General features: G+C 61.9%; 55 protein-coding genes (1 of these 55 only partly in view). 44 read left to right on the forward strand and 11 right to left on the reverse strand.

Translation table 11 applies throughout. The annotated features are described in order from the left end of the window. Positions 1-8 precede the first annotated feature (8 nt). The 4 genes from pabB to B0W55_RS08000 all read right to left on the reverse strand — a co-directional run bounded on the left by pabB (position 9) and on the right by B0W55_RS08000 (position 4,683). Positions 9-1,346 carry an aminodeoxychorismate synthase component I gene (gene pabB / locus B0W55_RS07985; RefSeq protein WP_077045470.1) on the reverse strand — a complete coding sequence of 446 codons (1,338 nt, stop codon included), beginning with the start codon at positions 1,344-1,346 and terminating at the stop codon, positions 9-11. Between the two features lie 273 nt (positions 1,347-1,619). Further along, entirely contained in the window at positions 1,620-2,606 is a 987-nt protein-coding gene (locus tag B0W55_RS07990; RefSeq protein WP_077045471.1) for an alpha-L-glutamate ligase-like protein, read from the reverse strand. Continuing rightward, positions 2,606-4,141, reverse strand: a complete 1,536-nt coding sequence (locus tag B0W55_RS07995) for an inactive transglutaminase family protein (protein WP_077045472.1) — start codon at positions 4,139-4,141, stop codon at positions 2,606-2,608. Before B0W55_RS07995 ends, B0W55_RS07990 begins: the two co-directional genes overlap by 1 nt. A gap of 5 nt (positions 4,142-4,146) precedes the next feature. Beyond that, on the reverse strand, positions 4,147-4,683 hold the full coding sequence (locus B0W55_RS08000) for an ATP-dependent zinc protease (protein ID WP_077045473.1): 537 nt from the start codon (positions 4,681-4,683) through the stop codon (positions 4,147-4,149). Between the two features lie 302 nt (positions 4,684-4,985). On the opposite strand from B0W55_RS08000, the gene B0W55_RS08005 reads away from it, so the two are divergent. From B0W55_RS08005 to prpD, 6 genes are all read left to right on the forward strand, one after another. Next, on the forward strand, positions 4,986-5,705 hold the full coding sequence (locus B0W55_RS08005; protein ID WP_175645480.1) for a GntR family transcriptional regulator: 720 nt from the start codon (positions 4,986-4,988) through the stop codon (positions 5,703-5,705). Beyond that, on the forward strand, positions 5,702-6,592 hold the full coding sequence (prpB, locus tag B0W55_RS08010) for a methylisocitrate lyase (RefSeq protein WP_077045475.1): 891 nt from the start codon (positions 5,702-5,704) through the stop codon (positions 6,590-6,592). The genes B0W55_RS08005 and prpB overlap by 4 nt, the downstream gene beginning before the upstream one ends. A 156-nt stretch (positions 6,593-6,748) precedes the next feature. Beyond that, positions 6,749-7,876 (forward strand): 2-methylcitrate synthase, encoded by a 1,128-nt coding sequence (gene prpC / locus B0W55_RS08015; RefSeq protein ID WP_077045476.1) that lies wholly within the window; start codon positions 6,749-6,751, stop codon positions 7,874-7,876. Between the two features lie 207 nt (positions 7,877-8,083). Further along, positions 8,084-10,678 carry a Fe/S-dependent 2-methylisocitrate dehydratase AcnD gene (gene acnD, locus B0W55_RS08020; RefSeq protein WP_077045477.1) on the forward strand — a complete coding sequence of 865 codons (2,595 nt, stop codon included), beginning with the start codon at positions 8,084-8,086 and terminating at the stop codon, positions 10,676-10,678. A 55-nt stretch (positions 10,679-10,733) separates the two neighbouring features. Beyond that, positions 10,734-11,924, forward strand: coding sequence for a 2-methylaconitate cis-trans isomerase PrpF (gene prpF / locus B0W55_RS08025; protein ID WP_077045478.1), 1,191 nt, complete (start codon positions 10,734-10,736; stop codon positions 11,922-11,924). Positions 11,925-12,120: 196 nt separating this feature from the next. After that, on the forward strand, positions 12,121-13,605 hold the full coding sequence (gene prpD, locus B0W55_RS08030; protein ID WP_077045479.1) for a 2-methylcitrate dehydratase: 1,485 nt from the start codon (positions 12,121-12,123) through the stop codon (positions 13,603-13,605). Between the two features lie 132 nt (positions 13,606-13,737). Here the strand turns inward: prpD and B0W55_RS08035 are convergent, their stop codons facing one another. Beyond that, positions 13,738-14,556 carry a pyruvate, water dikinase regulatory protein gene (locus B0W55_RS08035; protein WP_077045480.1) on the reverse strand — a complete coding sequence of 273 codons (819 nt, stop codon included), beginning with the start codon at positions 14,554-14,556 and terminating at the stop codon, positions 13,738-13,740. Positions 14,557-14,730: 174 nt separating this feature from the next. Between B0W55_RS08035 and ppsA the strand changes: the two genes are divergently transcribed. The 8 genes from ppsA to B0W55_RS08075 all read left to right on the forward strand — a co-directional run bounded on the left by ppsA (position 14,731) and on the right by B0W55_RS08075 (position 22,912). Then, positions 14,731-17,106: a phosphoenolpyruvate synthase gene (ppsA, locus tag B0W55_RS08040; protein ID WP_077045481.1), complete on the forward strand. Its 2,376-nt coding sequence runs from the start codon at positions 14,731-14,733 to the stop codon at positions 17,104-17,106. A 199-nt stretch (positions 17,107-17,305) separates the two neighbouring features. Further along, positions 17,306-18,295 (forward strand): alpha/beta fold hydrolase, encoded by a 990-nt coding sequence (locus B0W55_RS08045; protein WP_077045482.1) that lies wholly within the window; start codon positions 17,306-17,308, stop codon positions 18,293-18,295. Between the two features lie 137 nt (positions 18,296-18,432). After that, on the forward strand, positions 18,433-18,924 hold the full coding sequence (gene rraA, locus B0W55_RS08050) for a ribonuclease E activity regulator RraA (RefSeq protein WP_008061717.1): 492 nt from the start codon (positions 18,433-18,435) through the stop codon (positions 18,922-18,924). Positions 18,925-18,958: 34 nt separating this feature from the next. Then, on the forward strand, positions 18,959-19,954 hold the full coding sequence (locus B0W55_RS08055) for a zinc transporter ZntB (protein ID WP_077045483.1): 996 nt from the start codon (positions 18,959-18,961) through the stop codon (positions 19,952-19,954). A gap of 63 nt (positions 19,955-20,017) precedes the next feature. Further along, positions 20,018-20,266 carry a CrfX protein gene (locus B0W55_RS08060; RefSeq protein WP_077045484.1) on the forward strand — a complete coding sequence of 83 codons (249 nt, stop codon included), beginning with the start codon at positions 20,018-20,020 and terminating at the stop codon, positions 20,264-20,266. 2 nt (positions 20,267-20,268) lie between these two features. Next, positions 20,269-21,093, forward strand: a complete 825-nt coding sequence (locus B0W55_RS08065) for a mechanosensitive ion channel domain-containing protein (protein ID WP_008048604.1) — start codon at positions 20,269-20,271, stop codon at positions 21,091-21,093. Positions 21,094-21,179: 86 nt separating this feature from the next. Further along, the gene (gene sigX, locus B0W55_RS08070) at positions 21,180-21,770 is read left to right on the forward strand and encodes an RNA polymerase sigma factor SigX (protein ID WP_016773832.1); all 591 of its coding nucleotides are present in this window, start codon (positions 21,180-21,182) and stop codon (positions 21,768-21,770) included. 107 nt (positions 21,771-21,877) lie between these two features. Beyond that, positions 21,878-22,912: an OmpA family protein gene (locus tag B0W55_RS08075; protein WP_077045485.1), complete on the forward strand. Its 1,035-nt coding sequence runs from the start codon at positions 21,878-21,880 to the stop codon at positions 22,910-22,912. Between the two features lie 169 nt (positions 22,913-23,081). Here the strand turns inward: B0W55_RS08075 and cobA are convergent, their stop codons facing one another. From cobA to B0W55_RS08100, 5 genes are all read right to left on the reverse strand, one after another. Further along, complete coding sequence (gene cobA, locus B0W55_RS08080; protein WP_077045486.1) at positions 23,082-23,825, reverse strand: uroporphyrinogen-III C-methyltransferase; 744 nt, start codon at positions 23,823-23,825, stop codon at positions 23,082-23,084. Between the two features lie 86 nt (positions 23,826-23,911). Continuing rightward, the gene (locus tag B0W55_RS08085; protein WP_077045487.1) at positions 23,912-25,582 is read right to left on the reverse strand and encodes a bifunctional protein-serine/threonine kinase/phosphatase; all 1,671 of its coding nucleotides are present in this window, start codon (positions 25,580-25,582) and stop codon (positions 23,912-23,914) included. Positions 25,583-25,589: 7 nt separating this feature from the next. Continuing rightward, positions 25,590-26,801 carry a NarK/NasA family nitrate transporter gene (locus B0W55_RS08090; protein ID WP_077045488.1) on the reverse strand — a complete coding sequence of 404 codons (1,212 nt, stop codon included), beginning with the start codon at positions 26,799-26,801 and terminating at the stop codon, positions 25,590-25,592. Positions 26,802-27,035: 234 nt separating this feature from the next. Then, positions 27,036-27,611, reverse strand: a complete 576-nt coding sequence (locus B0W55_RS08095) for an ANTAR domain-containing response regulator (protein WP_077045489.1) — start codon at positions 27,609-27,611, stop codon at positions 27,036-27,038. A 15-nt stretch (positions 27,612-27,626) separates the two neighbouring features. Then, entirely contained in the window at positions 27,627-28,838 is a 1,212-nt protein-coding gene (locus tag B0W55_RS08100) for a CmpA/NrtA family ABC transporter substrate-binding protein (RefSeq protein ID WP_077045490.1), read from the reverse strand. A gap of 225 nt (positions 28,839-29,063) precedes the next feature. Here B0W55_RS08100 and B0W55_RS08105 point away from each other — a divergent pair, with 225 nt between their 5' ends. The 29 genes from B0W55_RS08105 to B0W55_RS08250 all read left to right on the forward strand — a co-directional run bounded on the left by B0W55_RS08105 (position 29,064) and on the right by B0W55_RS08250 (position 55,633). After that, positions 29,064-29,798 carry a helix-turn-helix domain-containing protein gene (locus tag B0W55_RS08105; protein ID WP_077045491.1) on the forward strand — a complete coding sequence of 245 codons (735 nt, stop codon included), beginning with the start codon at positions 29,064-29,066 and terminating at the stop codon, positions 29,796-29,798. 4 nt (positions 29,799-29,802) lie between these two features. Then, positions 29,803-31,446 (forward strand): type III secretion system outer membrane ring subunit SctC, encoded by a 1,644-nt coding sequence (gene sctC, locus B0W55_RS08110; protein WP_077045492.1) that lies wholly within the window; start codon positions 29,803-29,805, stop codon positions 31,444-31,446. Continuing rightward, entirely contained in the window at positions 31,443-32,549 is a 1,107-nt protein-coding gene (gene sctW / locus B0W55_RS08115) for a type III secretion system gatekeeper subunit SctW (RefSeq protein ID WP_077045493.1), read from the forward strand. Before sctC ends, sctW begins: the two co-directional genes overlap by 4 nt. A 23-nt stretch (positions 32,550-32,572) precedes the next feature. Beyond that, positions 32,573-34,624, forward strand: coding sequence for an EscV/YscV/HrcV family type III secretion system export apparatus protein (locus tag B0W55_RS08120; protein WP_077045533.1), 2,052 nt, complete (start codon positions 32,573-32,575; stop codon positions 34,622-34,624). Between the two features lie 12 nt (positions 34,625-34,636). Then, positions 34,637-35,044: an Invasion protein B family gene (locus B0W55_RS08125; RefSeq protein ID WP_077045494.1), complete on the forward strand. Its 408-nt coding sequence runs from the start codon at positions 34,637-34,639 to the stop codon at positions 35,042-35,044. 68 nt (positions 35,045-35,112) lie between these two features. Beyond that, positions 35,113-36,342, forward strand: coding sequence for a type III secretion system ATPase SctN (sctN, locus tag B0W55_RS08130; protein ID WP_256576242.1), 1,230 nt, complete (start codon positions 35,113-35,115; stop codon positions 36,340-36,342). Continuing rightward, positions 36,339-36,794 carry a type III secretion protein gene (locus B0W55_RS08135; RefSeq protein WP_077045495.1) on the forward strand — a complete coding sequence of 152 codons (456 nt, stop codon included), beginning with the start codon at positions 36,339-36,341 and terminating at the stop codon, positions 36,792-36,794. Before sctN ends, B0W55_RS08135 begins: the two co-directional genes overlap by 4 nt. Beyond that, the gene (locus tag B0W55_RS08140; protein ID WP_077045496.1) at positions 36,791-37,627 is read left to right on the forward strand and encodes a hypothetical protein; all 837 of its coding nucleotides are present in this window, start codon (positions 36,791-36,793) and stop codon (positions 37,625-37,627) included. Before B0W55_RS08135 ends, B0W55_RS08140 begins: the two co-directional genes overlap by 4 nt. Then, positions 37,624-38,526: a FliM/FliN family flagellar motor switch protein gene (locus tag B0W55_RS08145; protein WP_077045497.1), complete on the forward strand. Its 903-nt coding sequence runs from the start codon at positions 37,624-37,626 to the stop codon at positions 38,524-38,526. Before B0W55_RS08140 ends, B0W55_RS08145 begins: the two co-directional genes overlap by 4 nt. Continuing rightward, positions 38,519-39,163, forward strand: coding sequence for an EscR/YscR/HrcR family type III secretion system export apparatus protein (locus B0W55_RS08150; RefSeq protein WP_077045498.1), 645 nt, complete (start codon positions 38,519-38,521; stop codon positions 39,161-39,163). Before B0W55_RS08145 ends, B0W55_RS08150 begins: the two co-directional genes overlap by 8 nt. Before the next feature lie 9 nt (positions 39,164-39,172). Then, entirely contained in the window at positions 39,173-39,427 is a 255-nt protein-coding gene (locus B0W55_RS08155) for an EscS/YscS/HrcS family type III secretion system export apparatus protein (RefSeq protein ID WP_007993424.1), read from the forward strand. Between the two features lie 4 nt (positions 39,428-39,431). Beyond that, positions 39,432-40,232 carry a type III secretion system export apparatus subunit SctT gene (gene sctT / locus B0W55_RS08160; protein WP_077045499.1) on the forward strand — a complete coding sequence of 267 codons (801 nt, stop codon included), beginning with the start codon at positions 39,432-39,434 and terminating at the stop codon, positions 40,230-40,232. Continuing rightward, positions 40,207-41,241 (forward strand): EscU/YscU/HrcU family type III secretion system export apparatus switch protein, encoded by a 1,035-nt coding sequence (locus tag B0W55_RS08165; RefSeq protein ID WP_077045500.1) that lies wholly within the window; start codon positions 40,207-40,209, stop codon positions 41,239-41,241. Before sctT ends, B0W55_RS08165 begins: the two co-directional genes overlap by 26 nt. A gap of 490 nt (positions 41,242-41,731) precedes the next feature. Further along, positions 41,732-42,214: a type III secretion system translocator chaperone SicA gene (gene sicA / locus B0W55_RS08175; protein WP_077045502.1), complete on the forward strand. Its 483-nt coding sequence runs from the start codon at positions 41,732-41,734 to the stop codon at positions 42,212-42,214. Positions 42,215-42,216: 2 nt separating this feature from the next. Continuing rightward, on the forward strand, positions 42,217-43,986 hold the full coding sequence (sctE, locus tag B0W55_RS08180; RefSeq protein WP_077045503.1) for a type III secretion system translocon subunit SctE: 1,770 nt from the start codon (positions 42,217-42,219) through the stop codon (positions 43,984-43,986). Positions 43,987-44,010: 24 nt separating this feature from the next. Further along, positions 44,011-45,066 carry a cell invasion protein gene (locus tag B0W55_RS08185; RefSeq protein WP_077045504.1) on the forward strand — a complete coding sequence of 352 codons (1,056 nt, stop codon included), beginning with the start codon at positions 44,011-44,013 and terminating at the stop codon, positions 45,064-45,066. Between the two features lie 13 nt (positions 45,067-45,079). Then, the gene (locus B0W55_RS08190) at positions 45,080-46,165 is read left to right on the forward strand and encodes an IpaD/SipD/SspD family type III secretion system needle tip protein (protein ID WP_077045505.1); all 1,086 of its coding nucleotides are present in this window, start codon (positions 45,080-45,082) and stop codon (positions 46,163-46,165) included. A gap of 79 nt (positions 46,166-46,244) precedes the next feature. Continuing rightward, complete coding sequence (locus tag B0W55_RS08195; protein WP_077045506.1) at positions 46,245-46,502, forward strand: acyl carrier protein; 258 nt, start codon at positions 46,245-46,247, stop codon at positions 46,500-46,502. 191 nt (positions 46,503-46,693) lie between these two features. Beyond that, entirely contained in the window at positions 46,694-48,319 is a 1,626-nt protein-coding gene (locus tag B0W55_RS08200) for a winged helix-turn-helix domain-containing protein (protein ID WP_077045507.1), read from the forward strand. Beyond that, positions 48,316-48,759 carry a transglycosylase SLT domain-containing protein gene (locus B0W55_RS08205; protein ID WP_077045508.1) on the forward strand — a complete coding sequence of 148 codons (444 nt, stop codon included), beginning with the start codon at positions 48,316-48,318 and terminating at the stop codon, positions 48,757-48,759. Before B0W55_RS08200 ends, B0W55_RS08205 begins: the two co-directional genes overlap by 4 nt. Before the next feature lie 229 nt (positions 48,760-48,988). Further along, complete coding sequence (locus B0W55_RS08210; RefSeq protein ID WP_077045509.1) at positions 48,989-50,161, forward strand: PrgH/EprH family type III secretion apparatus protein; 1,173 nt, start codon at positions 48,989-48,991, stop codon at positions 50,159-50,161. Between the two features lie 10 nt (positions 50,162-50,171). Further along, entirely contained in the window at positions 50,172-50,432 is a 261-nt protein-coding gene (gene sctF, locus B0W55_RS08215; protein ID WP_077045510.1) for a type III secretion system needle filament subunit SctF, read from the forward strand. 26 nt (positions 50,433-50,458) lie between these two features. Continuing rightward, positions 50,459-50,761, forward strand: a complete 303-nt coding sequence (gene sctI / locus B0W55_RS08220) for a type III secretion system inner rod subunit SctI (RefSeq protein ID WP_077045511.1) — start codon at positions 50,459-50,461, stop codon at positions 50,759-50,761. Continuing rightward, entirely contained in the window at positions 50,758-51,486 is a 729-nt protein-coding gene (locus B0W55_RS08225) for an EscJ/YscJ/HrcJ family type III secretion inner membrane ring protein (protein WP_077045512.1), read from the forward strand. Before sctI ends, B0W55_RS08225 begins: the two co-directional genes overlap by 4 nt. After that, on the forward strand, positions 51,473-52,039 hold the full coding sequence (locus B0W55_RS08230; RefSeq protein WP_077045535.1) for a secretion system protein: 567 nt from the start codon (positions 51,473-51,475) through the stop codon (positions 52,037-52,039). The genes B0W55_RS08225 and B0W55_RS08230 overlap by 14 nt, the downstream gene beginning before the upstream one ends. Further along, a complete protein-coding gene (locus tag B0W55_RS08235; protein WP_077045513.1) occupies positions 52,011-52,694 on the forward strand; it encodes an oxygen-regulated invasion protein OrgB in 684 nt (227 codons plus the stop codon). The genes B0W55_RS08230 and B0W55_RS08235 overlap by 29 nt, the downstream gene beginning before the upstream one ends. 43 nt (positions 52,695-52,737) lie before the next feature. Beyond that, positions 52,738-53,118 carry a hypothetical protein gene (locus tag B0W55_RS08240; RefSeq protein WP_256576240.1) on the forward strand — a complete coding sequence of 127 codons (381 nt, stop codon included), beginning with the start codon at positions 52,738-52,740 and terminating at the stop codon, positions 53,116-53,118. A gap of 42 nt (positions 53,119-53,160) precedes the next feature. After that, the gene (locus tag B0W55_RS08245; protein ID WP_256576241.1) at positions 53,161-54,531 is read left to right on the forward strand and encodes a hypothetical protein; all 1,371 of its coding nucleotides are present in this window, start codon (positions 53,161-53,163) and stop codon (positions 54,529-54,531) included. 82 nt (positions 54,532-54,613) lie between these two features. Further along, complete coding sequence (locus B0W55_RS08250; protein ID WP_077045516.1) at positions 54,614-55,633, forward strand: quinone-dependent dihydroorotate dehydrogenase; 1,020 nt, start codon at positions 54,614-54,616, stop codon at positions 55,631-55,633. Between the two features lie 168 nt (positions 55,634-55,801). On the opposite strand, the gene rmf is transcribed toward B0W55_RS08250, so the two are convergent. Next, a complete protein-coding gene (gene rmf, locus B0W55_RS08255) occupies positions 55,802-56,017 on the reverse strand; it encodes a ribosome modulation factor (protein ID WP_003223300.1) in 216 nt (71 codons plus the stop codon). Positions 56,018-56,545: 528 nt separating this feature from the next. On the opposite strand from rmf, the gene rlmKL reads away from it, so the two are divergent. Beyond that, a protein-coding gene (rlmKL, locus tag B0W55_RS08265) for a bifunctional 23S rRNA (guanine(2069)-N(7))-methyltransferase RlmK/23S rRNA (guanine(2445)-N(2))-methyltransferase RlmL (RefSeq protein ID WP_077045517.1) crosses the window boundary here: on the forward strand, positions 56,546-56,943 show its 5' end (the start). Its footprint extends 1,873 nt past the window's final position; 398 of the gene's 2,271 nt are visible here — the first part of the coding sequence; it begins with the start codon at positions 56,546-56,548; its stop codon lies off the right edge, out of view.

The raw sequence follows: 56,943 nt of genomic DNA on the forward strand, positions 1-56,943 counted from the left end.
CAAGAAAGCTAGAGGTTCTGAAGGGTTTCGAGGAGGATTCTGACTTTGGTAATCGACTCCTGATACTCCGCCTGCCAGTCCGAATCCGCGACAATCCCGCCACCGCCCCAGCAACACACCTGCCCATCCTTGACCAGCAAGCTGCGAATGGCGATGGAGCTGTCCATCTCGCCGCGCACGTCCAGGTACAGCAACGAACCGCAGTACAAGCCACGTCGGGTGGGTTCCAGCTCGTCGATGATCTGCATGGCGCGAATCTTCGGTGCGCCGGTGATCGAGCCGCCAGGGAAGCTGCCGGCGATCAGGTCAAGGGCGTCCCGGCCATCCGCCAGTTCGCCGGTCACGCTGCTGACCAGGTGATGCACGTTGGGGTAGCTTTCCAGGCTGAACAATTCCGGCACCCGGACTGAACCCGTGCGGCAGGTGCGACCGAGGTCGTTGCGCAGCAGGTCGACGATCATCAGGTTTTCCGCGCGATCCTTGGGGCTGGCCAGCAGTTCGGCGGCGTTCGCCGCGTCTTCGGCAGGCGTCAGGCCACGGGGGCGGGTGCCCTTGATCGGGCGGGTCTCCACCTGGCGTTCGCTGACTTTGACGAAGCGTTCCGGTGACAGGCTCAACACCGCGCCGCCATCGGGCAGGCGCTGGAAACCGGAGAACGGCGTCGGGCAAGCCAGGCGCAACGCGCAATACGCCGCCCATGGATCACCCTGGCAGGGGGCACGGAAGCGCTGGGCGAAGTTGACCTGATAGCAGTCGCCGGCCTGGATGTACTGCTGAATGCGCTCGATTGCCTGGCGATACTGTTCCGCGCTCAGGTCGGCATTCATCGGCGCCTGCAGGGTGAACGGCTCGATCGCGTCAGTGATTGGCTGGCTGAACAGTTGGATCAGGCGCTGGCGCTCGCTGTCCGCCAGTGACGGGTGAAACACCAATTGGCTGCTGGCCCGATGGTGATCGCTGATCAGCGCCCAGTCGTACAGACCGAAGCGCGCATCCGGCAGTTGCAGATCGTCTTGCGCCTGGGTAGGCAGGTGTTCCAGGTGCCGGCCGAAATCGTAGCTCAGGTAGCCGATCAGTCCGCCGGCGAAGGGCAGTTCATCCGAAACGGTCGCTAGGCCAAGGCGCGCCAGATTGTCCCGCAGGCGTTGCAGGAAATCGCTGCCGCTCTCGTCAGGCAGTACCGCCAGTTGCTCGATTGGCCAGGCGCTGAGCAGGTCGAAGCGACCGCGATCGGCGGTCGGCCGGCCGCTGTCGAGCAGCACCGCACCGGGGGCATGGCGGATGGCCGCGAAGTAGTCGGCGGGGTTGGCGCGATAGGGCAGGGGGTGTACGGAACAGGTCAACATGGGCGGGTTGGATCAGCCATCGAGGCGGGGTGGCGATTGTAGTCTCCTGTGGGATTTGGTCCTAGGGGGATGTCGGAAATTGGCAGATTGGAAGCGGCTGCAACCTGTGGCGAGGGAGCTTGCTCCCGCTCGGCTGCGAAGCAGTCGCAATACCCGACGACTCGGTGGTGTTGGCGTGTCTGGGGGGGCTGCTGCGCAGCCCAGCGGGAGCAAGCTCCCTCGCCACGGAAACTGGATGAGTCCACAAGAACGGGAGGCAACTCAAGGCAGGGATCAGCCCTCAACCGGCGGAATATGCCCGAACATCTCCTGCACGAACGCCACGCGCTCTTCAACGGTCTCCGTCACACCGCGTGCCTTCAAATCCTCAAGCCGTGCCTCCACCGCATGGGTACGCAAGGTCAACCCGCAGTCGTTGGCAATCTGGATGTTCAATCCCGGCCGGGCATTGAGTTCAAGAATCAGCGGGCCTTTTTCCTGGTCCAGCACCATGTCCACACCGATGTAACCCAAGCCACACAGCTCATAACACCCGGCGGCGAGTTTCATGAAGCCGTCCCAATAGGGCAGTTGCACGCCGTCCACCGCGTTGGTGGTGTCCGGGTGTTTGGCGATGATGTTGTTCAGCCAGGTGCCGCGCAGGGTCAGGCCGGTGGCGAGGTCGACGCCCACGCCGATGGCGCCCTGGTGCAGGTTGGCCTTGCCGCCGGACTGGCGGGTCGGCAGGCGCAGCATGGCCATCACCGGGTAACCCATCAGCACGATGATGCGGATGTCGGGCACGCCTTCGTAGCTGATGCTCTTGAAGATCTGGTCCGGGGTCACGCGGTATTCGATCAGCGCCCGGTCGCGGTGCCCGCCCAGGGAATAGAGGCCAGTGAGGATGCTGGAGATGTGGTGCTCGATCTCCTCGTGACTGATGATCTTGCCCGACACCGTGCGATAGCGGCCCTCGAAGCGGTCGGCCACGACAATGATGCCGTCACCGCCGGCGCCCTGGGCCGGTTTGATCACGAAGTCGCTGCGTCCGCCGATGATCTCGTCGAGCCTGTCGATTTCCTTCTCGGTGGAAATCACCCCATACAGCTCCGGCACATGGATGCCGGCGGCGATGGCGCGTTCCTTGGTGATGATCTTGTCATCGACGATCGGGTACAGGCTGCGCTTGTTGTACTTGAGCACGTAGTCCGCGTTGCGCCGGTTGATGCCCATGATGCCCCGGGCTTCCAGGGCCTTCCAGGTCTTCCAGAAGCCGAACATCAAGCGTCAGCCTTTTTCAGGAAGGCCTTGAAGCGCACCAGTTCGGTCAGGCGGTAGCCGCGATAGCGCCCCATCGCCAGCATGAAGCCCACCATGATCAGCAGGATCGCCGGGAAGGTGAACACGAAATACACCAGCTCCGGAACGGTCATGATCAGGTGCGCCAGAGAGGCGGCGAACAAGGTACCGATCGCCACTTTCATGGCATGGCTGGCGCCGCGTTCTTCCCAGGTGATCGACAGGCGTTCGATGGTCATGGTCAGGATCACCATCGGGAACAGCGCCACCGACAGGCCGCGCTCCAGGCCCAGCTTGTGGCTGAGCAGGCTGATGGCCGCGATCAGCACCACCACGAAAGTCAGCACCACCGACAGCCTCGGCAGCATTTGCAGCTTCAGGTGCTCGAGGTAGGAGCGCAGCGACAGCCCCAGGGCGGTAATGATGGTGAACAGCACGATGCCGAAGCCCAGCTGGGTTTCGCGGAAGGCCAGGGCGATCAGCACCGGGGTAAAGGTGCCGAGGGTCTGCAGGCCGATCAGGTTGCGCAGGATCAGGATCACCAGCACGCCGATCGGGATCATCACCATGATCATGAAGGTTTGCTGGGTTTGCAGCGGCAAGCCGTACAGCGAGTACTCGAGGAAATTGGCGTCGGTGTTCTCGTCCGTCAGCTTGGCCAGGCGAATGGCGTTCATTTCGCTGTTGTTCATGGTGAAGGTGACGGTGGTCTTCTTGCCGCCATCGACGGTGATCAGGTTCTCATCGCCGGTCCACCACAGCAGGCGGTCGGTGGGCAGGCCCTGCTCACCGGTTTCCGGGTTGAAGTACAGCCAGTCGGTGCCGTTGAAGCTGCGCAGCCACAGTTCCGGGGTTTGCGGCTGATCGGCCACCAGGCGGATGGTGTGGACTTTTTCTACCGGCACGTGGGCGATGGACAGCACCAGTTCGACGATCCGGGCCTTTTGCGAGGTTGATGGATCACCGGCCAGCAGCAGCTTGACGTTGTCGTCGTTGACATTGTTGACACGCTTGATGGCTTCGCCGACGAAGGTCTCGACGTCGGCCGAGTGTTGGCGGATCGGCGCGAGCAGGGCTTCGGCGGCGATTTTTTCCGGGCCTTCGACGGCGATGCTGTCGCGGAAGGTCGGGCCCTTGATCTTGGTTTTTTCCGCGCTGTAGCGTTTGGTCAGCACCAGACGGTAATAAAGCGTCTGGTTGCCCTTGGCCCGGCGTGCCGACCAGGTGACCTTGCGGTTGCCGTCGACGCGGTTGACCGCCACCCCGTAGTTATTGGAGATGAAGCTCTCATTGAGGCTGACGTAGTCGCGGCTCAGCGGCGGCACGAACATCTGAATCTTGACCGGGTCTTTGGCACTGGCGACGAACTCGACCTTGGCGTCGATGTTCCACAAGTCGTCGGTGGCATCTTCGGTCACGGGAATGCCCAGCACGAAGATCTGATAGGCCGTGACTGAAATGCCCAGCACCACCAGGATGGCGATCAGCATTTTCAGATGAAGGGTAAGAGAGCGCATTGGAATTACTCTGCGGTATGAGCGTCGGTGGCGCAGGCGGGTTTGCCGGCAGCGTATTTAAGACTGGGGTCGACCAGCGCATCGAAACGCTTGAGCGCTTCGGAGCCGATCAAAAGCGGGTATTGGAACGCGCTGCGGTCGGTCAGGTTCACTTCTATGCTGCGTAATGCCGAGCCCATGCAGATATCCAGCTCGATCACCGGACGGGCGGTGTACTTCTTGCCTTCTTCCGGGTCGTAGTCGCCGGCACGGCGCTTGATCTTGCTGACCCGGGCCAGCGGCCGTTCGATCGGGTGCGAATGGGCGGCGTCGATCGCCAGATAGAAGCGTACCCAGGATTCGCCATTGCGCTTGAAGCGCTTGATGTCCCGGGCACTCAGGGAGGCGGTCTTGGCCCCGGTATCGAGTTTGGCCGCCACTTCCAGGTCGATGCCCCCCAGCGATGCGTATTCATTGAGGCCATACACAGTCTTTTCCCCCGCCGCTGCGAACCCGGGCAGGCATAGAAAATAAAGGAAGGTGGGGAAGGGCTTGAGTCTCATAAATCCTGGTGCGCAGCGGTCCGTTTTTCGATTCAAGACCCTGGCATTGCTGCGCAAGCTCCTCGTATGCCTATCAGATATTTATGACAGACCGTGCAGATGTGACAAACAAATGCGGGCGGCATTCTAGCACGGTGGTTTTATGGTGCCAGCGCTGCCGGCCGGCCTGATCGTTCTCTCACGGATCATGGAGTGATCAAGCGGTTATTAGACGATTGTCGACAATACCTAATTATCCTTTGACTAACATGGGTTGATTCGCTAGTTTTTGCCGCATCAGCTTTAAAGGTGTCGACAATATGCTGGATCAACTTGATCCCCCCGTCATTGCCCAGGACGATACGGAAACACTTTCCGAGAACGTCTTCCGGCGCATTCAGGCGGCCATCGTCAAGGGCGAGATCGCCCCGGGCAGCAAAATCTCCGAGCCGGAGCTGGCCCGCACCTACGGCATCAGCCGCGGGCCGCTGCGCGAGGCGATCCATCGCCTGGAAGGCCAGCGCCTGCTGGTGCGCGTGCCGCACGTTGGCGCGCGGGTGGTGTCGCTCAATCACGCCGAGCTGATCGAACTCTACGAAATCCGCGAATCCCTCGAAGGCATGGCCTGCCGCCTGGCGGCCGAGCGCATGAGCGTCGAAGAGATCGATGAACTGCGCCGCGTGCTCGAAACCCACGAACGTGATGAAGCGTTCCAGGCCGGTCGCGGCTATTACCAGCAGGAAGGCGATTTCGACTTTCATTACCGGATCATCCAGGGCAGCGGTAACCGCACCCTGACGCAAATGCTCTGCGGCGAGCTCTATCAATTGGTGCGCATGTACCGGATCCAGTTTTCCACCACGCCCAATCGCCCGCACCAGGCCTTTGCCGAACACCACCGAATTCTCGATGCCATCGCCGACCGTGACGGTGAACTGGCCGAGTTGTTGATGCGTCGACACATCGGCGCTTCCAAACGCAACATCGCCCGTCACTACCAGGACGGCGCCAACCCGACAGCCACTGAACGAGGTGAGTCATGAGTTCCAACAAAAGCACCCCAGGCCAGCGTTTCCGCGATGCGGTCGCCAGCGAGCATCCATTGCAAGTGGTCGGCGCGATCAACGCCAACCACGCGCTGCTGGCCAAGCGTGCCGGTTTCAAGGCCATTTACCTGTCCGGTGGCGGGGTGGCTGCAGGTTCCCTCGGTGTGCCGGACCTGGGCATTACCGGCCTGGATGACGTGCTGACCGACGTGCGTCGCATCACCGACGTCTGCGACCTGCCGCTGCTGGTGGACGTGGACACCGGGTTCGGTTCCTCGGCGTTCAACGTGGCGCGTACCGTCAAGTCGATGATCAAGTTCGGCGCGGCGGCGATTCACATCGAAGACCAGGTCGGCGCCAAGCGCTGCGGCCACCGTCCAAATAAGGAAATCGTTTCGCAGCAGGAAATGGTCGATCGCATCAAGGCTGCCGTCGATGCCCGTACCGATGACAGCTTCGTGATCATGGCCCGCACCGACGCCCTGGCGGTGGAAGGCCTGGAGTCTGCGCTGGATCGCGCCGCCGCCTGCATCGAGGCCGGCGCCGACATGGTGTTCCCGGAAGCCATCACCGAGCTTGAGATGTACAAACTGTTCGCCAGCCGCGTGAAAGCGCCGATCCTGGCCAACATCACCGAATTCGGCGCGACCCCGCTGTACACCACCGAGCAGCTCGCTGGAGCGGATGTGTCGCTGGTGCTGTACCCGCTGTCGGCCTTCCGCGCCATGAACAAGGCGGCGGAAAACGTCTACACCGCGATCCGCCGCGACGGCACGCAACAGAACGTCATCGACACCATGCAGACTCGCATGGAGCTTTACGATCGCATCGATTACCACACCTTCGAACAGAAGCTCGATGCGTTGTTTGCCGCGAAGAAGTAACACCCTGTACCTGTAGGCGCGAGCTCGCGATGGACGTCAACGATGACGCGGAAAGCCTGATACCCCGCGGTGTGCCGTCCACCATCGCGAGCAAGCTCGCTCCTACAGAAGAGCAATGAGTTTCCCCTAAAAATTTCAAGAAAACTGGAGACAGCAATGGCCGAAGCAAAAGTACTCAGTGGCGCCGGGCTCCGTGGCCAGGTGGCCGGGCAAACCGCATTGTCCACCGTGGGCCAGTCGGGCGCGGGCCTGACCTATCGCGGCTACGACGTTCGCGAACTGGCGGCTGACGCACAATTCGAAGAAGTCGCTTACCTGCTGCTGTACGGCGAACTGCCGACCAAGGCGCAACTGGCGGCCTACATCACCAAACTGAGCAAGCTGCGCGACCTGCCACAGGCCTTGAAAGAAGTGCTGGAGCGCATCCCCGCCGACGCCCACCCGATGGACGTGATGCGCACCGGCTGCTCGTTCCTGGGCAACCTGGAACCGGAGCTCAACTTCTCCGAGCAGCACGACAAGACCGACCGTCTGCTGGCCGCGTTCCCGGCGATCATGACCTACTGGTATCGCTTCAGCCACGAGGGCAAGCGCATCGACTGCGTGAGCGACGAGCCGTCCATCGGCGGCCACTTCCTGCACTTGCTGCACGGCAAGAAACCGAGCGAGTTGCACGTCAAGGTGATGAACGTTTCGCTGATCCTCTACGCGGAGCACGAATTCAACGCCTCGACCTTCACCGCACGGGTGTGCGCATCGACCCTGTCCGACCTGTATTCCTGCATCACCGCGGCCATCGGTTCGCTGCGCGGCCCGCTGCACGGCGGCGCCAACGAAGCAGCGATGGAAATGATCGAGCGCTTCAGCTCGCCGGAAGAGGCGATCAAGGGCACCCTGGGCATGCTCGAGCGCAAGGACAAGATCATGGGCTTCGGCCACGCGATCTATAAGGACAATGATCCGCGCAACGAGGTGATCAAGGGCTGGTCGAAAAAACTCGCTGACGAAGTGGGCGACAAGGTGCTGTTCCCGGTCTCTGAAGCCATCGACAAGACCATGTGGGAGCAGAAGAAACTGTTCCCGAACGCCGACTTCTACCATGCCTCGGCGTACCACTTCATGGGCATCCCGACCAAGCTGTTCACCCCGATCTTCGTCTGCTCGCGCCTGACCGGCTGGGCCGCCCACGTGTACGAACAACGCGCCAACAACCGCATCATCCGCCCGAGCGCCGAATACACCGGCGTCGAACAGCGCAAGTTCGTGCCAATCGAACAACGCTGAATGGTGGGGGCCTGCCACGCGGGTTGCTGATTGAACCGGAGGCCCATGTGGGAGCGGGCTTGCTCGCGAATACGGACTGACATTCAACATTCATGTCGGCTGATACACCGCTTTCGCGAGCAAGCCCGCTCCCACCTTTGACCGAGTGATTTCCGTGACCAGGTGCCAAGCCCCACCTTTTGAAACTACCGTGACCGAGTCCTGACGATGAACACAGAATTCCGTAAACCGTTGCCCGGCAGCCATCTGGATTACTTCGACGTCCGCGCGGCGGTCGAGGCCATCCAGCCCGGCGCCTACGACACCCTGCCGTACACCTCCCGCGTGCTGGCGGAAAACCTGGTGCGTCGCTGCGACCCGGCCACGCTCACCGAATCGCTCAAGCAATTCATCGAACGCAAGCGCGACCTGGATTTCCCCTGGTTCCCAGCCCGCGTGGTGTGCCACGACATCCTCGGCCAGACCGCGCTGGTGGACCTGGCCGGCCTGCGCGACGCCATCGCCCAGCAGGGCGGTGACCCGGCGCAGGTCAACCCAGTGGTGCCGACGCAACTGATCGTCGACCACTCCCTGGCCGTCGAGCGTGGCGGTTTCGATCCCGAGGCGTTCGAGAAGAACCGCGCCATCGAAGACCGTCGCAACGAAGACCGTTTCCACTTCATCAACTGGACCAAGAAGGCGTTCAAGAACGTCGACGTGATCCCGCCGGGCAACGGCATCATGCACCAGATCAACCTGGAGAAAATGTCTCCGGTGATCCAGGTGCGTGACGGCGTGGCGTTCCCCGACACCTGCGTCGGCACCGACAGCCACACCCCCCACGTCGATGCCTTGGGCGTGATCGCCATTGGCGTCGGCGGCCTGGAAGCCGAGAGCGTGATGCTTGGCCGCGCCTCTTGGATGCGTCTGCCGGAAAGCGTCGGCGTCGAACTGACCGGCAAGCTGCAGCCGGGCATCACCGCCACCGACATGGTGCTGGCGCTGACCGAGTTCCTGCGTAAACAGAAAGTGGTCGGTGCCTGGCTGGAGTTCTTCGGTGAAGGCGCGTCGGCCCTGACCCTGGGCGACCGCGCCACCATCTCCAACATGGCCCCGGAATACGGCGCCACCGCGGCGATGTTCTACATCGACCAGCAGACCATCGACTACCTCAAGCTCACCGGCCGTGAAGACGAGCAGGTGCAGTTGGTCGAGAACTACGCCAAGACCACCGGTCTGTGGGCCGACAGCCTCAAGGGCGCGCAATACGAGCGCGGCCTGACGTTTGACCTGTCTTCGGTGGTGCGCAACATGGCTGGCCCGAGCAACCCGCACGCCCGCGTCGCGGTGTCGGATCTGGCGGCCAAAGGCATCTCCGGCCAGTGGGAAGACGTACCGGGGCAAATGCCCGACGGTGCGGTGATCATCGCCGCCATCACCAGCTGCACCAACACCAGCAACCCGCGCAACGTGATCGCCGCCGGCCTGCTGGCGCGTAACGCCAACAAGCTTGGCCTGACCCGCAAGCCTTGGGTCAAATCGTCCCTGGCGCCGGGCTCGAAAACCGTGGCGCTGTACCTGGACGAAGCCGGCCTGACCAATGAGCTGGAACAGCTCGGTTTCGGCGTGGTGGCCTTCGCCTGCACCACCTGCAACGGCATGTCCGGTGCGCTGGACCCGGTGATCCAGCAAGAGATCATCGACCGTGACCTGTACGCCACGGCAGTGCTGTCCGGCAACCGTAACTTCGACGGGCGGATTCATCCGTACGCCAAACAGGCGTTCCTCGCCTCGCCGCCGCTGGTGGTCGCTTATGCCATCGCCGGCACCATCCGTTTCGATATCGAAAAAGATGTGCTGGGCGTGGTCGATGGCAAGGAAATCCGCCTGAAGGACATCTGGCCGAGCGACGAAGAAATCGACTCGGTGGTGAAGGCTTCGGTGAAGCCGGAGCAGTTCCGTCAGGTCTACATCCCGATGTTCGCCATCCACGAAGACACCGGCCCGAAAGTCGCGCCGCTGTACGACTGGCGCGAAATGAGCACCTACATCCGCCGTCCGCCGTACTGGGAAGGCGCCCTGGCCGGCGCGCGCCCACTCAAGGGCATGCGCCCATTGGCGGTGCTGCCGGACAACATCACCACCGACCACCTGTCGCCGTCCAACGCGATCATGCTCGACAGCGCCGCCGGTGAATACCTGGCGAAAATGGGCCTGCCGGAAGAGGACTTCAACTCCTACGCAACGCACCGTGGCGACCACTTGACCGCGCAGCGCGCCACGTTTGCCAACCCGAAACTGTTCAACGAAATGGTCCAGGAAAACGGCAAGGTCAAGCAGGGCTCGCTGGCTCGTGTGGAGCCGGAAGGCCAGGTCATGCGCATGTGGGAAGCCATCGAGACCTACATGGATCGCAAGCAGCCGCTGATCATCATCGCCGGCGCCGACTACGGTCAGGGCTCGTCCCGCGACTGGGCGGCTAAAGGTGTGCGTCTGGCGGGTGTGGAAGCGATCGCCGCCGAAGGTTTCGAGCGTATCCACCGCACCAACCTGGTGGGCATGGGCGTGTTGCCGCTGGAGTTCAAACCCGGCACCAACCGCCACACCCTGGCCATCGACGGCAGCGAAACCTACGACGTGATCGGCGACCGCACCCCGCGTGCCGAGCTGACGCTGGTGATCCATCGCAAGAACGGCGAACGCGTCGACGTGCCGGTGACCTGCCGCCTCGACACCGCCGAAGAAGTGTCGATCTACGAGGCCGGCGGCGTGTTGCAGCGCTTTGCCCGGGACTTCCTCGAAGAGTCGGCGGTCGCCGTTTAATAACGATGCGCGGGCAGGGGATTTCAAGTCCCTTGCCTGCTTTGAAGGAGGGCAAATGGCTCATCCAGCTCAAATCAAGATTCCCGCCACCTACATGCGCGGCGGCACCAGCAAGGGCGTGTTCTTCAGCCTCAAGGATCTGCCCGAAGCGGCGCAGGTCCCCGGCCCGGCGCGCGATGCGTTGCTGCTGCGGGTGATCGGCAGCCCTGACCCTTACGACAAGCAAATCGACGGCATGGGCGGCGCGACCTCCAGCACCAGCAAAACCGTGATCCTGTCGAAAAGCACCAGGGCCGATCACGACGTCGATTACCTGTTCGGCCAGGTCTCCATCGACAAGCCGTTCGTCGACTGGAGCGGCAACTGCGGCAACCTCTCGGCGGCGGTCGGTTCCTTTGCCGTGAGCAACGGCCTGGTGGACGCCAGCCGCATCCCGCACAACGGCGTGGCCGTGGTGCGCGTGTGGCAGGCCAACATCGGCAAGACCATCATCGCCCACGTACCGATCACCAACGGCGAAGTGCAGGAAACCGGCGATTTCGAACTCGACGGCGTGACCTTCCCGGCTGCCGAAGTGCAACTGGAATTCCTCGACCCGGCCGCGGAAGAAGAGGGTGCGGGCGGTTCGATGTTCCCCACCGGCAACCTGATCGATGAGCTGGAAGTGCCCGGAGTCGGCACCTTCAAGGCGACAATGATCAACGCCGGCATCCCGACGATTTTCGTCAACGCCCAAGACATCGGCTACACCGGCACCGAGCTGCAGGGCGCGATCAACGGCGACCCGAAAGCGCTGCTGATGTTCGAGACCATCCGCGCCTATGGCGCGCTGCGCATGGGCCTGATCGCCCATGTCGACGAAGCGGCCAAGCGCCAGCACACGCCCAAGGTGGCGTTCGTTGCCAAGCCTGCGGACTACGTGGCTTCCAGCGGCAAGGCGATTGCGGCCGGCGATGTCGACCTGCTGGTGCGGGCCTTGTCCATGGGCAAGCTGCACCACGCGATGATGGGCACGGCGGCGGTGGCGATCGGTACCGCGGCGGCGATTTCCGGGACGTTGGTCAACCTCGCGGCCGGCGGTGTCGAGCGCAACGCGGTGCGCTTCGGCCATCCGTCGGGCACCTTGCGTGTCGGCGCCGAGGCCAGCCAGGTCAACGGCGAATGGACCGTGAACAGAGCCATCATGAGTCGTAGCGCGCGGGTGCTGATGGAAGGTTATGTGCGAGTGCCGGGCGACGCCTTCTAAGCCACTGCAGAACCCTGTGGGAGCGGGCTTGCTCGCGAAAGCGGTGTGTCAATCAACACATTCGTTGGATGTGACGCCGCCTTCGCGAGCAAGCCCGCTCCCACAATTGGTCCTTCATTCCAATTAACAATAGTGACCACCGCGATTTGCCTGAACCGAGGTCCCATCAACGAACCACTTCACGAGTGAATCGAACATGAGCGCCAACGTCGACCTGAACAACCGCCCCGACTACGACCCGGTCCTGCAGGACATTGCCGATTACGTCCTCAACTTCAAGATCGAATCGCCCGAAGCCCTCGACACCGCCCGCCACTGCCTGATCGACACCCTCGGTTGCGGCCTGTTGGCGTTGCGCTTTCCTGAATGCACCAAACACCTGGGGCCTCTCGTGGAAGGCACGGTCGTGCCGTTCGGCGCCCGGGTGCCGGGCACTTCGTTTCGGCTGGATCCGGTCAAGGCCGCGTGGGACATCGGCTGCATCGTGCGCTGGCTCGACTACAACGACACCTGGCTCGCCGCGGAATGGGGCCATCCGTCGGATAACCTCGGCGGCATTCTCGCGGTGGCTGACCATTTATCCCAAAAGCGCCTGGCCAACGGCGAAGCGCCGCTGACCGTACGCGCCGTGCTCGAAGCGATGATCATGGCCCACGAAATCCAGGGCGTGATTGCCCTGGAGAACTCGTTCAACCGCGTCGGTCTCGATCACGTGATGCTGGTGAAAGTCGCCTCGACCGCCGTCACCGCCAAACTGATGGGGGCCAACCGCGAGCAGATGCTGTCGGCCTTGTCCCATGCGTTTGCCGATGGTCAGGCGTTGCGCACCTATCGCCATGCGCCGAATGCCGGCTCGCGCAAATCCTGGGCGGCGGGGGACGCGTCCAGCCGTGGCGTGCGCCTGGCGGACATCGCCCTGCGCGGTGAAATGGGCATCCCGGGTGTGCTGAGCGCCAGGCAGTGGGGCTTCTACGACGTGCTGTTCAGCCACACCAACAACGATCTGGCGCTCAAGCCCGACGATAAACGGGCCTTCAGTTTTTCCCGGCCCTACGGCACCTATGTGATGGAAAACGTGCTGTTCAAGATCAGTTTTCCCGCGGAGTTCCACGCGCAAACCGCCTGCGAAGCCGCCGTGACCCTGCACCCGCAAGTGCGCAATCGCCTGCATGACATCGACCGGATCGTCATCACCACCCACGAATCGGCGATCCGCATCATTTCCAAGGTCGGGCCGCTGGCCAATGCCGCCGACCGCGATCACTGCATCCAGTACATGACTGCCGTGCCGCTGGCGTTCGGCAATCTGGTGGCCGAGCAATATGAGGACGACTTCCACAAGGCGCACCCGATCATCGATGTGCTGCGCGAGAAAATGGTCATCGTCGAAGAGCCGCGTTTTACCCGTGAATATCTCGAGGCGGACAAGCGTTCGATCGCCAATGCGGTGCAGGTGTTTTTCAAGGATGGGTCCAGCACCCCGAACGTGGTGGTGGAGTACCCGATCGGCCATCGCCGGCGCCGTGCCGAGGGCATTCCATTGCTGGAGGACAAGTTCAGGGCGAACCTGCTGACACGATTCACCGGGCAGCGCAGCAGCGAGATTTTCGCGCTGTGCAAGGACCAGGCGCGGCTTGAGACCACACCGGTGAATCGGTTTGTGGATTTGTTTGTGATCTGAGGGGGCGCGTTATCGTTCTTCGCGAGCAAGCCCGCTCCCACAGGGGTTTGTTGTGACTGCAAAATCCATGTACACGGGCAAACCTGTGGGAGCGGGCTTGCTCGCGAAGGCGTCAGATCAGACGCCACATAACTACTTGAACCGCCGCTCCACGCCTTTCTCCACAAGGATCTTCGCCGAAATCTCTTCAACGGAAAAATGCGTGGAGTTGATGTTCGGAATGTTCTCGCGGCGGAACAGGTTTTCCACCTCGCGCACTTCGAACTCGCACTGGGCGTAGCTCGAGTAGCGGCTGTTGGGCTTGCGCTCGTTGCGGATCGCGGTGAGGCGGTCGGGGTCGATGGTCAGACCGAACAGCTTGTGCTGATGGGCGCGCAGGGCGCTGGGCAGGGTCAGGCGTTCCATGTCGTCTTCGGTCAGCGGGTAGTTGGCCGCGCGGATGCCGAATTGCATGGCCATGTACAGACAGGTCGGGGTCTTGCCGCAACGCGACACGCCCACCAGGATCAGGTCGGCCTTGTCGTAGTAGTGCGTGCGGGCGCCGTCATCGTTGTCGAGGGCGAAGTTCACCGCCTCGATGCGCTCCATGTAATTGGAGTTGGTGCCGATGGAGTGGGATTTGCCGACGGTGTAGGAAGAATGCTCGGTCAGTTCCTGTTCCAGGGGCGCCAGGAAGGTCGAGAAAATGTCGATCATGAAACCATTGGAAGTCGCGAGGATCTCACGGATGTCCTGATTGACGATGGTGTCGAAGATGATCGGCCGGAAGCCGTCGACTTCGGCGGCCTTGTTGATTTGTTGTACCATGGCCCGCGCTTTGTCCACGCTGTCGATGTAGGGCCGCGTGAATTTGCTGAAGGTAATGTTTTCGAACTGCGCCAGGAGGCTTTGACCCAGGGTTTCGGCTGTGATGCCGGTGCCATCGGAGATAAAGAAAGCAGATCGTTTCATTTGCACCTTGGGCCTTAAGCTAGTGACGATTCTTGGATATGATAGGCGCGATTTGCCGGCCGCCAACGGCCTGCATTCTCACTTATTTTCCAGGTCCAGGCCATACAGCCGGCAAATGCTCCCCCGAGCAGCCGGCTTCTGAGCTTTTCCAACACAGTTAGTGGAGAGATCACCTTGGTAGAGTACGTAGTTTCCCTCGATAAGCTCGGCAAACACGATGTTGAGCATGTGGGGGGCAAGAACGCATCCCTGGGCGAGATGATCAGCAACCTGGCAGGTGCCGGTGTATCGGTACCCGGTGGCTTCGCCACGACCGCTCAGGCTTATCGTGATTTCCTGGAACTGAGCGGCCTGAACGATCAGATCCATGCCGCCCTCGACGCCCTGGACGTCGACGATGTCAACGCCCTGGCCAAGACCGGTGCCCAGATCCGTCAATGGATCATGGAAGCCGAGTTCCCCGAGAAGCTCAACGCCGAGATCCGCACCGCGTTCGCCGCGCTGTCGGCCGGCAACCCTGACGTGGCCGTGGCCGTGCGTTCTTCCGCTACCGCCGAAGACCTGCCGGACGCTTCTTTCGCCGGTCAGCAGGAAACCTTCCTCAACATCCGTGGTGTCGAAAACGTCATTCGCGCCGCCAAGGAAGTGTTTGCCTCCCTATTCAACGATCGCGCGATCTCCTATCGCGTGCACCAGGGCTTCGACCACAAGTTGGTAGCCCTGTCGGCCGGCGTACAACGCATGGTCCGCTCCGAAACCGGCACCGCCGGCGTGATGTTCACCCTCGATACCGAATCGGGCTTCCGTGATGTTGTCTTCATCACCGGCGCCTACGGCCTGGGTGAAACCGTCGTGCAGGGCGCGGTGAACCCGGATGAATTCTATGTCCACAAAGGCACGCTGGAGGCCGGTCGTCCGGCGATCCTGCGCCGCAACCTGGGCAGCAAGGCCATCAAGATGATCTACGGCGACGAGGCCAAGGCCGGTCGTTCGGTCAAGACCGTCGATGTGGACAAGGCCGATCGCGCGCGTTTCTGCCTCACCGACGCCGAAGTCAGCGAGCTGGCCAAGCAGGCAATGATCATCGAGAAGCACTATCAGTGCCCGATGGACATCGAATGGGCCAAGGACGGTGACGACGGCAAGCTGTACATCGTGCAGGCCCGTCCGGAAACCGTGAAGAGCCGCACCCAGGCCAACGTCATGGAACGTTACCTGCTGAAGGAAACCGGCACCGTGCTGGTGGAAGGCCGCGCCATCGGCCAGCGCATCGGCGCGGGCAAGGTGCGCATCATCAAGGACGTGTCCGAGATGGACAAGGTCCAGCCAGGCGACGTACTGGTCTCCGACATGACCGACCCGGACTGGGAACCGGTCATGAAGCGCGCCAGCGCCATCGTCACCAACCGCGGTGGCCGTACCTGCCACGCGGCGATCATCGCCCGTGAGCTGGGCATCCCGGCCGTGGTCGGTTGCGGCAACGCCACCGAGCTGCTCAAGGAAGGCCAGGGCGTGACCGTGTCCTGCGCTGAGGGCGACACCGGTTACATCTTCGAAGGCGAGCTGGGCTTCGACATCAAGAAGAACTCCGTCGACGCCATGCCGGACCTGCCGTTCAAGATCATGATGAACGTCGGCAACCCGGACCGTGCCTTTGACTTCGCACAGCTGCCGAACGCCGGTGTGGGCCTGGCCCGCCTGGAATTCATCATCAACCGCATGATCGGCGTGCACCCCAAGGCACTGCTGAACTACGACGGCCTGCCGCTGGAAATCAAGGAAAGCGTCGACAAGCGCATCGCCGGTTACAACGACCCGGTCGGCTTCTACGTCGAGAAACTGGTCGAAGGCATCAGCACCCTGGCGGCAGCGTTCTGGCCGAAGAAGGTCATCGTGCGTCTGTCGGACTTCAAGTCCAACGAATACGCCAACCTGATCGGCGGCAAGCTCTACGAGCCGGAAGAAGAAAACCCGATGCTGGGCTTCCGCGGTGCTTCGCGCTACATCAGCGAATCGTTCCGTGACTGCTTCGAGCTCGAGTGCCGCGCCCTCAAGCGCGTGCGCAACGAGATGGGCCTGACCAACGTCGAAATCATGGTGCCATTCGTCCGCACCCTGGGCGAGGCAAGCCAGGTTGTAGACCTGCTGGCGGAAAACGGCCTGGCCCGCGGCCAGGACGGCCTGCGCATCATCATGATGTGCGAATTGCCGTCCAACGCGATCCTGGCAGAAGAGTTCCTCGAGTTCTTCGACGGTTTCTCCATCGGCTCCAACGACCTGACCCAGCTGACCCTGGGCCTGGACCGCGACTCGGGGATCATCGCTCACCTGTTCGACGAGCGAAATCCTGCGGTCAAGAAGCTGCTGGCCAACGCCATTGCCGCGTGCAACAAGGCGGGCAAGTACATCGGCATCTGCGGTCAGGGCCCTTCGGACCACCCGGACCTGGCCAAGTGGCTGATGGAACAAGGCATCGAAAGCGTTTCGCTGAACCCTGACTCCGTACTGGAGACCTGGTTCTTCCTGGCGGAAGGTCAAGCTTCTGCCTGATAGCGTGTGAACGGTTCGCCTCACTGTAGGAGCGAGCTCGCTCGCGATGGACGTAAACGATGACGCGTTTGTCCTGGATGAACGCGGTGTTCTGAAGTTCTTCGCGAGCGAGCTCGCTCCTACATGAGTGGGGCGACTCGTTTAGAGATTGAAGTAGGGCGGGCTCCTTCGGAAGCCGCCCTTTTTTGTGCAAGAGATTATGCAAAGCAGCAGCAACCTATTTCCTGTCGCCCTGATCAGCGCCGAGCGGCGCGGTGATCTGAGCGAAGATGTCTATCGTTTGAAACCCGCCAACAGCCCGGACATCAGCGTCGAACTGGCGGTGACACGCCTGGGCATGGCCGATGGGCCCGCGGTGCGCGGTGTGCCGGTGATTCTGTTGCACGGCAGCTTTTCCAATCGACGTTTCTGGTTCTCCCCCAAGGGCCTGGGCCTGGGTGCTTATCTGGCGCGCCTGGGATTCGATGTATGGATGGCGGAAATGCGCGGTCACGGCCTGTCCCAGCGCAACCAGAACTACCGCAAAAACCGCGTCGCCGACTACGCCCGCTACGACCTGCCGGCCATTGGTGCCTTCGTGCGCGAGCAAAGCGGCCAGGCCCCGCACTGGATCGGTCACTCGCTGGGTGGCATTACCCTGGCGGCAGCGTTGGGCGGCGAGTACATCGGCGAACCTGTGGTCGCCTCTGCGGCGTTTTTCGGCACCCAGGTCAGCCGCACCTACTGGCCGCTGAAAATTCCGCCGGTGGAGTGGAGCGGGCGCTTCATTCTCAAGCGCTTTGCCCATTTGTCCGGATCGCGGCTCAAGCGCGGGCCGGAGGACGAGCCGATCGGCCTGGCCCTGGAAAGCATGCGCTGGTACGGCCTGTTCGGGCGCTTCGGCGATGCCGACAAGGACTGGTGGGCGGGATTGGCCGAGGTCAGGCTGCCAGTGCTGGCGGTGAGTGCCGCCGGTGATCACCAGGACCCGGCCTGGGCCTGTCGCAAGCTGTTCGATCAGTTGGGCTCCGAGCACAAGCAATTCATCAACCTGGGACGCGAGCAGGGTTTCGCCGATAATTTCGGTCACGTCGAAATGCTGGTGAGCAAGGCGGCCCAGGCTGAGGTCTGGCCATTGGTGGCACGCTGGCTGGCGGATCAATACACGCCGCTGTTGGGTGAGCAAGCGAATTTGAGTGCAGCCATCTAAGCTGGACGCTCTGCCAGAGGCATTTCGCTCTGGCAGGCTTGCGGCTAAGATATGACGGATTGAGCTGTTCTGGTCATTTTCGATGATTGAATCATCAGCGATGTTCTTGCTGCCTTCCTCTTTACAGGAGTTTCTCGATGAACCATTACCTCACGCCTGACCTGTGCGACGCCTACCCGGAGCTGGTGCAGGTGCTGGAACCGATGTTCAGCAATTTCGGCGGCCGTGATTCCTTCGGCGGCGAAATCGTGACCATCAAATGTTTCGAAGACAACTCGCTGGTCAAGGAACAGGCCGAGCTCAAGGGCAACGGCAAGGTGCTGGTGGTCGATGGAGGCGGTTCCCTGCGTCGTGCGCTGCTGGGCGACATGATCGCCGAGAAAGCCGCGAAAAACGGCTGGGAAGGGCTGGTGATCTACGGTTGCATCCGTGATGTCGATGTCATCGCGCAAACCGACCTGGGGGTTCAGGCCTTGGCCAGCCACCCGATGAAAACCGACAAGCGCGGTATCGGTGACCTGAACGTTGCGGTCACCTTCGCCGGGGTGACCTTTCATCCCGGGCACTACATTTATGCGGACAACAACGGCGTGATCGTCTCGCCCAGCCCGCTGAAAATGCCTGAGTAAGCTCTGGTCGACTTTTTTGAAGAATGGAATGCGGATGTTCGAGGAAGAAAACGCGCAGTGGGGGCTGGTACATGCCCTGGTGCTGGACGGTAAAGGCGGTGCGCGTTCGATAGCCCGGACAGAACTCGATGACTTGCAGCTGCAGGCCCATGAAAGCCTGTGGCTGCATTGGGATCGCAGCCACCCGCAAACCCAGACCTGGTTGCGCCAATCCAGTGGCCTGAGCGAATTCAGCTGCGACCTGCTGCTGGAAGAAAATACCCGTCCGCGCCTTTTACAGCTTTCCGACAGCGAACTGCTGCTATTTTTGCGTGGAATTAACCTCAACCCGGGTGCCGAACCGGAAGACATGGTGTCGGTGCGGATCTTCGGGTCTGCCCAGCGGGTGATTTCCCTGCGTTTGCGTCCGTTGCGCGCCACCGATGAACTGCTGGTGCAACTGGCCGAAGGCAAGGGGCCGAGAACCGCCTCCGAACTCATCCTTTATATGGCGCAGTACCTCACCAACAAGGTGCAGGATCTGGTCAGCTGTCTCTCGGAAGTGGTCGACGCCGAAGAAGAAAAGCTGGATGCCGACGAACGGTACACGCCCGAACATGGAGAGGTTTTGCAGATCCGTCGTCGGGCTGCCGGGTTGAAGCGCTTCCTCGCGCCGCAGCGGGATATCTTCGGTCAACTGACGCGCATAAAATTGCCCTGGTTCGTCGAGGACGATGGCGATTACTGGAACGAATTGAACAACAGCCTGACCCGTTATCTCGAGGAGCTGGAATTGACCCGGGAGCGGGTGGGGCTGGTCCTGGAGGCTGAAGACCGACGCTTGAGCGTGCGCATGAACCGCACGATGTACCGCTTCGGGATCGTCACCGGGATCTTTTTGCCGATGAGTTTTCTGACCGGCCTTCTGGGGATCAACGTCGGCGGAATTCCATTATCCGGCAGTCCATATGGCTTCCTCGTGGCCTGCCTGCTGATGGTCTCTGTGGCGCTCGGGCAGTGGTGGTTATTCCGACGATTGCGCTGGGTTTGAAATTGAACAATGTGACCCGACCAAATGTGACCGCGTCTTTCACAGACATCACGAGAGGTGCGTATGCACGATCCGTTTGAACAGTCTTTGCGTGACATGCTCAAGTCCACACCGTCCACCCGGGACGACGATGCGTGCCTTGGTCGTGTACTGAAAACCGCCAACCGTCAGGTCGGCGCCGGCGATCTGTTCAGCCTGCTGGGCCGCTGGCTGCCCGCGCTGATGATTGCCCTCAATAATGGCTCGGCCCATGTGGCGCCCGTGTCCCGTCTTCGTAAACCTAACGCTCGCACTGCTGATAAGGCTGATTGAATATGGAACTTGATCTCTGGACACAGAGCCTCGTCACTGCAATGACTGCGCTATGGACCAAGGTTGCGAACTTCATTCCGAACCTGTTTGGCGCCCTGGTGGTGCTGCTGCTGGGTTTCGTCGTGGCCAAACTGCTGGACACGCTGCTGTCCAAATTGCTCGCCAAACTGGGCCTCGATCGCCTGATGGGCGGTACCGGCCTGACCAAATTGCTGTCACGCGCCGGTCTCCAGGTGCCGATCTCGACGCTGATCGGCAAGATCGTCTATTGGTTCGTTTTGCTGATTTTTCTGGTTTCTGCCGCAGAATCCCTTGGACTTGAGCGAGTTTCAGCTACGCTGGATATGCTCGCGTTGTATTTGCCGAAGGTTTTCGGTGCGGCGCTGGTGCTGCTGGTAGGGGTTCTGCTGGCGCAATTGGCCAATGGCCTGGTGCGCGGCGCCGCCGAAGGCGTAGGGCTGGACTATGCTTCCGGTCTGGGGCGAATCGCCCAGGGCCTTGTGATCATCATCAGCATTTCGGTCGCGATCAGCCAGTTGGAGGTCAAGACTGACCTGCTCAACCATGTGATCGTCATCGTGTTGATTACCGTTGGTCTGGCGGTTGCGCTGGCCATGGGGTTGGGAAGCCGGGAAATTGCCGGTCAGATTCTTGCGGGAATCTATGTGCGTGAGTTGTATCAGGTTGGGCAACAAGTGCGTGTTGGCGAGGTCGAAGGGCAGATCGAAGAGATCGGCACGGTTAAAACCACATTGCTGACCGATGAGGGTGAGCTAGTCTCTCTCTCCAATCGGATTCTCCTGGAGCAGCATGTGAGTAGCCGCTAACCCGGCAAACCCTGCTAATGTATGCCGCCGCAAAAAGCCCTGATGGGCTGCGGTGGACATTGACCTGACTGTCGGCCTGACTTGTTTTGAATAAAGCTCAACCGCTCTCCACGCGCTACGACCCCCGCGAGCTCTCTGATGAGGAGTTGGTCGCGCGCTCGCATACCGAGCTGTTTCACGTCACGCGCGCCTATGAAGAACTGATGCGGCGTTACCAGCGAACATTATTTAACGTCTGTGCACGATATCTCGGGAACGATCGCGACGCAGACGATGTCTGTCAGGAAGTGATGTTGAAGGTGTTGTATGGCTTGAAGAACTTCGAGGGAAAATCGAAGTTCAAGACCTGGCTCTACAGCATCACGTATAACGAATGCATCACCCAGTATCGGAAAGAACGGCGAAAGCGTCGCTTGATGGACGCACTGAGTCTTGACCCCCTCGAAGAAGCGTCTGAGGAAAAGGCGCCGAAACCCGAGGAGAAGGGCGGACTTGATCGCTGGTTGGTGTATGTGAACCCGATTGACCGTGAAATTCTGGTGCTACGATTTGTCGCAGAGCTGGAGTTTCAGGAGATCGCAGACATCATGCACATGGGCTTGAGTGCAACAAAAATGCGGTACAAACGCGCTCTAGACAAATTACGTGAGAAATTTGCAGGCATTGCTGAAACTTAGTTCGGCGCAAATATCTCTTACGTGTAGGCAAGTTCTGATAGAATTGCCGCCGAGTTGTCCCCCGGTTTGCGGGACTGCTTCACAATCACCAGATGGGGATTTAACGGATGAAACTGAAAAACACCTTGGGCTTGGCCATTGGTTCTCTTATTGCCGCCACTTCGTTCGGCGCTCTGGCACAGGGCCAAGGCGCAGTTGAAATCGAAGGCTTCGCTAAGAAAGAACAGTTCGACAGCGCTCGTAACTTCAAGAACAACGGCAACCTGTTCGGCGGTTCCGTTGGTTACTTCCTGACCGACGACGTTGAACTGCGTCTGGGCTACGACGAAGTGCACAACGTGCGTTCCGACGACGGTCGTAACATCAAGGGCGCTAACACCGCTCTGGACGCTCTGTACCACTTCAACAACCCGGGCGACATGCTGCGTCCATACGTTTCGGCTGGTTTCTCCGATCAGAGCATCGGTCAGAACGGCAAGGGCGGTCGTGACCGTTCCACCTTCGCCAACGTTGGCGGCGGCGCCAAGCTGTACTTCACCGAGAACTTCTACGCCCGTGCTGGCGTTGAAGCTCAGTACAACATCGACAAGGGCGACACCGAGTGGGCTCCTAGCGTCGGTATCGGTGTGAACTTCGGCGGCGGCTCCAAGCCAGCTGCAGCTCCAGTTCCAGCACCGGCTGAAGTCTGCTCCGACAGCGACAACGATGGCGTTTGCGACAACGTTGACAAGTGCCCGGACACCCCAGCCAACGTAACCGTTGACGCTGATGGCTGCCCAGCAGTTGCTGAAGTTGTACGTGTTGAGCTGGACGTGAAATTCGACTTCGACAAGTCGGTCGTCAAGCCAAACAGCTACGGCGACATCAAGAACCTGGCTGACTTCATGAAGCAGTACCCATCCACCACCACTACTGTTGAAGGTCACACTGACTCCGTCGGTCCTGACGCTTACAACCAGAAACTGTCCGAGCGTCGTGCAAACGCCGTTAAGCAAGTTCTGACCAACCAGTACGGTGTTGAATCGTCCCGCGTTCAGTCTGTTGGCTACGGCGAATCCCGCCCAGTTGCTGACAACAAAACTGAAGCTGGCCGTGCTGTTAACCGTCGCGTAGAAGCGCAGGTTGAAGCTAAAGCTAAGTAATTAGCTCGCCGCTCCGAGAAAAGCCCGGCTCAGGCCGGGCTTTTCTTTGCCTGCGATTTGTTGGTGCCGAGCCCGTGGAGGAGCGAACTCGCTCGCGATGGTCGTAAACGATGACTCGGGGTGTCAGGTGCCGCTTGAGGCCATGCGTTTCTCGCGAGCAAGCTCGCTCCTACAGCGCCATGCATTCCAATTGCGTCCGTTGTGTCCTTCCTGCGGCAACTTTGCCGATCACCAGAATCGCCGGGCTTTTCAGGCCAAAGCTGTAGGCATCGTCCTCCATCGCCCTCAGATCACTGCGACACTCCCGCTGATGGGGCAACGAAGCGTTTTCGATCATGGCCACCGGTGTGTCCGCCGCCATCCCTGCCTCGAGCAATTGCTCACGAATTTCACCCAGCCTGGCCACGCCCATGTAGATCACCAGGGTCGTACCGCCCTGGGCCAGGGCTCGCCAGTTCAGGCTGCTGCCATCCTGCGTATGAGCGGTCACCAGGGTCACGCCGCGGGCTACGCCACGCAGGGTCAGCGGTATATCGCATTGCGTGGCGCCCGCCAGCCCGGCGGTGATGCCATTGACCAACTCGACCTCCACCCCGTGCTCACGCAACCACTGTGCCTCCTCGCCAGCGCGTCCGAAAATGCACGGATCGCCGCCCTTGAGCCGCACCACGCATTTGCCTTGACGCGCATAACGCAGCATCAGGCGATGAATGAAGGCTTGCGGCGTTGAACGGCAGCCCCCGCGCTTGCCGACGGGAATGATCCGCACGTCGTTGCAGTGTTCCAGCACTGCGTCGTTGACCAGATCATCAATCAGCACCACATCGGCTTCGCGCAACGCGCGTACGGCTTTGAGCGTCAACAGTTCCGGATCACCAGGGCCCGCACCGACCAGCCAGACTTTTGCGTTCATCGTGTTTTCCTCTTGGATTCTGCAGCCCACATTTGCAATGCATACCCCTGTGGGCGCGGGCTTGCTCGCGAAAGGCGCAACCCGCTCTAACCATGAAATACAAAAAACAGCAGCACCAGATTCATCAACAAAGCCCCGACCGCCAGCCCCCGCCACACCTTCAGCGGTTCGCGCTCCAGCAGGGGACGGGGCCGCACACTCAAGCTGCGGCGCTCCCCCTGATCCATCAGCAGCAACCATTCTTCGGCTGTTTCAAAACGCTGGGCCGGATCCGCCGCTACCGCACGGGCCAGGCTTTGGCTCAACCATTGCGGCAGGTCAGGGCGATAACGGCTGGCGCAAACCGGCACCCCGAACCGTGGGCGCTGGAACGCTTCGATCTCGCCGTAGGGAAAGTGCCCGGTCAGCAGGTAAAACAGGGTCACACCGACGGCATACAAATCCTGTTGCGGTGTAGGCGTTTCACCACGAAAGGCTTCCGGCGCAATAAAGCTGGGGGTTCCAGGCAACGTCGAGGGCTGGTCTTCGGACAACCCGGCACACCAGGCCAGGCCGAAATCCAGCAGGCGCAATTCGCCGTCATCCCCCAGCAACAGGTTTTCCGGCTTGATGTCGCGATGCAGGATCTGCCGCCGGTGCAACAGGCCGACCGCCTTGAGCAAGCGTTCGGCCAGGTCCTGCCACTGGGCCAGCGGCAACGGCCCGCTTTGCCCAAACAATTGCGCCAGGGTCGACCCGGCATATTCGCGCATCACGTAGTACAAATGCTGACGCTGGCTGGCGGCATGGACTTCAGGAAAATGCCGCCCGGCCACACGCTTGAGAAACCATTCCTCCGACAGCAACGCCTGCCCGGCCAGGTGATCGTCATGCAGCGCCCCCGGCAGGGTTTTCAGCAACCAGGGCTGCTGGTGACTGTCACGCACCCGGTACAGCAGTGACTGCTGGCTCTGAGCAACGATGCCTTCGACCTGCCAGCCTTCGAAATCCTGCCCCGGCTTCAGCGCCGGCGGCAGGGGCCATTGCTGCAAATGGATCAGCGCGTCGCCAATGCCGGTTTCCCCCAGGGCGTCGACCCGCACCAGCAAGGCGCTGGCGTTATCCTGGCTGCCGGCCAGGTGCGCGGCATTGACCAGGGTCTGCGCGGCGCTGTGCAGATCCGGTTGATCACGCAGAATCGCCGCAATCGCGGTATCGCCCAACACCGCCCAGATGCCATCGCTGAGCAGCACGAAACTCTCATCGAGGCGCAACTCACCGTCGAGAAAATCCAGCACCAGGTGCTGATCCAGCCCCAGCGCGCGCTTGAGCACATGCTGCATGCCCGGTTGATCCCATACATGATCCTCGCTGACCCGCTGCAACTGATCGGCGTGCCAGCGGTACACCCGGCAATCGCCCACATGGGCCAGGGTGAAACGCCGGCCACGCATGACCAGCGCACTGACCGTGGTCAGCAACGGCTGCCCACCGCCGTTGGCCTGCAACCAGCGGTTCTGCGCCAGCAGCAGGCGATCCAGAGCCTGTGCGACGCCCCAGGTTTCCGGGGTCGCGTAGTAGTCCAGTGCCAGGGCCTGCAAGGTCGAACGGGCAGCCAGGCCACCATCGGCGCACTGGCTGACGCCGTCGGCGATGGCGAACAGGTAACCCTTGCTGGCGGCCAGTGCCGGTGCCGGCGTGACCAGGCGCAGGGCGTCCTGGTTTTCCTCACGGGGGCCGGTGGCGCTGGCTTCGGCGAAACTCAGTTGCAGGCCCATGGCGGTGTCAGACCCGCGCAGCGGTCACGGCGGCCGAACCCCACGTGGTTCTCCAGCGACGTTTCACCCCGGCCAGCCCGAACCAGGCCAGGATCGCGAGACCGGCGAACAGCCACAGCGCCATCTGATAACTGCCGGTGCTTTGCTTGATCGTGCCCATGCCCGCCGCCAGCGCAAAGCCACCGATGCCACCGGCCATGCCGATCAGCCCGGTCATCACGCCGATTTCCCGGCGAAAGCGCTGCGGCACCAACTGGAACACCGCGCCGTTACCCGCGCCCAGACCGAGCATGGTGCAGACGAACAGCGCCAGCGCTGCGTAGGAGCTTGGCAGGTTGAACCCCACGGCCGCGATGCAGATCGCTGCCACGGTGTACATCCCGAGCAAGGTACGAATGCCGCCGAAGCGATCCGCCAGCGCGCCGCCCAGCGGACGCATCAGGCTGCCACCGAACACGCAGGCCGCAGTGTAGTAACCGGCCGTCACCGGGCTCAGGCCGTACTGGTCGTTGAAGTAGCCGGGCAGGGCGCTGGCCAGGCCGATGAAGCCGCCGAAGGTCACGCTGTAGAAAAACATGAACCACCAGCTGTCACGGTCGCCCAGGGCCTTGAAGTAGTCGGCCACCGATTTGGCTGTCGGCCGCTGAGGGGCGTTTTTGGCCAGCCAGGCGAAGACGATCAGGGTCAGGATCAGCGGGATCAGGGCGAAGCCGAAGACGTTGCTCCAGCCGAATGCGGCGGCCAGTACCGGTGCGATCAATGCCGCCAGTATGGTGCCCGAGTTACCGGCCCCGGCGATGCCCATGGCCTTGCCCTGGTGCTGCGGCGGGTACCATTGCGACGCCAGGGGCAGGGCCACGGCGAAGGACGCACCGGCCATGCCCAGGAACAGTCCCAGCAGCAGCGCTTGCTCGTAACTGTGGATGCCGAGTTTCCAGGCGCCGAACAGCGCGCCGATGACAATCACCTGGCCGATCAGGCCGGCGGTTTTCGGCGACAGGCGATCGGCGAGCATGCCCATCACAAAGCGCAGCACCGCCCCGGCCAGAATCGGCGTGGCTACCACCAGCCCGCGCTGCTGCGTGGTCAGGTGCAGGTCGGCGGCAATTTGCACCGCCAGGGGGCCGAGCAGGTACCAGACCATGAAACTCAGATCGAAATACAGGAAGGCCGAGAACAGGGTCGGGGTATGGCCGGATTTCCAGAAGCTTGAATTCATCGCGCACCTCAGCTGATAGGGGTCTCGAACGGGCGTCATGCCGGTGGCGCGCCGCACGGCCGCTCCACCGGCCCCGGGCAATGGGGCCCAAACAAAAAAACGCCGCTACCCGATTCGCCGTGGGGCGAAAGGAGTGAGCGACGTCTTTGTCGTAAGTGGGGCAACCGCCGTTGGTTACCTGTGAAGATTGCTTAGCGAGATTTGTGCCAACAGGGGAGACCGCGATGACGTCCTTCAGCCCAACAATTCACTCATGGCAATAATCTGCTCCGCCACCTGAATCAACTTCTGCTGGCGGCTCATGGCCTGGCGGCGCATCAGGGTGTAGGCGTCTTCCTCGTTGCAATGCTTCATTTTCATCAACAGCCCCTTGGCCAGCTCGATGCGCTTGCGCTCGGCCAGTTGCTGGTCGCGGGCGTGCAGTTGCGCGCGCAGGGCCTGGTCGCTTTCGAAGCGGGCCATGGCCACATCGAGAATCGGCTGCAGGCGTTGGGCGTGGATGCCTTCGACGATGTAGGCGCTGACGCCGGACTTGATCGCCTGGCGCATCACATCGGGGTCGTGTTCGTCGGTGAACATCACGATCGGCCGCGGCTGGTCGCGGCTGACCAGTACCACTTGCTCCATGACATCCCGGCCCGGTGACTCGGTATCGATCAGAATCACGTCCGGGCGCACCGTTTCGACGCGCGCCGGCAGGTCGATGGTCAGCCCCGACTCATCGATCACCTCGAACCCGGCTTCCGTCAGGGCCGCTTTGAGGCGCCCGACCTTTTTTGCGGTGTCGTTGATCAGCAGGATACGCAACATGTTCGTGGCCTCCCGTCAGCGGCTGGCGAAGCGTTGGGCGCTGTCGCTCATGGCGTGCAGCTTGAAACTGCGGGCGTAACCGGCCGGGTCCGAGCCGTCCCAGACCTTGCCGTCGATCAGCTGACTGCTGCGCATTTCCTTGCCCAGGCACGCCACCCCGACAGCGCTGGCCGCTTCACGGTACAGGTCCAGCTGCTGCACCTGACGCGCCACGGCGAGGTAATCCGGGTCGTCACGCAAAAGGCCCCAGCGGCGGAACTGGGTCATGAACCACATGCCATCGGACAGGTACGGCAGATTCACTTCGCCATCGCCATGCAGGCGCAAGGCGTGCGGGTCCTGCCAGCGGTTGCCCAATCCATCGGCGTAGTCGCCCAGCAGGCGTGGCTCGATGCAGTCCAGCGGCGCGTCCAGATACTGCGGCGCGCTGAGCAACTGAGCGGTGCTGCGGCGGTTCTCGGTGCTTTGTTCGATGAAGCGACTGGCTTCGAGGATCGCCATCACCAGCACCCGGGCGGTATTGGGGTATTGCTCGACGAACGCACGGGTGCAGCCGAGGACTTTTTCCGGGTGATCGGGCCAGATGGCCTGGGTGGTGGCCAGGGTGAACCCCAGATCCTGTTGCACCGCGCTGGCGCACCATGGCTCGCCGACGCAGATGCCATCGATGCGCCCCGCCTGCAGGTGCGCAACCATTTGCGGCGGTGGCACTACCACGCTGTCGACATCCAGCAACGGATGAATGCCCTGGCTGGCGAGCCAGTAATACAGCCACATGGCGTGGGTGCCGGTGGGGAAGGTCTGGGCGAAGGTCAGTTTTGAGCGAGTTTGGTGCACGTGGCGGTACAGTGCTTCAGGACCGGTCACGCCCAGCCCCTGCAGCTCACGGGACAGGTTGATGCTCTGGCCGTTCTGGTTCAGGCCCATGAGCACCGCCATGTCGGTGGGGGCCACGCCGCCGATGCCCAGGTGCACCGCGTAGATCAGGCCGTACAGGCTGTGGGCGGCATCCAGTTCTCCGCTGACCAGGTTGTCCCGCAGATTGGCCCACGACGCCTGGCGCTTGAGGTTCAGGGTCAGGCCATAGGGCTGGGCGAAGCCCTGGGTGGCCGCGACCACCACCGAGGCGCAGTCGCTCAGGGCCATGAAGCCGAGATTGATTTCCGACTTTTCCGGGGCATCGCTGCCATTGACCCAGGCCAGAGGGCCGGCTGACGGTTCGTTCATCGCGTTTCACCTTGCAAAAAAAACGTCGTCCCAGGCACTCGCACATGCAAGGCCCGGTGACGACGCCATTGTCCTTGCGCGCATCCCGCCATTGGCATGCGTGCTGATGAATGAATGGGTGCAAGGCATATGCCAGCCCCGGTTTCATCAGCTTTGCATCAGGATTGAACACGCCCGCTCCTGCATCCTGCCGACCTACACCGTCAGGCCGCGAAGGAGGTTGGCGTGCACATCGAATTCCCACACGCCACAGGTATCCCCGAGGCCCGTTCCAGCGAACGGGTGCTGCATCTGCGCGTCGAGCGAACGCCCCTATGCCTGTGCCGGGTTCAGTGTGCGCCGGCCTGCTGCCTGCCGGTCGGTTGGGAAGGGCTGATTGCGATGAACGGTGGATGGGACCTCAATGCCCGCGCACAGACCCGACCGATTGCCCAGGCACCGCTGGTGAAGCTGCAGGTGTTCATCGACCTGGGGTGCGGGGCGATCGACCGGCGCCCCGGCCTGAGCACCTGGGCGGCACTGCCGGTGACTTATCCACAGGTCCAGTCGGAACAGGCGCTCGAACGCTGGTACATCCAACAGGCCATGGCCGGCGGCGAAGTCTATGACGCTTTTGCCAGCGTGTTGCGCCAGAGCGAAAGCTACGGCCTGGTGCGCTTTCTGCTCGAGCAGGGCACCCACAGCGAAAAACTGAGCACCCTGGCGCAGCGCTATGGCGTTTCGGTGTCGCATTTTCGTCGGTTGTGCCGGCAAGCGCTGGGCACCGCAGCCAAGCCTGCCTTGCGCGGTTGGCGCACGGCCCAGGCGCTGTTGAACATGAGTCTGCAGGACGGCTCACTGACGGACGTGGCGCTGGAGTTCGGTTTTGCCTCCTCTTCGCATTTCTCCAAGGAAATCCGCGAGCTGGTGGGATTCACCCCCAGCAGCCTGGCCGACATTACCTACCTTCCGGGCAAATGAACCGATGACCCGCCGAATGCCTTCCCTGTCTGTCCTGCCGTTCTGGCTGGGTGCCGCACTGATGATCGCGCCCCTTGTCACCCAGGCCGATGTCTACCGTTTCGAGGCCCGTGAGCAGAGCGCTCGGACCTTTTTCAGCGAGCTGTCCGGCCCCCTGGGCAAACCGGTGATCGTCAGCAAGGCCGCTGCGGCCAAGCGCATTTCCGGCACGTTTGACCTGCGTGCGCCGCAACGCACCTTCGAGCGTGTCAGCGGACAAATGGGCCTGATCTGGTACAGCGACGGCCAGGCGATCTATCTGTATGACGGCGCGGAAATCAAAAGCTCGATGGTCTCGCTGCACACCCTGACCGTGGCCCGCCTGCAAGGTTTCCTTGAGCGTTCCGGGCTGTATGACAGCCGCTATCCGCTGCGCCACGATGGCCTGCGCACCTTCCATGTCTCGGGCCCGCCCATGTATGTCGACCTGGTGATGCAGGCTGCCGGGATGATGGATAACCAGCGTTCGGAACTGTTGCTGGGCAAGCAGCAGATCGGCGTGATCCAGGTGCGCAACACCTTTGTCAGCGACCGCCAGTACGAACTGCGCGACGACAAGGTGACCATCCCGGGGTTGGCCACGGTGATCGAAGCACTCTTGCGCGGGGAAAAACGCGAAGTCGAGCCGTCTGTGGCCCAACCGCAGAAATCCCAGGGATTGATGCCGGCATTCCCCCTCGAAGGCCTGGTCAGCACCCCCTCGGATACGGACCCGGCCGCCCCCCGGATCATTGCCCGGGAGCTGGCCGCCGGAAATATCCGGGTGGTGGCTTACCCCGACACCAACAGCCTGCTGGTCAAGGGCCTGCCGGAGCAGGTGCGCTTCATCGAGAACCTGGTGAGTGCCCTCGACACGCCCAAGCGCCACGTCGAGTTGTCGCTGTGGATCATCGACCTGCACAAGGACGAGCTCAATCAACTGGGCATCAACTGGCAGGGCACGGTGAATTCTGGCGGCAAATTCTCCGCCTCGCTCAACGCCGGTTCCGCGACCACCCTCGATGGCGCCTCGTTCGTCACCCAGGTGATGGCGCTGGAGCGCAGCAACCGGGCGAACGTGGTCTCGCGGCCGGTCATCCTCACCCAGGAAAATGTGCCGGCGATCTTCGATAACAACCGCACCTTTTATGCGCCGCTGGTGGGCGAGCGCAGCGTCGACCTGCAGCACGTGACCTACGGCACGCTGGTCAACGTACTGCCGCGTTTCGCCCAGGGCGACGAGGTGGAAATGTCGCTCAATATCGAGGACGGCAACGAAGTCGAACGCCCTGATCAGGACCAACAACCGGGCACCTTGCCGACGGTGGGGCGTACCCGCATCAGCACCGTGGCCCGGGTGCCTCAGGGTAAGAGCCTGCTGGTGGGCGGGTTCACCCGTGACGACCACAGCGAGCAAATCGGCCGCATTCCAGTGCTGGGTTCGATCCCGTGGGTCGGGCGCCTGTTCAGCTATCGGCAGAGCCGCTCGGCCAACACGGTGCGGGTGTTTTTGATCCAGCCCAAGGAAATTCGCGATGCCATGCCATCCGCCGAACCGGCCGCGCGCTTGCTCACGCCGCAACAACACGAACGCGTACGCCGCAGCTATTTCCGGAACCCGCAGCCATGATCCTGCCGGCGATCTCCACCGGTGGCCGCTCGGCCCAGGCGCGCTTCAATGCCGAGAAAGCGGCGGAGCATCCGCAGCCCCAGGCGGAGGTCGATCTCGATCTGGATGACAGCGGCACCGCCGCCGCAGCCCAGCGCGTCGTGCAGATCAGCGACGAAATGTCGGCGGCCCTGGCGCAGTTGCGCGGGCGGCGGCAATTCGAGCTCAAGGCCGACACTCAATGGGACAACTTCGAAAGGGTGCTGGACGACGACACCCTGCCCAAGGCGCGGCAGATCCTCAGCCTCGCCCGGCTGGCGGACAAACCCGTCACCTGGCTGCTGGAGAGGGCGCGGGACCTGTTCCCCGATGCCAGCGACCTGGCCCTGTTGCTGCGCGAACTGCTGCGCCGCAAAAAGCTCGAAGCCCATACCCGCCAGCGCCTCGGAACGCTGTTGCAGGCGGTGGTCGCCCAAGCGTCCCCCAAACGCCTGAACGCCGGGATCAACGCCGCCCTCAAGGCGCGGATGTTCGGCGCGAGCATGGCGGTGCGCGCGGCGTTGTTGCGCCAGACCTACCGCGATTTTCTCGAGTCCGACCAAGGCCCGCTCGATGGCTATCAGGACTGGATTGCGCAGTACGGGGCCGGGCATCGCAAGACCGTGCTGGATTTCATCGAAGCGGCGCTGCTCACCGATATCAGTGCCCAGGACCCCAGTTGCTCCCACGCAGAATTTGGCGACCTGCTGGCCCGGCTCAATGGCCTCAAGCGCCTGCGTTCGGCTGACAACCTGTTCATCGGCCGTTTGCTCGGCGACCCACTCATCTGCCGGCACAACCCTCACGAGCCCGACTGGCTGGTGTTCCTGTTCGGCGTGCTGGCCTATCCCGATGACCTCGATCAGTTGCTGCTCGGCGCGTTGGGCGAGCACCTGCTGCTGAGCACTCATCGTGATCGCTCGGGCCTGTTGCAGACCTTGCGCCGGCTCACCCTGCAATTGCCCGTGCCGCTGTTCTGCGATGAACAAGCGCCACTGCGCCTGGCACAGCAGTTCACCCGGTTGGCGGACGTTGCCTACGCCCACGAATGCATCGAACGCCGACGCATCGGCGGTTACCCATGATGTCCAAGCGGAACGGGCCTGCCATGCTCAATGTGTTTCTGCGCAACGTCGGCGCTCGCCCGGAGCTGCTGATCCTGACGCTGATGGTGATGATCATCGCCATGCTGATCATCCCGCTGCCGACGATGCTGGTGGATTTCCTCATCGGCCTGAACATCGTGATTTCACTGCTGGTGTTCATGGGCTCGTTCTACATCGAACGCATCCTCAGTTTTTCCACCTTCCCGGCGCTGCTGCTGTTGACCACCCTGTTTCGCCTGGCGCTGTCGATCAGCACCAGCCGCTTGATCCTCAGCCAGGCGGACGCGGGGGAGATCATTGCCTCGTTCGGCGAGTTCGTGATCGGCGAGAGCCTGGTGGTGGGGTTCGTGATTTTTTCCATCGTCACCATCGTGCAGTTCATCGTGATCACCAAGGGCTCGGAGCGGGTCGCCGAAGTCGCCGCGCGCTTCTCCCTGGACGGCATGCCGGGCAAGCAGATGAGCATTGACGGTGATCTGAAGGCCGGCGCGCTGACCGCCGAGGAAGCCAAGGAAAAACGCAGCGTGCTGGAGCGTGAAAGCCAGCTGTACGGCTCGTTCGACGGCGCGATGAAATTCATCAAGGGCGATGCCATCGCCGGCATCATCATTATTTTCGTCAACTTCATCGGCGGCATGGCCATCGGCGTCGGGCAACTGGGCATGGACATGTCCACCGCGCTGTCGACCTACACCCTGTTGACCATCGGCGATGGCCTGGTGGCGCAGATTCCGGCGTTGCTGATCGCCATCGGCGCGGGCTTCATCGTCACCCGGGTCAACGGTGATGACGCCAACCTGGGGCGCAACATGCTCGCGCAGATGTTGGGTCACCCGTTCGTATTGGGCGTGACAGCGTTGCTGGCGGTGGGTGTTGGTCTGTTGCCGGGGTTCCCGCTGCTGACCTTCCTGCCCATCGCCACGGCATTGGCGCTGCTGGTGTTCGTCCGCCAGCGCAAGACGTCCAGGGCCGATGCTCAGGCTGACAGCCGCCCGGCGTCTGCCCAGGGCGACGCCCTGCAAAGCGGCTCGGGCCTGCTCGATGACATCGACAACGTCGCCACCGAAACCATCCCGCTGATGCTGCTGGTGCCCGCCGCACGCCTGGATGAACTGACCCGGGCGCGCTGGGCGGCACGTTTTCGCAGTCAGTTTTTCGTCGACTACGGGCTGCGCATTCCCGAACCGCAGTTGCGCGCCAGCGAGGCGCTGCCGGCCCATCAAGTGGCGGTGCTGATCAACGAAGTGCGTGCCGAGCAATTCGACATCCATTTCGATCACTGGCGCCTGCTCGACTACTCGCCCGAGCTGGAAGCCATGGGGTTTGCCCTGGTGCGCGGCAGCGACAGCCATCGTCTGGGCGGGGTCTGGGTCAACGCGGCAGACCGCGAGCGCGTGCAGCAGTTGGGCTACCACCTGCGCCCGGCCGACGAGGAATGTTATCGCTGCCTGGTCACCTTGCTGGCGCGCAATATCCAGGAATTTTTCGGGGTCCAGGAAACCAAGCAACTGCTCGACGAAATGGAAGCCCGTTGCCCCGATCTGCTCAAGGAGGTCTATCGCCACATCACCGTGCAGAAGATCGCCGAGGTGCTGCAGCGGCTGATCGGCGAGCGCATTTCGGTGCGCAACATGAAGCTCATCCTGGAGTCGCTGGCCCATTGGGCGTCCCGGGAAAAAGACGCGCTGGCGCTGGTCGAGCACGTGCGCGGTTCGCTGGCGCGCTACATCAGCAACAAATTCGCCCAGAGCAATGACCTGCGGGTGTTGCTGTTGTCGGCGGAGTTCGAGGAGGTGGTGCGCCGGGGCATCCGGCAAACCTCGGCCGGCAGTTTCATCAACCTCGAACCGGCCGAATCCGAAGAACTGATGGATCGCTTGAGCGTCGGCCTGGACAGCGTGCACATCGCCCACAAGGACATGGTGCTGCTGTGTTCGGTGGATGTGCGGCGCTACATCAAGAAGCTGATCGAGGGGCGCTTCCGCGAGCTGGACGTGATGTCGTTCGGCGAAGTCTGCGAGACCGTCTCGGTCAATGTGATCAAAACCCTGTAAGGAACCCTGTAAATGATGCCAATGGATCTCGCCGACCTGTTGCGCCAAGCCCTGCGTCACAGTGGCTGCGTCGACAGCCAGATCGGCCATTTCGACAGCCACAGCACCATCGAAATGCAGATGAAGGATTTGCCCAGCATCAATGTTGGTCACGTGGACGGGGAGGTGTGGGTGTGGGCTTCGATCACGCACATGATGCCTGCGTACCTGGGCCGCAGTGCCGCGGCGTTGTTGCAGATCCTGCTGCAGGGCTGCCCTTGGTCGCGCAGCGGGCAGTTGCACTTGTGCGAGGTGGAAGGCCAGCTTGAACTGCGCCTGATGTGCAACGACCACGCTCTAAGCGATGCCAGCCAATTCGCCCAGGCCATCGATCATTTCGTGGCGGTGGTCGAAGAGCTGTGCGGCATTCTGCGCCTGTGAATCCTGCGCCGTTGAATCATTGCCTCGAGCGCCTGGCCGCTCATCCGCAACGGCTGACTGGCCCCTTGATGGAGGCCGCGCTGGGCAACGTGGTGATCGGCGAAGTCTGTGAAGTGCGTCGGCATTGGCGTACCCCCGAGGTGACGGCCAGGGCCCAGGTCATCGGTTTCAAGCCTGGCGCCGTGCTGCTGAGCCTGCTCGGCGATGCCAAGGGGTTGTCCCGGGAATCGATGATCGTGCCCACGGGCTCGACCCTGCAATTGAGGTGCAGCGATGCGTTGCTCGGCAGCGTGGTCGATCCCCAGGGCCACATCGTCGAGCGCCTGGCTCCGTCGATGGCGCTGGCAGAACAGGATTATCCGGTGGATGCCGACCCGCCCTCGTACCAGCAGCGCCGCCCGGTGGACACGCCATTGCGCACCGGTATTCGCGTGATCGACGGCTTGCTGACCTGCGGTGTCGGTCAGCGTATCGGCCTCTTCGCCGCTGCCGGTTCCGGCAAAACCACGTTGATGGACATGCTGATCGCCCACACCGAGGCCGATGTCTTTGTCATCGGCCTGATCGGCGAGCGCGGCCGGGAAGTGACCGAGTTCATCGCTCATCTGCGCGAGTCGGACAAGCGCAGCCGTTGCGTGGTGGTGTACGCCACCTCGGATGTCTCTTCGGTGGACCGCTGCAACGCGGCGCTCCAGGCCACCGCCATCGCCGAGTACTTTCGTGATCAGGGCCGCAACGTGGTGCTGTTGCTGGACTCGTTGACCCGTTACGCAAGGGCTCGCCGCGATCTGGCGTTGGCGGCGGGCGAAGCGCCGGCGCGCCGGGGTTATCCGGCGTCGGTGTTCGATGCCTTGCCGCGCCTGCTGGAGCGGCCCGGTGTGACCGCTGCCGGCAGCATCACGGCCTTCTACACCGTGCTGCTGGAAAGCGACGACGAACCGGACCCGATCGCCGAGGAGATCCGTTCGATTCTTGACGGCCACGTCTATCTCAGCCGGGCCTTGGCGGCCAAGGGACACTACCCGGCCATCGATGTGCTGCGCAGCATCAGTCGCGTGGCGACCCAAGTGACGACGCCCCAGGTGCAGCAGCTGGCGGCGGCCACTCGGGAAACACTGGCGCGGCTTGAACAGCTGCAGATTTTTCTCGACATGGGCGAGTACAGCCCGGGCGCGGACGTGGCCAACGACCGAGCCCTGCAGCGCCGCGAAGCCCTCGACCTGTGGCTGCGCCAGCCGACCAGCGAGTGCACGGAGCCTGATCAGGCCTTGGCCCAATTGCAGGCACTGCTGGCATGAATCCATTGCCCGATCGTCGCCGTCTGTTGGCCCTCAGTCAGCTGCGCCGCCAGCGCAATGAACTGCAGATTGCGCGTACCCGGCAGCAGTTGCAGCCGCTGTTGCGCGAGGGCGTCGCGCTCGAAGCGCAAGAGGTCGAACTGCAGGCTCTGCTGATCAGCCACCGCGCCAGTGACTGCGTGCTGGATCACGGGCAATTGCTGGCGTTGCTGCGCAGGCAGGCCGTGATTCGGCGGCAGATAGACCTGCTGCGTGTCGAGCAGGATCGGGTCGCGCAGCAGTGCAGTGAAGTCGAGCAACGGTTGCAGGAACAACGCGAGCAACTGCGATTGGCCCAGTGCAGACAGGACACCTGCCAACGCTCTGTCCAGCAGCTGTTGCGTGGGCAACGGCGCGAACAGGTGCGTCGGGAAGAAAGAGAAAGCGAAGAGATCAATGGAGTTCGGCGATGAGCGATGTAGCTGTGGTTTCCCCGTTGCCGATTCAACCTGCGGACGGCGTCAGTGAAGACCCCGCCGGCGAGTTGCTGGACAGGCTGGTACCGGTGAGGGAGGACGAACTGCCGCAGGGTGTGCTGGAACTGCTGGCGCCGTTGATGATGCGCCATCGACCGCTGACGGACATGGATCGTGGACCGCTCTTGCAGACCATGCTCCCCGCGATAGTGGCGGTGGAGTACGACGAGGCGCAGCAATCGCCGGCTCCGGTGGCGGTACCTTGTCCAAACCCTCAGCCACCGTCGAGCAAGCCGGTGCAACCAGGGGCTTACGTTGCGGCCGCCCCGGTATTTGACGCAGCCTTTTTCAAGGTTGCTCAAGCGCCGCTGACCGACCGCCCGGTGGACATGCCCAATCCTTCGCTGGCCGAAACTGTCACCCCTGCCGATGCACTTGAGTTCGTGGGGCAACGATCGCCAGCCTTACCGATCGTCAGTCACCGGCCGTTCGTATCACCGGCTCCAACACCTGCTGTCCCGCAACCACCGCCCATGCCCGAGACGGTCATCGACGCCTTGCCGAACCCAGCGCCCGGCCTGTTGCAGGTTCCCTTCGACAACGGCATCGCCAGCGGCCAGGTGACCATCCGTCGCATGGCTGACGAACCTGCGCGCACTTTGCAGCTCAGCCCGAGCAATGCGTTGGTGTTCGAACAGCTCAAAGTGTCTCTTGAGCAGGTGCGCGAACCCGCCTGGCACCTGACCGACAGCGACGACCAGCAGCAGCGTCAGGGCTCGCGGCAGGCGCCGGGTGACGAGCAGGACGAAGAGGCCGGGCAGGGGGCATGAAGGGGTTGAATCTACGGCGGATCAATCCTCAGGCGCATGCCGGTGCTCAGGCGGTTCGACGTTGGCTGAGTGCCGGTGTGCAGGCGGGGTCAGGAGCGCCAGAACCCGCGCAATATTTACGTTTTCGCGCATCGGGCGAATGCGGCGATTGGTGGGGGCTGATCGACGCCCGGGGCTGGTTGCATCGATCGTTGCCGACGTTGCAGTCGTTACTGGCGGTCGAGTGTTCGCTGATCCACATCGTCGAGCTGTTCCGAGCGGTGCCACGGCCCCTGCCGATGGACGTGGACGACTTGCACTATCGGAACATTGGCGATGCCGAAGCGGTCCCGCGGGCACAACTGCCGACCCAGGCTTTGCCGTGGCTCGACAGCGCTTGCGGGCGCGTCTGGGTGACCCAATTGCCGCCAGCACCCGCCGCCGGCAGGCCCCTGGCAAGCGAATCCTGGCTGGACGACTTACCGCTGCACCTGGACCTGATGCTGGGCTGGAGTCACCTGCGCCAGGTCGTGCGCCTGAATGAAGGCGATGTGCTGCGGATCATCCATCGCTCGCAACGCGGTTGCGTGGGCAACCATTGCCTCGGCGACTTCACCTTCACTGAACTGGGAATACACATGCAATCGACCGTCGAAGATACCCACAGCGCGCCTGCACCCGAAGTCGACCTCGGCGCTGTGCCGGTGCGTCTGGAGTTCGTGCTCGCGACCCATGCCATCGACCTGGCGACGCTGACGCAGATCATCGACGGGCAACTGATTGCGCTGGCGGACGAGGCGGCGCGGCACATCGAGGTGCGCGCCAATGGCAAAGCCGTCGCCCGTGGCGAACTGGTGCAACTGGGCGAACAGTTGGCTGTGGAGTTGCTCGAGGTCTACAGGGCGGCGCGCGATGAATGACGTCTCGCTGATCGGTCTGCTGTCGTTCGCCTCCTTGCTGCCGTTTCTGGTGGCGGCGGGTACTTGCTACATCAAGTTTTCCATTGTCTTCGTCATCGTGCGCAACGCCTTGGGGCTGCAGCAGGTGCCGTCGAACATGGCGCTGAATGCGATCGCCCTGATGCTGGCGATTTTCGTGATGACCCCGGTGATGAAGCAGGGCTACGACTACTACAAGACTGAAGCGGTGGCCTTCACCGACATCGAATCGGTGGTGAATTTCGCCGAGAACGGTCTGGGCAGCTACAAAGACTATCTGCGCAAGTACACCGACCCGGAACTGGCGCTGTTCTTCGAGCGGGCCCAGGCCGTGCAAAGTGAAACCGAGGTTGATGAAACGCTGGAACCCTCGCTGTTTTCGCTGCTGCCGGCCTACGCCCTGAGTGAAATCAAAAGCGCCTTCAAGATCGGCTTCTACCTGTACCTGCCGTTCGTGATCGTCGACCTGGTGATCTCCAGCATCCTTTTGGCGCTGGGCATGATGATGATGAGTCCGGTGATCATTTCCGTACCGATCAAACTGGTGCTGTTCGTTGCGCTCGATGGCTGGGCGCTGTTGTCCACTGGCCTGGTCAGGCAATACCTGGACCTGGCCTAGGAGGCGACCGTGAACGACCTGGTGTATGCCGGCAACAAGACCCTGTACCTGATTCTGTTGATGGTGGCCTGGCCGATCATCGTCGCCACGGTGGTGGGCCTGGTGGTGGGGTTGATCCAGACCGTGACCCAGTTGCAGGAGCAGACGCTGCCGTTCGGTTTCAAGCTGCTGGCGGTGGCTGCGTGCCTGTTTCTGCTCTCGGGTTGGTACGGCGAGACCCTGCTGGATTTCAGCCGCGAAGTCATTCGCCTGGCGTTGGCTTAGGCTGATGGCGGTGACGTTGTTCTTCGATCTGTACGCGGTGTTCGCCGCAGCGATTCTCGGTGTGGCGCGGCTGACGCCGATCTTTTTCATGCTGCCGTTTCTCAACAGCGGGGTGCTCACCGGGGCGCCGCGCCAGGGGGTGATCGTGGTGGTGGCGCTGGGGTTCTGGGCTTATGTGGGCGTGCCGTTGCCGGCGCTCGATGGCGTGGCTTTTCTGGGATTGGTGTTGCGTGAGGCGGGCATCGGTGTCCTGCTTGGCTGCCTGTTGTGCTGGCCGTTCTGGGTACTGCACGCCATGGGCAACCTGATCGACAACCAGCGCGGTGCGATGCTCAGCAGCACCGTCGACCCGGCAAACGGTGTCGACACCTCGGAGCTGGCGAACTTCCTGCAACTGTTCGCCGCGGCGGTGTACCTCGAGGGCGGCGGCATGTTGTTGATGCTCGAAACCGTTGGCCACAGTTACAGAATCTGCACACCGGCAACAGGCTGTGAGGTGCAGTTGCAACCGATCCTTTTGCTGCTGGACGCACTGGTGAGCAAGACCCTGGTGATCAGCGCGCCGGTGGTTGCCACGTTGCTGATCAGCGAAGCGCTGCTGGGTTTGCTCTCGCGCTACGCGCCGCAGATGAATGCGTTCTCGGTGTCGCTGACGGTCAAGAGCCTGGTGGCGCTGGTGGTGTTGATGCTGTATTTCGGCGCGCACCTGCCGCCGCAGGTGTTGCGCATGGGGGTGAAATCCCAGGGGCTGGCGCAGTACCTGGAGCGGGAGGCGGGTGATGTCGTCCAGCGCCTCGAAGACTGAGAAACCCACACCCAAGCGTCTGCGCGATGCCGCGCGCAAAGGTCAGTCGTTCAAGGCCAAGGACCTGGTCATCACCTGCCTGACCCTGTGCGGCATCAGCTACATGGTGTTCAACAGTTCGCTGCTGGAAGTCATGGAAGTCTATCGGCGGATCATCGCCAGCGACTTCGATGCCGACTTGCAGAAGTACTCGGCGATGCTGGTGCTGGTGGGGCTCAAGGCGTTGCTGCCGTTGCTGCTGGTGTGTGTCCTGACCAGCGCCTTGCCGGCGTTGCTGCAAAGCGGCTTCGCCCTGGCCAGCGAAGCCTTGAAGCTGAATTTCGGCGCGCTCAATCCCATCAATGGCTTCAAGAAACTGTTCAGCCTGCGCACCGTCAAGGACACGCTCAAGGCGCTGTTGTACCTGGGCAGTTTTGCCATGGCACTGTGGATCGTCTGGGTCACCCAGCGGCAATTGCTGTTCGCTCAGTTGTTCGCCGAGGCCCCGGACCTGTTCGCCATCTGGGGGCATTTGCTGCTGGTCGTGGTGTTGGCATTCCTGGGCTGCGTGCTGTTGATCGTGGTGCTCGATGCGTTGAGCGAGTACTGGCTGTTCATCAAGGACCAGATGATGGACAAGGATGCGGTCAAGCGCGAACACAAGGAACAGGACGGCAACCCGGAGATCAAGAACCGCCGCCGCGACCTGCATCGCGAGTTGCTGTCCGAACAGGTCAAGTCCGATATCCGCAACTCGCGGATGATCATCGCCAACCCGACCCACATCGCCATCGGCGTGTACTTCCGCCCGGACATCATCGTGCTGCCGTTCATCTCGCTGATGGAAACCAACCAACGAGCCCTGGCGGTTCGTGCCTATGCCAGGGAAGTGGGCGTGCCGGTGATCAACGACATCGCCCTGGCCAGGCGCATCTACAAGACCCATCAGCGCTACAGCTTCCTGCAGGTGCAGGAAGTCGAGGAAGTCCTGCGCCTGCTGATCTGGCTGGAGCAGGTGGAAAACGCCTGAACCACGCCGCAACACCCCCTGTGGGGGCGGGCTCGGCGCCAACCCCTGTAGGAGCGAGCACGCTCGCGATGGTCGCCAACGAAAACGCGGGAAACCAGACACCCAACCGCGCCCTCGGGCTCATCGCGAGCAAGCCCATTCCCACAGCCTCGGCGCCAACCCCTGTAGGAGCGAGCACGCTCGCGATGGTCGTGAACGATAACGCGGGAAACCAGACACCCAACGGCGCTCTCAGGTTTTTCGCGAGCGAGCTCGCTCCTACAGGCTCGGCGCCAATCCCTGTAGGAGCGAGCTCGCTCGCGATGGTCGCCAACGATAACGCGGGAAACCTGACACCCAACGGCGCTCTCGGGTTTTTCGCGAGCGAGCTCGCTCCTACAAGGGGTGGTGTTGCTTCAGGGGGATGAGCGCAATTTGGCAGCGTGCCACCCGACGCTTTTGGCTCAATGCAGCCGTCAGCAGCGCTGACGTTTTTTCAGGAGTGTGGCTGATGAGTCGCAATGACGAACAAAGTGAACAGGTCGCCCTCGACGTCGTGGATGCGGTGCTTGCCGGTGCGCCGTTGAAGGATGTGCAGGGCATCAGCGATGAACAGATGAATCATCTGTACGCCTTCGCCTACCAGTTCTATGAGCAGGGTCGGTTGGACGATGCCGAGAAGTTCTTTCACTTCCTGTGCATCTACGACTTCTACAACAGCCAGTACTGGATGGGCCTGGCGGCCGTGCACCAGCTCAAACACAACCACCAGAAAGCGATCGACCTGTACGCGATCGCCTTCGCCCAAGGCAGGAGCGACTACCGCCCGATGTTCTACAGCGGCCAGTGTCAGCTCGCCCTGGGCAAGGTCGGCAAGGCCCGGTTGTGTTTCGAGTACGTGCTGGAGCACGCCACACAAGACGATCTGCGAGAGCAGGCACGGGTGTATCTCGACAGCCTGAGCCACATGGAACCGCAGTGTTCCGAGGAGTGAACATGAGTGAAATCAGAAGCGGCTTCACCCCGGCCGTCCCCGGGACAATGAGCCGGACCGAAGCCTTTGAAAAATACGGCAAGGCCGCCGCCCAGGCAGCCAGGACGGCGGATTACCGGAGGGCCGGTCAGCAGGCGCTGGCGGACCTGATGTCGGTCAATTACCAGGGCACTAACAATGCCCCTGCCGGGAGCGCGGGACGGCCGACACTGCAGCCGCCGCCACCGCGCGCCGACGGCAACAGACAGGAAACCGACGGCGACCTGTTCACGCTGTTGATGGCGCTGCTCAGCGAGCTGATCAGCGAGGTCGACGTCAACAAACTGAACAATCGCCTGGCGATGCTGCAAAGCATGGCCGGTGCCAAGCAACAGGGGCACGAAAAACTCTCCGCCGAATACGCCGCAGCCGTCGAGGCCCTCGAAGCAGCAGAGGGCGACATCGGCAGCAGCCAGGAATACCTCGACCAGTTGCAGGCGCGGGTCCTGCACGTCCAGGGATTGCTCGACGCCTGCGAAGCGCGCCTGGCTCAACTGGACCCGCAGTCCCCCGAATACGCCCGGGAACTGGCGCTGCGCGATCAGCTCAAGGGCGAACTGGCCGGCCATACGTCAGCCCTGCAAACAGCCACCGATGCGCACCTGACCCTGATCGAAACCGCCAACGCCTGCGCCAGGACCCTGGCCGCTGTGGTGGCGAAAGTGCGCGAGACCGGTGTCGGCGGCTCCGTCATCAAGGACAGCGATGAAAAGGCTTTGAGCAGCAGTGCGCTGGCATTGCTCAACCGCTTGAAGATCATCGAGATGCTGGGTGAAGCGGCGCAGAACAAGGAAGAACTCAGTCAGGCGCTGTTCCTGGAGTTGCAGGCCAAAATCCAGGAACACATGAAGGCGGAGTCGGAAAAGTACCTGGAGGAAGTGCGCAAGGCCGAGGCCCTGCAAAAGACCATGGGCTGCATCGGCGCCATCGTCGGGGCGATACTGACCATTGCGACTATCACCGCCGGCGTGCTGATCGCCAACCCGGTGCTGGTGGCAGTGGGTGTGATTGGCGCGGCGGTGATGATGACCGACGCCATGGTCAAGGAAGCGACAGGCGTGTCGTTCATGGCCCAGGCCATGAAACCGCTGACCACGGTGATGCAGGAAGCCATCAAGCTGTTCACCGAGCTCTACACCCGGCTGCTGATCGCAGCGGGTGTCGATGAGCAAACCGCCAAAGACATCGCGCAGATCGCCGGCATGATCCAGGGCGTTGCCTCGACCATGGCCGCCATCGCGCTGGTGGCGGTGGTCGGCGTGCAGGTGATCGGGCCGATGGTCAGCGCCGTGGCGTCGAAACTGGCCTCGGCGATTGCTCAGGCGGCACCGGTGGCGATGGAGGCCCTCAAACAAATGGGCTCGTCGTTCAGCCACATGTTCCACCTGATGCTCACGCAGTTGCGCGGCTTCGTCACCCGTGGCGCCGATGCCATGACCGTCGCCCGGTTCGCCAGCCATCTGGAGATTGCTCAGGCCGCCACCGCGTTCGGCGACGTGGTGGTGCGCGACAGCCTGCAGATCGCCAGCGCCAACCACCAGAAACAAGCGGCCGAACACTTGGCCGAGGTGCGCATGCGCATGGCGATCAGTGAGGAAATCACGTCCTACCTCACGCGGCTGGTGGAGGATTACGGCGCGTCAATGCAGGACCGAACCCGCCAGATCGAGCAGTTGTTTGCCGACCTGAAACGTAGCCAATCCGTCAGCCAGCACATCGCTCGCAACGTGTGATCCCGTGGATAGAAGGAATTCGGTATGACCGCCATCAACAGCACCGGCGTGCTCTCACGCGCTCTGCTCAATGAGCCGTTTGCAGTAGAAAAGAAACCCGAGACGCTCAAAAGCTTCGCGCTGCATGACGCAATCACCCACGCGCAAATCCTCAAGACCGTGGATGTGCGCGTCCCGACGGCGGCAGAGTTCGAGGCAGCGATCAATGCCTACCAGCCCAGCGAAGCCGACTGGCAGGATGTCACCGCCGCCATCACTGTGCTCAGCGATGATGTGCGCAGCGACCTGATATTCGACCCCGGTGCCTGGGAGAAACACGCCAACGTACTGGTGGCCGCGATCATTGCGCTGAACATCGCGCGGGTGGCCAATGCGCAACTGCGCGGCCATTTCAGCGTCATGGCCAGCGACGCGGCCAAGGCCCAGGGCGCCGCGATTGTCGAGACTGGCAAGGCCGCGCTGAACAGCGCGTTTGCGCAATTTGGGGCATCCGCCGTCACCGCCGGGTTCGCCATGTTCACCAACCTGAAGGGGCAAGCGATGAAGCATGCCGACATCAGCCTGCACAAACGCAACACCCTGGATGCCAGCACCATCGGCAGCGATCTGAAGCGAGATCGCCAGCGTGATGACTGGGACCCGCAGACCACCAGCAACATCCAGACCTTCGATGATTTCGGCCGCATCACGACTGTGGATTTCCAGCCCAAGGGCACCACGCTGACGCCGAAGGAACAGGCCTGGTTCGACGATGAAATCCTCAAGGCGCAGAAGATCGGCCAGACCTCGGAATGGCTGAGCCAGATGGGCAGCAAGGGCATCGAAAAGAAACTGGAACTGGGGCGTCAGCTTAGTGCCATTTCGGTGAGCTTCAGCCAGTTGGTGTCCAGCCTGGTTCGGCTGTCCGAGCACAAGGCGCGCGAGAACGAGGTACTGCAACAAAGTGCGCAGAACACCCAGAAGAGCCTCAGCGATGAAGTCGGGCAGAAAGACTCGTCCGATGCCGCGCTGCTGCAAAAACTGATGGACATGGTGATGCAGATTCTGCAATCGCGCATTGAAGTCATGGGGCGTGTATGAGTAGGGCAAACGCATGAGAATTCCGGATTTCACTCCGCCAGCGGGCAGAACCCCCGTCGACTTCACTCCCGTTGGCGATGCACCCTTGCCACCTGAAATGCCCGCAGCGGTTCAGGCCACGTTTTGTGTTGCGCAGGCGCTGGATCGCTCGTTAAAACGGCTGGATCGCCAGTTCGGCAACCTGCTCAAGTGCCAGCCCCCGGCTGAACAAACCGTCGAAAAGCTGCTGGCGGGAGGCACGGCGCAAAACCTGGTGGTCGAGTTTGTCGAGCAGGTGCAAACCAAACGCATACGCCAGCAGATGTGGGCACAGCAGCTGCGCCAGTGCGGTGCCGAATTGACTCACTGCCAGCAAGCCTTGCCCGTAGAGTCCTGTCGCTACCTCGATGCCAGGCAGGCGCATATTCTGCGGGACCTGCAAGCGATGCACCCGCCACCGGCGGAAATCGCCGAAGCGTTCGAGCAGACCGTCAATTCTTCAGATGATTTCTTCGACAAGCTGATCGAACTCATCGACCTGATCAAGAACGGCTACCTGGCCGGCTATGAACACATCATTGCCGCCTATTCGGACTTCTTCGCCGAGTTCAACGCAGAAATCACCGCGCAGCTCAAAGACTGGATAGAAGGGGTGAACGATGGCAAGGAGGTCAAGCTCAATGTCGGCGAACTGAGGGCGGCGCTGGACAAGTTGATACAGAAGTACTCCTTGCCCAACCCGGCCGCCGTGCTGTTTCCCAAACCCGGCGAAGGCGGCGCCAGCCGCGAAGAAGCCGAAAAATGGCTCAAGGCCCTGGGCTTGCCCGGCAGTTGCCTGAAACAGAATTTCGACGGCACCTACTGCGTCGTCATCGACATCGGCCCGCTCTTGATCATGCAACATGAATTGCCCCAAGGCGGCACCGTCACATGGGACACCGCCCGGTTTCAGGCGTGGCAAGCGGGCTTCAACGCCCAGGAAGAACAACTGAAAAACCGGCTGCAGTCCCTCACGCAGAAGTATTCGAATGCCAATGCGTATCACGACAACTTCAACAAAACGTTGTCTTCGCACCTGAGCCAGTACGCGGACATGTTGAAGGCGATGTTGAATTTTTGAGGTTGTCACTCACTGTTGACGGTCAGGCGTGCCGCTTGTTCTCGAGCAGGCGCACGTCGTTTTTTATGGGGTGGAATGAATGTCGGATGCGCTGACGGTGAAGCTTGAAACAGAGCGCAAGGTTATCCAGGTGTTGTCGGATTACTTGAAGGTCAGTCGTCGAACCATCGAATTGGATTGCCGGCTGGTGGAGGATTTTTACATCGACTCCATCGGGTTGGTTGAGGTGGTGATGGCATTGAATCAAGCATTCGGCGTTGAACTGCCTGAGGATGCCGTGGAACAGTGGAAGATCGTGATGGACATTTGCACTTCACTGGAGTGTGCGGTTGGTTGAACTGAAGCTTGAAGCTTGATGCTGACGCATGCACCTACAAATCGTGTCGCAATTTCCTACGCTTATTAGTCTGACACTCCTACGGAATCCCCCCACCCAACTTCCTATAGTCACGCCGCTTGTCATCTTGAGCCTGCCCCTGTGCAGGTTCGATTGCGCTTCAGTACCTTTCTATAGAGAAGTTTCAGAGTATGGACAGTGCAACTGATCAAAGGCCGGCCAGGTCATTCGTGTTTGGCCAGTGGCTATTGCAAGGCGATGGAACGCTGATGCGAGACGGACAAGGAGTTCACGTCCCCCCCAAAGAGTTGAACGTGTTGCGTCTTTTGCTGGGTTCGGCCGGCAGCGTCGTCAGCAAGGATCATTTGCTGGACCATGTCTGGCACCAAATCGATGCCGCCGAGGAGTCCTTGACCCGCTGCATTTATGCCCTGCGCAAGTTGCTCAGGGACGACAAGGATTTCATTGCCACGGTCTATGGCCAGGGTTATCGATTCACCGGTCCGGTGGCCGAACTCGATGCGTCGAGCGGGGCAAATACCACCGCGCCTTCGCTGGCGGTCCTGCCTTTTCGTCAACTGGACGAAGCGACGGCGCTGGATTTGCAGGATGTGATCATTCGCCAATTGGGCGTGGCGTTCGGCGAAACGTTGCGGGTGATTCCCTCGGGGTTGATCGATCACACGCGACCTGTCGATGCGTTGGTCGAGAGCCTGTCGGCGGACTATTGCCTGAGCGGGCGTTGCGTGCGCCAGGGTGATCAGCATCAGTGGTCGATCGAGTTGATCCGTGGGCGTGATCACGGGCTGTTGCACGGGCAGACCCTGGACGCCCGCGATCTTGGCGAAGCGCTTGGCGCATTGACCCGTCTGGTGGCGCACCGGGTGACCCACCTGCGACCGGCTGGTGACGCTTGCGCATCCTATCCGGCTGCGGTGGCCTATCTCAACGGTTTGTGCAGCCTGGCGCAGCACACGCCGCAAAGTCTGCGCGATGCCCATGTGCAGTTTCGCCAGAGCCTGAAATTCGATGCCGGCTATGCGCCGCCCTGGTGCGGTGTGGCGGATGCCTGGCTGGGGCAGGCGATGATCGGCCTGTGTTATCAAGGGCGCGCCATGGAGGAGGCGCACACCGCGATTTCCCAGGCCTTGACCCTTGATCCGGGTAATCTTGCGGCACTCACGCGCCTGGCCCTGCTCACCAGTTTTCGCGGTTGCGAGCAGGCGGCCCAGGTGCTGTTCCAGCGGTGTCTGTTGACGGCCGATCAGGCCGATGCCCACTACTTTCATGCCTGGCATCACTGGTTCTGGCGGCGCAACGAACAGGCGGCGCAGAGTATCGACAAATGTCTGCAGCATGATCCGGACAGCGTGCGGGCGCAGGTGCTGCGCGTGCGTATCGCGCTGGCCCAGGGCATCGAGCCGACCTTGCTGATGGCACGCCGGACCCTGCAGCAAGACGCCTCGGGCAATGCCTTGCTGCTGATTCTCAACGCCGTGGTGTTGGCGTATTTCGGTCATCCCACGCAAGCCTGGCACGAACTGCAACGGACCGGGTTGATGGACAGCGCCATGGGTGAACAGGGCCTGGCCGCCTGGAATGTGCTGTTCGGGGTCAACCCGTTGAACGCCCGCAAGCAATATGCCAACTGGCTGGGCCTGGCGCGCTCGGGGGATGTCGATGGTCTGATGGCAGAGCCAGCGGCGGCCGAGCTCTGGAGTTCGTTGCAGCGTGCTCCGGATGTTCGCGGTTCGTTGACGCTGGGCGATCATCACGCGGCGCAACCTGTGCGGCTGACAGAACGACGGTGGGCATGAGGTTGTGCTGGCTGATCCTGTTGGGGGGATTGAGCGCGAATCCGGCGCAGGCCTTTTGCTGGAGCAGGGCGGGGCAGCAATACGCAATCGAGCCCGCGTTGCTGCAGGCGATAGCCGATGTCGAGTCAGGCCAGTTGGCATCGGCCGTCAACCACAACAAGGATGGCTCACGGGATATCGGCCTGATGCAGATCAACAGCAGCCATCTGCCGCGATTGAGTGCCCAGGGCATAACCGAGCAGAGGCTGTTGGATGAGCCGTGCCTGTCGGTGGAAGTCGGTGCGTCGGTGCTGGCCGATTTTGTTGCGCGTTATGGCTACACCTGGACGGCGGTGGGGGCTTATAACGCCGGCAACTCGCCCGACCGACAAGCCGCGCGCCTGCGCTATGCGCGCAAAGTCTGGCAGCGCTATCAAGTGCTGACCCACAACCCCCTGTAGGAGCGAGCTCGCTCGCGATGGATTTCAGGACACCGCGGGCGTTCAGACAGCCCGCGTTAGCGTTGACGTCCATCGCGAGCGAGCTCGCTCCTACAGGGGAGCGGGTGCAGCCGCAGTAAACCACTCGATTCTGATCCCCCACACCCCACCCTCGGCAGAATTCGATCAGGAAGCTTGCCGCCGGCCTTCCTACCATGCCCGTTCATTTCAACGTTCCGGAGCATGAACGGTGACAGTCCCTACAGCCCCCGTCCCCCAGCCCTGCGTCCTGCGGATACTCAATGGCCCGCTGCAAGGCTGTGAGTTCCCCATCGGTCACACCACGACGCTGTTCGTGGTAGGCGCCGTGGAGCTGTTGGGGCAGGGCGCGCAGGCGACCAGCGTGCCGGCCGATGCCATCTTCGTGCCCATGGTCGAAGGTGGCTGCAATTTCGAAGTGCTGGGCGATCACATCACAGCGGACAGTCTGCCCATACGGCTGCTCAGCGAGCCGGCCGAAATACGCCACTGTACCTTTCACACCCGAATTCAACTCGCTGGCCTGCAGATCGCCTTGCGCCCGGCGGAACACACCTGGGCGCCCGAGCTCCTGCTGCAGCAACGCGCGCCTTCGACCGATGCCGATACACCCGAGCGGCGGCGCGGGCCGTTGATCCGTTGGATGGCCGGCAGTCTGGCCCTCGTGGCGCTGGTGGCGGCGATCGGGCTCTGGTCCGGATCGGGGCCTACCCCGGAGACCGATATCCGCGCACTGATCGCCGGCACCAGTGCCGAGGTCGAGGTCCTCAGTGGCCGTGATCAGACGGTGTATGTGTTTGCGTCTTCGGAACGCGATGCCGGCTGGAGTCGCCAGGTGCTGGTACGCAATAACACACCCTCGGCCAAAGTAGTGCTGATGGATCAGGAGCGGCGCCGCCTGGAGCAATGGCTGGTCGAGCATGACCCGCAACTGGCCTGGCACGCTCTGGACCTCAAGGACCCGTCGCAGCCGCGCCTGTTGCTCAGCACACAACGCAATCTGCTCACCCCCGCGCAACAGAACAGGCTGATCGATGCGCTGCTGACGGCCGCGCCCTATGCGCGGGATATCTCGGTGCAATTGCAGGACGACCATCTGCTCGCCGACCTCGCCGAGGAAGGCTTGAAGCGTCTGTCCCTGGACTTCGAGCGGGCCGGGCACGGCGACAGTGTCACCTTCGCGGTGACCGGCAACTTGCAGGACGCCGAGCTCGCCGCCGCGCGCCATTACGTCGACGCCTTCTACCGACAGTGGGGCGATCGCTATGTGCATTTCACCGTCGAACTCAAGGACGACGCGCTCAAGGACAAGTCATTTCAGACCGGCCCCCAGGGCTACATCAAGCTGACGGCGTCGTCCTGGCATTTTCCAACTCAACGATAAAAGGTGACTCATGGCTGAAATTGGTATCCCCATCGACTTTCACGATGACTTTCTCGGGCGTCAGGCCGAGGCGTTCGAAAAGGGCGCCGAAAAGCTCAAGGACGCGCTGGACGATGCGCTGGACAAACTCAAGCTCGACGCCTCGGACCCCGGGCTGCTGGCCGCTTACCAAACGGCGTTTTCCTCCTACACCGTGTTCCGCAATGCCCAGACCAATACGATCAAGGGCTTCAAGGACATCGACATGGCGATCATCCAGGCCGCTCGCTGAGGGGGTCATTTTCATGAGTGCATTGCATGCCTGTTCCAATCATTTCTGATATCCGTCAGACAGCCTTCGCCGACATGCGCGTTGCGCAGCAAGGTCCGGTTGTCTCCCTGGAATCGCGCCTGATCGAGGCGTTCGCCGGTGCTGCCGTCGACAGCGAGCGCGACGTTGTCGCGATCAATCAACTGATGCAGCGCCCGGACATCACCAACCCCGAAGTGCTGAGCCAATTGCAGGAGCTGACCGGGCAATACAACGTCGATATCAACCTGCTCAACGTGCTGGTGCGCAAGGCGGTGGGCACGGCAGAAACCCTGTTGCGTGCGTCATGAGGCCAAGGGTGTTGCTGTTGCTGGCGTGCCTGGCGCTGGCGGGGTGTCGCCAGCCCAATCTGCTGGAAGGGCTGGACCAGCAGCAGGCCAATGAAGTGCTGTCGGTGCTGCAGCGCAACAACATCGCAGCGGTGAAGGTCGACGCCGGTAAAACCGGTTACACGGTGAAGATCGATCCGGTGGATTTTTCCGCCGCGGTGGATTTGCTCAATCTGTATTCGTTGCCTTCACGACCGCGCCTGCAGGTGGCCGAGATGTTTCCCACCGATTCGCTGGTGGCCTCGCCGCGGGCGGAAAAGGCCCGGTTGTATTCGGCGCTGGAGCAACGCATGGAGCAGTCGCTGAGCGTGCTTGAAGGCGTGGTCTCGGCGCGGGTGCATGTCAGTTACGACCTGGACGCCGGCGAAGGCGGGCGCAAGGCGGCACCGATTCATCTGTCGGCGGTGGCGATCCATGAGCGTGACATCGAACCGCAATTGCTGATCACCGACATCAAGCGGTTTCTCAAGAACAGCTTTGCCGGTGTCGAGTACGACAACATCTCGGTGGTGCTGTCGCGGCGCTCGCCGACCCAGCATGTCGCGCCGTCGGTGGCCGTTACCCGCCAACCTGCGCCAGGGACATGGCTGCTGTCCCTGGCGACTCTGGTGTTGGTGTTGGTGGCCGGTGGCGGTGGCTGGGCTTATTGGCGGTCACGGGCAGGGCGGGACGATGGCGCGCGTTGAAGGTTTGCAGGCGATTCTCGCCGAACCGCTGAGCTATCTGCATCCGCAGCGCCTGTCTGTGCCGGCGGGGTTCGACGGCCCTGAGGCCCGGCGTTTGCTCAACCGGATAGTGCTTGAAGGCCTGCAGCTGCAAGGCCCCTGGCCGTCGGTGCAGTTGAGCCCAATGGCCAACCAATGGGTTGGCCATTGGCGACGGTTGCCCCATATCGCCGAGCTGATGGGCGCGTATCGGGTGATGCCGGAACTGGCGCGAGGCGGGGCGCTACGGGGTTTGCCGATGTCGTTGCGGCGGTTCGCCAGTTACAGCCTCGGCACCCGTAGCCGTCTGCCGATCGACAGTCCGCAGGTGTCCATGGAACAGGTCCAGGCCGCCGGCCTCAACGCGTTATGCAGCTGGCACGGGCAAGTTCCGGCGATGTTGCTCAAGCGCCTGACCTTGCAGTTCTGCCCGTCGGTGGTTCGCTTGCACGAGCAATGGCCGGTTGCGGAGCCCGATCCAGCCCTTTTTCATTTGGCGGTGCAGCATGCTCGACTCTATCCGAACCCTGACTGACCTCCCGGACTCGGGCGATGTGCATCTGTCCCGCGCCGACCTCGCCGCCGCACGCCAGCGCCGTGCCTTGCAGCGACAGGCCCAGCGTTGGGCCAGCGATTGCGTCGAACAGGCGCAACGCGACGCGGCGGCGATTCATGCCCAGGCCTTTGGGGAGGGCTATGCCGAAGGCATCTTGCGCGCGGCCGAGCAACTGGCCGACGGCTTGCTGAAATCCCAGGCGCTGGGGCTGCAACTGCGCAAGGACCTTGTCCAGGCTGCCGGCGATCTGCTCGCCCAGGCCCTGAGCCGTCCCGAATGGCTGGAGGACATGCTCGAGCGCTGGCTGACCGGGCAACACCGCGATGCCGGCGCGGTGCTGCACCTGTTGTTGCCGTTGCATTGCCGCTCGCGAAGTCATGAACTGCGTGAGCGCCTGCACAGGTCATGGCCCGGCGAACTGCTTTTCGACTTCCAACCCCAGGAACGCTACGTATTACGGCTCGGCGACCAACTGCTCGAGTTCGACTTGCAAGCGACTCGACAACGACTGGAGTCGCGGCTGCTGGCGAGCGTCGCCAACCTGCCGGAGTCGATTCGCACACTGGATCAGGTTTCGCTACAGGCACTGACCGACTGGTGTGCGAGCTTCGTCGAGGGCCGTGATGAAAATTGAATCGGCGATGGGTTCAGTTGCGTTTGAAGGCACAGGATCGGCCGTGCAAACACTGGAGTCGCGCCTGCTGGCCGCCAGCCAGACGCCGCCCGAGACCCGGCGGCCCGATCCAGCGTTCGAGCACCTGTATCAACAACTGCTGGCCATGGAAGGGCAGGGCGAGAAGGCCATCTACGCGTTTCTGCGCGCGCAGCGGGGAGCGGATGGACAATCTCCTGCCTACCCATCGGCCAAGGCATTGATGGCAGTGGCGATGCAGGTGTTGGTTCGCTTGAAAGACGAGAAGCTGGAAAAAAGCCTGATCTACAAGGAAGTCAGCGCTGCCAATACCCTGGCGTTCAGCGTGGACCTGTTCGTCACGCGCTTCATGGGCGAGGTGTTCCAGCCCATGGGCGATGATGCGTGGGAGAAGAGTGAGTGGTGAGCGGCGAACGGCAACACAACATTCTTAGCAAACAAGAGGGACATGACGATGGTTCAACCTATTGCAGGATCGCAAGCTTGGGTGGTTGCGTTGCCCGATGGCCTATCAACCGCGACACGGGCGACGGTTGATCCTTCGGGACTTGTTCCGTCGTCGGATTTTCAGGTGGCCAGTCTTGGCACCCCCAGGCAAGTGCAAGCGGGTATGCGTCGGATAGGCAATATCGCGCACACCTTGATCGGTGAGAGCTTCAGGCAATTAGGTGAAACGGACTTGCACGAGGCGCATCGAGCCCGTGCATTCATCGAGGACGGTCACCTGTCCGGTGAGCCTGGCCATGAGGAACTGTATGCGCGGGTGCGTGAGCTTAACGCGGTCGATAGCGAGCAAACCCGTGAAAGCCGGGTAAAGACCTTCCTCCAGGCAGGCATGGAGTGGCTCGAGCCGGCCAAGGGACCGGCACTCAATCTGCTCAATGTTGCCGGGCGCACGGGTGTGATCGTAATGCTGGCGGAGATGCTGCGCCAGGCGGCCACTTACCACATCGAGCGAGCCTTGGCTGAAGGCGATACGCCTGAAGCTGCCCGTGCCTGGGCGGTGGTCGCGATGACCCTGATCGGCCCGGCGTTGACCTTGGTGGGGGCTGCACGCAATAAATGTAATGGAACGGGGAGCCTGGCCTCCAACGTGGGGCGTGCCTGCATGGCCAGCATCACCCTGGGGGCGCTGATCGCAGCGCATCTCACCGACACGACGCGCAATGTATTGCCGGCAGTGGTCGGCGGGGCGATATACACCCTGGCCCGAGGCTTGGCCAACGCCTGCTTTCCCCTGCTGGACAACTCGGGAGGCGGCAATGTATCGACCGCCGCAGTGACGACGGGGGCCTATGGTGTGGCGCAATATGTGCTGAAGCACGTGGCGGACCTGACCCCGTTGAGCGGCGCCGCGCGTGCGGCTGCAGAACTCGGTCACAGCCTGGGCGCGGATGCGATCCAGGGCCTGTTGAATGGCTTTGGCATGGTGGTGGATGACATCATCTCCATTTTGTGCAAAAGCTGTCGGATGCTGGCGCCGTCACGCGGGCTGGACTCGGTTTTCTCCGACCCCGAATCCTTGGAGCACGTTGTGTTGAAGGTGCGTGCAGGGGTGCAACGGCCGACGGGTTCACAGTTGGCGGATGCCGCATTCAACATCGGAGCGATGCGGCTCTCGGCGGGGCATGCGATCGCATTGGTGCTGCACGCGGTCGCATCGTTGTTGAACGATTCCGAGGTTGAAGAGGGTTATCAGGCGCACATTCTCAACGGCTGCCTGGCGCTGATGGCGATGGCGATCTACCTGCCGCTGGTCTTTGGCAGTGGCAAACGCACCGACAATAGCTTTGAGCCACGTGAGACCCCGCTGCCTTGAGCAAAGGCAAAGAGGTCGCCTGTGTGGACCAAGCCCGGCTATAATCGCCGCCACTTTTCGCCGCCCTGAGTCAATCCCGCCCATGTACACCCTGGCCCGTCAGCTGTTGTTCAAACTTTCCCCGGAAACGTCCCACGATCTGTCCCTGGACTTGATCGGCGCAGGCGGGCGTCTGGGGCTTAACGGTTTGCTGTGCAAGGCGCCGGCCAAGATGCCGGTGACGGTCATGGGCCTGGACTTCCCGAACCCGGTGGGGCTGGCGGCCGGTCTGGACAAGAACGGCGCGGCCATCGATGGTTTTGCCCAGTTGGGGTTCGGCTTCGTCGAAATCGGCACCATCACCCCGCGCCCGCAGCCGGGCAATCCCAAGCCTCGGCTGTTCCGTTTGCCGGAAGCCGAAGGGATCATCAACCGCATGGGTTTCAACAACCTCGGTGTCGATCACTTGCTGGCCCGGGTCGCGGCCGCCAAGTACAAGGGTGTGCTGGGCATCAACATCGGCAAGAACTTCGACACCCCGGTCGAGCGCGCGGTGGACGATTACCTGATCTGCCTGGACAAGGTCTACGCCCATGCCAGCTATGTGACGGTCAACGTCAGCTCGCCGAACACCCCGGGCCTGCGCAGCCTGCAATTCGGTGATTCGCTCAAGCAACTGCTGGCCGACCTGGCCACGCGTCGCGCCGAACTGGCGCTGCGCCATGGCAAGCACGTGCCGCTGGCCATCAAGATCGCCCCGGACATGACCGACGAAGAAACCGCGCAAGTGGCGCAGGCGTTGATCGAAACCGGCATGGACGCGGTCATCGCCACCAACACCACCCTGAGCCGCGTGGGCGTCGAAGGCATGGAGCACGGTGACGAGGCGGGCGGTCTGTCCGGTGCGCCGGTTCGTGAAAAGAGCACTCACACCGTCAAGGTGCTGGCGGCGGAGCTGGGTGGCCGGTTGCCGATCATCGCGGCAGGCGGGATTACCGAAGGCAAGCACGCGGCGGAGAAAATCACCGCGGGTGCGAGCCTGGTGCAGATCTACTCGGGCTTCATCTATAAAGGCCCTGCGTTGATTCGTGAGTCGGTGGACGCGATCGCGGCGTTGCGCTAACGCGGCTGCGGCTGCGGCTGCGGCTAGATTGTGGGGTGAGCAGATTCTCCGGGCATAAAAAAGGGCTCCTCAAAAGGAGCCCCTGGGCCGGAGCCCGCCGCCCGGATGGGACGTGCGTGGTTAATTCAGTACACAATCAGATTGTAGTGTCGGAATGTTCGCCCTGTGTCAGCCGACAGCGTGAAGTTCGTTGAGTCTATGGATGCCCGCAGTGCCGGTCATACCGTCCCAGTTGTCGCCGCGTCCTTCTCGCCAGCCGTTGATCCAGGCTTGACGTACCGACGGTAGAGTAAATGGGCAAAGCTCGCGGGATTTGCCACCAACGCCATATTGATATCCGCGCAAAAATGCTCTTTCCAACGGATCACGCTTAAGTCTTCTCATAGGGTGTTGCCCTCACTTGTTGACTGTTTTCATCGCGTTGACCTCAATCGAGGTCTGGCAGAAAAATCCTGCCGTTGGGGCCCGCTGCCGGCGTGGCGAGCCAAGGTGTTGGCGTCATTGCGGCGCCAACCTGTTTTGATTTCTAACCAAAGCGTCACATCGAGGGAATGATCGTTTTGTCATAAGGACGTAACCATAAAGATGCTATGGCCATAAGTAACACGATGTCTGTCGCGTATTTATGGGGCAAACCCCTGTATGATCGGCCCCCCGCAGGATGAAGCGGTCAATCCTTTGCTGAGAATGCCTCGCGTTGCACCGCGGCATTATTCGACGAAGGGTCGACTTATGACATTTTGTTGCATCAACTTTTTTACCTGTCCTTGCATCTAAGCTCATTTAACCCGGGCAGCAGGGGTGGAACGGCACACCTTCGTGCCACGCGGGCGCTCTTCGAGAAAAGCGCCTGATTGAAAACCGGGCCGGCAATGCGTTGCCGGTCCACTCAGCTAAAGGCTACGTATCCTCATGTCCGATCGTTTCGAACTCTTCCTCACTTGCCCTAAAGGCCTTGAAGGCCTGCTCATCGAGGAAGCCGTCGGGCTTGGCCTTGAGGAAGCACGGGAGCACACCTCTGCCGTGCGCGGCATGGCCACCATGGAAACCGCTTATCGCCTGTGCCTGTGGTCGCGTCTGGCCAACCGGGTGCTGCTGGTGCTCAAGCGTTTCCCGATGAAAGATGCCGAAGACCTCTATCACGGCGTGCTCGACATCGACTGGCAAGACCACATGCTCAACGACGGCACCCTGGCCGTCGAATTCAGCGGTCATGGCTCGGGTATCGACAACACCCACTTCGGCGCGCTGAAGGTCAAGGACGCCATCGTCGACAAACTGCGCACCCCGCAGGGCGACCGTCCGTCCAT

The sequence above is a fragment of the Pseudomonas sp. KK4 genome, from assembly GCF_001984065.1.
Lineage (GTDB): Bacteria > Pseudomonadota > Gammaproteobacteria > Pseudomonadales > Pseudomonadaceae > Aquipseudomonas.

Coding starts and splice junctions, on each gene's coding strand:
- B0W55_RS08230 (WP_077045535.1), top strand. CDS start 51,473: ATGGCGCGCGTTGAAGGTTTGCAGGCGATTCTCGCCGAACCGCTGAGC.
- prpC (WP_077045476.1), top strand. CDS start 6,749: ATGGCCGAAGCAAAAGTACTCAGTGGCGCCGGGCTCCGTGGCCAGGTG.
- B0W55_RS08225 (WP_077045512.1), top strand. CDS start 50,758: ATGAGGCCAAGGGTGTTGCTGTTGCTGGCGTGCCTGGCGCTGGCGGGG.
- sctN (WP_256576242.1), top strand. CDS start 35,113: ATGGAGGCCGCGCTGGGCAACGTGGTGATCGGCGAAGTCTGTGAAGTG.
- B0W55_RS08245 (WP_256576241.1), top strand. CDS start 53,161: ATGACGATGGTTCAACCTATTGCAGGATCGCAAGCTTGGGTGGTTGCG.
- B0W55_RS08235 (WP_077045513.1), top strand. CDS start 52,011: ATGCTCGACTCTATCCGAACCCTGACTGACCTCCCGGACTCGGGCGAT.
- B0W55_RS08120 (WP_077045533.1), top strand. CDS start 32,573: ATGCTCAATGTGTTTCTGCGCAACGTCGGCGCTCGCCCGGAGCTGCTG.
- B0W55_RS08145 (WP_077045497.1), top strand. CDS start 37,624: ATGAAGGGGTTGAATCTACGGCGGATCAATCCTCAGGCGCATGCCGGT.
- B0W55_RS08045 (WP_077045482.1), top strand. CDS start 17,306: ATGCAAAGCAGCAGCAACCTATTTCCTGTCGCCCTGATCAGCGCCGAG.
- sctT (WP_077045499.1), top strand. CDS start 39,432: ATGGCGGTGACGTTGTTCTTCGATCTGTACGCGGTGTTCGCCGCAGCG.
- B0W55_RS08125 (WP_077045494.1), top strand. CDS start 34,637: ATGATGCCAATGGATCTCGCCGACCTGTTGCGCCAAGCCCTGCGTCAC.
- sctF (WP_077045510.1), top strand. CDS start 50,172: ATGGCTGAAATTGGTATCCCCATCGACTTTCACGATGACTTTCTCGGG.
- sctW (WP_077045493.1), top strand. CDS start 31,443: ATGATCCTGCCGGCGATCTCCACCGGTGGCCGCTCGGCCCAGGCGCGC.
- pabB (WP_077045470.1), bottom strand. CDS start 1,346: ATGTTGACCTGTTCCGTACACCCCCTGCCCTATCGCGCCAACCCCGCC.
- sctC (WP_077045492.1), top strand. CDS start 29,803: ATGACCCGCCGAATGCCTTCCCTGTCTGTCCTGCCGTTCTGGCTGGGT.
- B0W55_RS08190 (WP_077045505.1), top strand. CDS start 45,080: ATGAGAATTCCGGATTTCACTCCGCCAGCGGGCAGAACCCCCGTCGAC.
- B0W55_RS08150 (WP_077045498.1), top strand. CDS start 38,519: ATGAATGACGTCTCGCTGATCGGTCTGCTGTCGTTCGCCTCCTTGCTG.
- B0W55_RS08065 (WP_008048604.1), top strand. CDS start 20,269: ATGGAACTTGATCTCTGGACACAGAGCCTCGTCACTGCAATGACTGCG.
- B0W55_RS08085 (WP_077045487.1), bottom strand. CDS start 25,582: ATGGGCCTGCAACTGAGTTTCGCCGAAGCCAGCGCCACCGGCCCCCGT.
- B0W55_RS08200 (WP_077045507.1), top strand. CDS start 46,694: ATGGACAGTGCAACTGATCAAAGGCCGGCCAGGTCATTCGTGTTTGGC.
- B0W55_RS08035 (WP_077045480.1), bottom strand. CDS start 14,556: ATGAAACGATCTGCTTTCTTTATCTCCGATGGCACCGGCATCACAGCC.
- B0W55_RS08075 (WP_077045485.1), top strand. CDS start 21,878: ATGAAACTGAAAAACACCTTGGGCTTGGCCATTGGTTCTCTTATTGCC.
- prpD (WP_077045479.1), top strand. CDS start 12,121: ATGAGCGCCAACGTCGACCTGAACAACCGCCCCGACTACGACCCGGTC.
- B0W55_RS08195 (WP_077045506.1), top strand. CDS start 46,245: ATGTCGGATGCGCTGACGGTGAAGCTTGAAACAGAGCGCAAGGTTATC.
- B0W55_RS08250 (WP_077045516.1), top strand. CDS start 54,614: ATGTACACCCTGGCCCGTCAGCTGTTGTTCAAACTTTCCCCGGAAACG.
- prpB (WP_077045475.1), top strand. CDS start 5,702: ATGAGTTCCAACAAAAGCACCCCAGGCCAGCGTTTCCGCGATGCGGTC.
- B0W55_RS07995 (WP_077045472.1), bottom strand. CDS start 4,141: ATGCGCTCTCTTACCCTTCATCTGAAAATGCTGATCGCCATCCTGGTG.
- B0W55_RS08095 (WP_077045489.1), bottom strand. CDS start 27,611: ATGTTGCGTATCCTGCTGATCAACGACACCGCAAAAAAGGTCGGGCGC.
- B0W55_RS08185 (WP_077045504.1), top strand. CDS start 44,011: ATGACCGCCATCAACAGCACCGGCGTGCTCTCACGCGCTCTGCTCAAT.
- sctI (WP_077045511.1), top strand. CDS start 50,459: ATGCCTGTTCCAATCATTTCTGATATCCGTCAGACAGCCTTCGCCGAC.
- B0W55_RS08135 (WP_077045495.1), top strand. CDS start 36,339: ATGAATCCATTGCCCGATCGTCGCCGTCTGTTGGCCCTCAGTCAGCTG.
- sctE (WP_077045503.1), top strand. CDS start 42,217: ATGAGTGAAATCAGAAGCGGCTTCACCCCGGCCGTCCCCGGGACAATG.
- sicA (WP_077045502.1), top strand. CDS start 41,732: ATGAGTCGCAATGACGAACAAAGTGAACAGGTCGCCCTCGACGTCGTG.
- B0W55_RS08165 (WP_077045500.1), top strand. CDS start 40,207: ATGTCGTCCAGCGCCTCGAAGACTGAGAAACCCACACCCAAGCGTCTG.
- acnD (WP_077045477.1), top strand. CDS start 8,084: ATGAACACAGAATTCCGTAAACCGTTGCCCGGCAGCCATCTGGATTAC.
- B0W55_RS08055 (WP_077045483.1), top strand. CDS start 18,959: ATGTTCGAGGAAGAAAACGCGCAGTGGGGGCTGGTACATGCCCTGGTG.
- prpF (WP_077045478.1), top strand. CDS start 10,734: ATGGCTCATCCAGCTCAAATCAAGATTCCCGCCACCTACATGCGCGGC.
- cobA (WP_077045486.1), bottom strand. CDS start 23,825: ATGAACGCAAAAGTCTGGCTGGTCGGTGCGGGCCCTGGTGATCCGGAA.
- B0W55_RS08140 (WP_077045496.1), top strand. CDS start 36,791: ATGAGCGATGTAGCTGTGGTTTCCCCGTTGCCGATTCAACCTGCGGAC.
- rmf (WP_003223300.1), bottom strand. CDS start 56,017: ATGAGAAGACTTAAGCGTGATCCGTTGGAAAGAGCATTTTTGCGCGGA.
- B0W55_RS08090 (WP_077045488.1), bottom strand. CDS start 26,801: ATGAATTCAAGCTTCTGGAAATCCGGCCATACCCCGACCCTGTTCTCG.
- B0W55_RS08205 (WP_077045508.1), top strand. CDS start 48,316: ATGAGGTTGTGCTGGCTGATCCTGTTGGGGGGATTGAGCGCGAATCCG.
- B0W55_RS08000 (WP_077045473.1), bottom strand. CDS start 4,683: ATGAGACTCAAGCCCTTCCCCACCTTCCTTTATTTTCTATGCCTGCCC.
- rraA (WP_008061717.1), top strand. CDS start 18,433: ATGAACCATTACCTCACGCCTGACCTGTGCGACGCCTACCCGGAGCTG.
- B0W55_RS08100 (WP_077045490.1), bottom strand. CDS start 28,838: ATGAACGAACCGTCAGCCGGCCCTCTGGCCTGGGTCAATGGCAGCGAT.
- B0W55_RS07990 (WP_077045471.1), bottom strand. CDS start 2,606: ATGTTCGGCTTCTGGAAGACCTGGAAGGCCCTGGAAGCCCGGGGCATC.
- B0W55_RS08060 (WP_077045484.1), top strand. CDS start 20,018: ATGCACGATCCGTTTGAACAGTCTTTGCGTGACATGCTCAAGTCCACA.